Source organism: Paenibacillus sp. Soil750 (genome assembly GCF_001428045.1).
GTDB classification, from domain to species: Bacteria; Bacillota; Bacilli; order Paenibacillales; family NBRC-103111; genus Paenibacillus_E; species Paenibacillus_E allorhizoplanae.
Genome location: NZ_LMSD01000012.1, coordinates 862,164 through 919,834, shown reverse-complemented (window position 1 = coordinate 919,834; position 57,671 = coordinate 862,164). Strand labels below are relative to the sequence as shown.

Below are 57,671 nucleotides of genomic sequence, written 5' to 3'. Positions count from 1 at the left end.
CTTGCACTGATGCCTTTAGGACTTGGATTATCCAAAGGAACGATCATTTCCAAAGGTTTGGCCGTTGTCGTTATTGGTGGTCTTACGACTTCGACTCTACTAACGCTCGTAATCGTGCCAATTATTTATGAGATTCTATTTAAGAAAAGAGAAGGCGGCCTCTTCAAGAGAAAAGGTAAGCCGAATGCCATTCAATCAGAGCAAGTAGCACCTGCACGTTAATCATCTATATCGGGGAAAAGGGGAAAATGAATATGAAACGTCAGTTGTTTATGATCAAACAGAGCACCAAGATATTCGGTGTCCTCGCGCTTAGCGCGGCGATAGCCGTAGGATGTTCCTCAACACCAGCAGTAAGCCCTGCGGCAACAACAGCTGCCCAGCAAGGGGATAAGGTAGTGAAAACGGCAAAAGTCACAAAGCAAAAGATTGGTGAACCTCTAGAACAAGTGGGTGATGTCGTATCATCCGTTCAATTAGATATTATTGCCAAGTCCGGTGGCGAAGTTGTTGAAATCCTGAAAAAACGTGGAGATATCGTAGAGAAAGGCGAAGTGCTTTTCCGATTGGATCCAACGGATGTGCTGATACAAAAAGATCTGAATGCAGTAAGTATCAAAGGAGCACAGGCTGGACTTACAGCGGCTAAGCAAAATACATCGAATGGTATCGAAGATGCCAAAGACCGTGTTGCTAAGATGGAGAGCGCGGTTAGTGACCTAGAGAAGGCTTACAGCAGGGTTCACAATGAATACGATCTAGGAACAGCAGCGAAATCCGATTTAGAACAGATGGAAACGAAGCTAAACAATTCCAAAAAAGATCTGGCCAGCGAACGTAGATCGCTGAAAACCATGCAAGAGACGAATTCGCTGGCACAAGCGCAGTCCAGTTTAGAATCAGCGCAAGTAAATGCGAAGAATATCGAGAGGGCTCTGAGCAATCTGGAGGTAAAAGCACCAGCTTCCGGTGTGCTGACGGATCTCAATGTGACGGTCGGTCAGACAGTAGCGCCAGGCGGTCGCGTAGGGGAAGTTCAACAGACGAATCCAGTTAAAATCAAATCCCAACTTAGTGAAGAGTCAGCTAATCTTGTTAGAGGTAAGAGTGAATTGACATTCTACATTCCTGGCGTAACGACGAAAGCCGGAGCCAAAGTAACCTACTTATCGGATGTTATTAATGGACAATCCAAAGCTTATGATCTGGAATTGGAAGTCCCGAATCCGGAGGGCAAGCTGAAACCAGGATCGAAGGCACAAGTGGAACTAACCAAAGAAGATGAACAAAACGTGCCTGTTATTCCAAGCCTTAGCATCGTTCGTGAAGGCGGAAATAACTTTGTTTATGTCGTAAGCGGCGATAAGGTACAAAAGCGTAAACTTGAACTTGGTCGTTTGAATGAGACGAATCAGGAAGTTATTTCTGGGGTCAAAGAAGGAGAGATTCTGGTAATTTCCGGACAACATCAACTGAAAGATCAAGACACGGTAAAAGTAAGTAACTAACCTAATAATTATGAGGAGGAGACATAAGTGAATATCAAGATGAAGAGATCTCTAGCTACTCTTGTTCTATCAGCTGTCCTTTTATCTACAGCATCATTACCCGCATGGGCTGCGGATGGTCAGAACTTGTCAGCACTAGCTGCAGCAAGCACGAATGTTAGCTACGCGCTTTCCAATAAAGTTGAGGTTGAAATAAAAAGCATGCTCAATGAGCATGAATCGGATTCCACTAAGTTAGGTACAGTCCTTCGCATTAGAAATACGAGCGATAAAATCACGCGTATACCTGACTTTGAACTACGGGTTCTGATGGCAGACGGTATTGAATATATACTGCAGCCTAGTGCCAAAAATCCGAAGTCCATTCAACCCAAGAGTCAGCTGGAGCTTAGCTACCTGTCGATAGTTGAACGGAGTGACGATGTTGATCTAACGAGCCTCAACTTTATAGATGTGGATATGGACGTGTATCCGAAAAAAGAAACAACACTGCTAACTATCCCTGTTGATGCTGGTATCGTATGGAACGGCAGTGACAGTACCATCTCGAAATCATCTGCTATTCTTAAATGGGGAGAAGCCTTTACCTTACCATCATCGCGCTCACCACTTGGCTTCATTCCTGTAGACATTCATAAGGAAATTACAGCGAAAGGCGTTTCCACGGTAGTTCAAATTCAAGTCGTAAATGCAACCAAAGAACGTCAGACTGTACCTAATTTTGGGATTGATGGAAAGTCAGAAAGTAAGGTTTATTCCGGTAGTCGTGCCGAAGCTGCAGTTACGCTAGATCCCGGTGAGAAGCGATATATCCATATCGTCATTCCAACAGAGCTGGATACGGAATTCACCAGCCTGAATGTAGTCACACCAGAGAGTTTTGCTGTTTCATTGGGTGAAGGTAAGTTCCTTGAAGACACCTACCGGGTAGGTCGTGTCAATATTCTTCTTCCTACAGATGCTGTGACGCAGGGAGTCATCCCAGCCCCCGAATATACATTAGGTACGCCAGTTAGGCTAGATGCAACGAATAAATTCGTGCCTTCTAATGTTGATCTTTCATTGGTCGAATTACATGTAACAAGTAATGAAGATGATGGCTTCAATACGGCAGTGGCAAAGTTTAAATTGACGAACAATAGTGACCGTCCGATCCCAATTCCAGCTATTCAAACGGAGCTTGTTAGTTTAGATGGTTATGCTTATGGAGGAAGAAGACAGGAAGCTACAGCACTAAGTGTTGTTCCTAATGCTTCCTATGTCGTCAGCTATTCGTATGCACTTCCAGCTTCGGAGACAGGTGAAGGTCTTAAAATGAACCTCTACAGTCAACAATCTAATGGAGACATATCGTATAAATCACTTCTTGCCTCGGCCAAGGTACCTGTTCAGAAAAATGACCTGACGAGTAAAGTACTAAACGTGTATCCCTATGAAATCACCATCAAAGATTGGACGATTTCAGCTATTTTCCAAGCCAATATGAGTTATGATTATAAGCTGAAGCTAGATCTAAGTATGAAGCCAGATAAGCAAGTTACGGTGGATAAGTTTAATAGTAGGCTCTCATTCGAATTATTCGATAATGTTGGAAATCCTGTTGGAAAATCAGTTCAAGCCTTGTCAGGCGAAGGCCGTTTGTACAATGGAACTAACACAATAGATTTAAACGCAAGATCCAACCAACTTGATTTCCCAATTCAGGTCAAAGTATTTGAGACGTTCACGAACGAATATGGTGAGTCCGTTAAGCGGTTGTTGACCACTTTCAAACAATAGTTAGATGTAAAAGACCGATGACCCTTAACTTGGGAACATCGGTTTTTGCTTTGTTTTGGTTCTGAAACTAAAAAATTAGCGGGAAAGCGATTAATGTTGTTATAATATCGTTTAAGGCTCGGTCATTAATAAGCAAAGGGGTAAATGAGATGCTAGCCTGGATTCGAAATGTAATTATGATTAATCGCAGCTTCAGGGTGAAACTTATTCTCAGTTTATCCATTATTATTTTATTGGCATTCTGTTTGACCGGGTATTTAACGTATCGTTATAACTTAACGTTGTTCGAGGAAGAGATCAGTAAGCAATTTACCAGTACGAATGAAGAAGCGCTAGCGAAGCTGGACCTTAAGGTGCAAGAAGTTGTTCGTATTTCGCAAACGGTTGTATTTAATCCAGCCATCGAAAAGTTGATTTCACGCATTAATTTGAATGAAAGCTCCGACGCCTTTGAGCGTTATTTTGATAAGAAGCAAATCGAAGATCAGATCTACCAACTCAAATCAGATGCGCCGTATATTACAGGGATGTACCTATATGACTTAAATGGGAATCCATCGTATTTCAGCTATACGACTTCTGCCATTAATGTCCCTGATGAAAATGTATTCAAGGTGATTCGTTCCAAAATTAGCGATACCTCTGGCGATCTCGTGTGGATTAGCGTGCCATTAGCATCGTCTATTGAGCCAAGCGGTTATAGAAATACGATTATTGTGGCAAGGTTTATGAAAAATAGTAGTTTGACGACGTACGGTGTACTTGTTATGGCTTTCGATGAATCCTTCTTCTCGGGATCACTGAAGGAGCTAACTAAAGCAGGCCAAGGGCAAGTATATTTGTTTAATAAGAATAGAGAACTGTTATTTACGAATTCGCCCGTTCATGTAGATCAACTAACAGTGCTTCAGAATTTGAACCAAACGCAATTAATGGAGCATCATTTGTATGTACAAGGAGAATCCGAAGTAACCAATTTCAAGCTCGTTAGTGGAACTTCGTTAACAGAGATTCAATCTAGAAGTCGCGATTTATTCAGAATGATTGTTTACTCTGGTTTGGTTAGTATTCTACTTGCCAGTGTCTTAATCGTACTTTCCACGGGGAATCTACTCCGTCCACTTAAGGATTTAATGCTAGGACTTCGTAGGGTTCGCTCGGGTGATTTCGATGCACGTATCGAAATACGGACCCATGATGAGTTAGCTTATATGGGCGAAAGCTTTAATGCAATGGCCGAACAGGTCGGACGGTTAATTAAGGAAGTATATCTCACGCAATTAAGTGAGAAAGAAGCGGAGCTTAAAGCTTTACAAGCGCAATTAAATCCTCATTTTCTACACAACATGTTTAATGAAATTTATTGGAAGCTATATCTGCAAGATGAAACGGAGACTGCGGCCTTGATCGCTGCCATTTCGGAAATGCTCAAATATTCCTTGATGCCTGTTCGAACGCTGACGACCGTAAAAGAAGAATTCCAGCAGATCCGTAACTATTTGAAGATACAGAAGGAACTGTTTGAAACGGATTTGGAAACCATCATTCAAGTAGATGAGGATGTCATGGACGTGCAGGTGATGCGTTCACTGCTTCAACCCTTAGTTGAGAATGTATTTATGCATGCTTTTCGCAATATGGTTTCACATAAAGTATTGATCATCAAGGCAAGCAGCCGCGACGACTTCCTTGAGATTGATGTTACCGATAATGGGTGTGGCATGGATGAGAGGGCTGTTTCACAAATATTGGGAGTTCAGGGCTCTTCCTTGCCTCATCGTACGGATGGACGAGAAAGTCTAGGTGTACGGAGTGTTGTGAGAAGGATTGAGTTGGTGTATGGCCCTCCGTTCCGCATGGAAATCTCAAGCCTCGTGGGGAGTGGAACCAACATGCGTCTTATTCTGCCTCTTCTAACGAATGATGAAAGGAGAACACTGGAATGAGAAGTGGAAGAGTGTTGATTGTCGAAGATCAGTTGAATTTTAGAAAAGGGCTAGTCAAGATGCTGCAAGGTGGAGAGCTGGGCTGGCAAGTGGTCGGTGAAGCGGGGAATGGGCAGGACGCCTTGGTACTGCTTGAGGAGCTTCAACCTGATTTGGTCTTAACGGATATTCGGATGCCCATTATGGATGGTATCGAATTCGTAGGGCATCTGCGGAAGAATTATCCGGAGATGATCGTGATTATTTTGACAGGATACAAAAATTTCGAATACGCACAAGCCGCTGTTAGGCTGGGAGCGTTAGATATTCTGATCAAGCCGTGTACGGAAGAAGACGTTCGTCAGATCATGAACAAAGCGTCAGAACGGTTCTATGAGAAGTATGCGCATCAGCAGAAACAACTCTTGCAAAGACAGCTGCAACAAGATCAAGAGCTTCGTGCGGTATTACTGGACCTTCCTTATGAAATGAGCACATTGCCTGGCTTGAACCAAGCGTTGTCTGGTAAAGAATTGTGGTTATTGCATATGAATAATGAGGATATGGCGAATAGATCGAATGGTAAAAGGGACATGAGCTTGCTGCAATTTGCTTTCTCCAACATTGTGGAAGAGCTTGTGAAAGGAGCGGGTCTGGAAGCCCGCCTATTATTAGTGGAACATGACACATTCCTCTTAGTGGCTGGACTACATCAGGTAAAGGAAACTTTGCAAAGCAGTATTCCAACGGCCTCCTTTGAATATTTGAAAATTCGCACAAGCATAGTTTCCATGGGGGTAGCGCCTCCCGCAATTGACTTGGCACAATTGTATCTGTTAACAAAAGAGGCTGTCTCAGATCCCATTAAGCTTCCTTCTTTAAGCGGAAGTGAAGCGGGATCGGGGATCATGCTGTCCCTTAATCAGGCAAGGGTCAGAGAGATGGAAGTTCAGCTCATGTCATCCATTCTAGTGGGACAAGAGGACAGCCTGCACGTGCTGTTGAATCGCGTGATACAGGAGCTAAGCCTCACATCGCCTGAGGAGATGCGACTTGGCGCGTTGTCATTGTCTATTGCGATGCACGGGACTATTCAGAAGCAGTTTGATCCTGACGATCAGAATGCGCTGGCTAGGCTGCCGAACGAAATGCCGCAGATCCACTGGACTCCGAAAGAGGTGTTGGATTGGGCAGCCCAGCAAGTGAAGCAATTCCTGCTTCAATTCAATCAATGGCAAGCGTCCAAAAGTGATAATGTGGTTGAGCGGGCCATTAAATATATTGAGGAACACTACAATGAGGAATGCCGATTGACGGATGTGGCTGCTCATATTCATTTAAATCCAAGCTACTTCAGTGTTGTTTTCAAAAAAACAACGGGAGAAAGTTTTACACGATTCGTTACCCGGGTTCGTATGGATAAAGCGGCCTTGCTTCTGAGGAATACGGATATGAAAATATTTGAAATTGCTTGCGCTATTGGGTTTGATGAGCCGAATTATTTTACGAATGTATTCAAGCAGCAGTTTCAAATGTCACCGAAGGAATACAGAAGCAGTAAGTAATCATCAGGTGCATGGTCACATATAAACATGAAAAACTTGCTCAAAATATGAGCAAGTTTTTTTGTTGGGAATTAACTATAGCAACGAATCTCATAAATGGCTGCAGAGGAATCCCCATTCGTTGCTTTAACTGTCAAGCGAATGCGATCAGTCTGAACTTCTTGATCCAATGTATGTTTAACCAACCGTTGGTAGTTCCCTTCAACATGCAAGATGGCAATCCATTGCCCTTGTATATACGCCTCGATGGTATAGTCTTTCGGACATTGAGGATCACGATAGAAAGGCTCATAGCGGTGGTACTCTTGAAGCAAATGCCCAGGGAAAGTGGCATGAATTTCTCGAATCGTTTGCGAATTCGCCCATTCCAGCTCCACATATTGTGGCAGTGGTTGCGCGGGATCGGACATCCACATATTGGTGTATTGGTGAGGACGCGTCACACCGCTAGTCACATTGACTGCACCATAGCTTTGCTGAGCTGGTGTTATCCGGTAGCTGAGCGTACCGCCATCATTCAGATAGCGACGCATTTTCCCTCTGCCCATGTCGAAAGCGGAAATGTGGCCTGGCAGGATATGATTAGCCGAATGCCATTCTACCGATGGATTAACACCTAGTTGGAGTTGAATGTAACGGCTGCCAACCGAAGGGTCCTGCCAATTTAAAGGCCATTCTACCCAAATATGCTGTCCTACCGGAACTGTGAAAGTCGTTTCTGCATAAACGACTCCCGTGTCTGTCCGATAATCCCAAATGTGATCTACTGGAATTATTTTGGCTGACACCTGTTGGGGAAGATTCGAGTTATTGCTCAAGCAGACAGAGAGGGTTTCAATGCGTCCTCTTTCGATGGCAATCCATTGCCCGCGTTTGAAGGTTAGCGGCTCCACTTTGTACTTTCTAGCTTCTTGCTCAGCCTTCGAACGGAAGCCGAATGTGTAATCGCGGCTCTCAGGTCCGACGCCATGAATAGAGGCAGTACTGCTGGCACGAATCGTTGCCTGTTTAGCCAGATCCTTGGCATCCTCATTCTTATAATTAGGGAGGAAGCAGCCGTCGCGGAGCAGCGTTTGCTGTACTTGTGTGATATGTTCGCCTGACAAGTCGGACAGGTTCAATTGGTTGCTCAATGCATAAGCAGCACCCGTACCTGCAGCTTGCCCCATCAGGGCTGTCGTTGACATGACACGGACGGTTCCAAGAGCTGCATGGGTAACGCTGACGTTACGTCCCGCCATCATTAAGTTGCTAATATCTTTGCTGACCATGATGCGGAAGGGTATACCGTAAGGTCCACAATAGCTTTTTTGGGCATATTCGCTCGTTTCGTTATAACCTTCAGCACTTGCTGGTTCTGCAGTAGGAGCCAGAAGTCCGCCAGGTGTGTGAAGATCGACGAACCAGCCGCCATAAGCGATTTCGTCCTCGAATACGGTACGTTTTTGAATGTCGTGTTCGGTCAAGAAGTAACGGCCCATAATTCGGCGGCTCTCTCGTTTACCCGGAACTTGACCGATCCAATCCAGTGCAAGATTCGCCGTTTGTTCTTTCAGCAGCGGGTCGCGATTTTTCATCCAATCCCAGATACCGAGGGTATGTCGGGTCAGCTCGTGACGAATATTTTCATTATCATAAATCGTGTTGTAAGGGACACCGATCTCAATCCACCAAAATCCGGATTCTGTGTCATAGAAAGTGCGACCTTGCTTATAAAAAAAGTCAGCATCTTCGTGATGGATTGCCCAGTCAGGTGCTTTGAATGGTACAGGACGTCCCATATCTTTGGCGCGGAAGTGGATGGAGTTTCCCATGGTATCAGAGCTGGCAACAAGTGGTGCATGAGGTTCGTTGAACTCCTCTCGGCCCTCGGAGCCCCAACGCCATTCGCAGCCTGCCATGTCAGCAATGACACCGTCGCCTGTACAGTCGATGAAGACATTTCCTTTAATTTCAAGCTCAGTCTCCGCATTTGCGATAACAGCCTTTATCGAAGTGAGTTTACCGTCCGTCACTTGTGCGTTGTTTACGGAGGTATTCAAATGGAAAGTCAGATTCGGCGTTTTGACAGCCATGTCGTACATAACCATATCCCACACGCTATTCGTCCAACCGTTTTCGCGAATTTTCTCATGATTGACAGCTCGTTCTTCAATAAGCAGTTCGGAGATAATCCCTGTTTCTCTTCCATAGGCATGAAAGGCAGCCGCACCATGTGGTGTTACGCGAATTTCTGAGGAGCTGTTGCCTCCAAAAACAGGTCTATCTTGAATCAGGCAAGTCTTTGCACCATGCCTTGCCGACGCCACAGCGGCACAAAAGCCGGCGAGGCCTCCACCGCAAACGACAACATCAAATGCTTGTTGAAGAGATTTCATTTTCATAGCCTCCTATTGATTTACTCGAGTAAATATCGTATCTTGAGCACATTGTAGCATCCCATTCGTTGCTTGCCAAGCGTTTTTTGAGTATAATTTACTCGAGTAGAGAGTTCGGGGGGTTATTGAATGGCTAGTCGACAAGAAGTAGCAGAACGTGCGGGTGTCTCCGTTGCCGTCGTATCTTATGTACTGAACGGCAAGACCAACGTAAAGATGGAAACGCGAGTGAGAGTTCTCGCAGCTATGAAAGAATTGGGATATGAACCTAACCTCTTGGCCCGAAGTTTAAAAACGAAGAAGACAGGTCAATTGGCAGTATTGGTGAACTATCTAGGGAATCCGTTCGAGGCAGGCTTATTATTACATATTGAATCCGCTGCGAGAGAAGAAGACTTTCTCGTATTTTTCCAGAGCTATACGCCGGATACCGAAGAGCAATTAATATCATCATTACGCGGGCGGGTGGACGGTATTATCTTGCTTGGTCAGCAGCTGAAGACGGAGACATACGACCGAATTTTGGAATGGGAAGTCCCTATTTTATCTGTGACCAAAAGCCCGAATGCCGAAGAACGGGGAATACCCTTTATTGATGTAGACTGGACTGTTCTTTACAGGCAGGCTATTCAACATTTGAAGGACAATGGGCATACAAGCATCGGGTACATGACCGATAAGGAATCGTCCTCCTATCATGTGAATAGGCTGCAATATTTTCAAGAAGCCATGCTGGCAGAGGGATTGGAGCTGCAAGAAGAGGCTTTGTTAAGCGGTGCAGGCCGATTAGAAAATGCGTCTGAGGTCTTTCAAAGCTATGTGGACAACCACCCATCAGGACTACCTTTCAGCGCGATCATCTGCTCCAATGATTTGATGGCTGCAGGTATTTTGGATGTTTGCAAGAAGAATGGCATTCAAATACCGAAGCAGCTTGCTATCCTTGGTTCAGAGAATATTTTGATGACGACACTTACCGAGCCCCAATTGAGCGTTATTCATTATCCTAGGGACGAAGTTGGGAAACTTGCCATGGAAATGATGAAGGAATTAATGGGTAAGCGACAGGTAGAATCGCGAACACTTTCTGGACACCTATTGATTCGGGGCTCAAGTTAGAGCTGCACAAAAAAAAGGATTGCGAGTAAAATAAAAATGCTGTATGATCGGATTAAGCGCTTAACCCGTACAGGGGCGAGCGCTTAAAGATTGGAAGATTAAGCGCTTAACCTCTGAGTGGAAGGGAGATTTACATGCGTACAATTCGACTTACAATGGCACAAGCATTACTTCGCTTTCTAGACCAGCAATACATTTCTATCGATGGACAGGAGACTAAATTTGTTCAAGGTGTCATGGGGATATTTGGACATGGCAATGTAACTGGGATTGGAGAAGCGTTGGAGTATAGCGCAGGTGACCTTACGTATATACAAGGCAAAAACGAGCAAGGAATGGTCCATGCTGCAACCGCTTACGCGAAGCAAAAGAACCGCAAACAAATTTATGCCTGCACAACCTCCATTGGGCCAGGTGCACTCAATATGGTAACGGCTGCGGCAACAGCGACTGTCAACCGCATACCGGTACTGCTGCTGCCGGGAGATAATTTTGCTTCGAGGCAGCCAGATCCCGTCCTGCAGCAGCTTGAAGTCACGAACGATTATACGATATCTGCGACCGACCCATTCAAGTCAGTGAGCAAATACTGGGATCGGATCGTTCGTCCTGAGCAGTTGATAAGTGCAGCGACGCAAGCGATGCGGGTGTTAACGGATCCTGCGGAAACTGGCGCGGTGACCTTAGCGCTTCCCCAAGATGTGCAGGCGGAAGCCTACGACTATCCGGAAGCCTTTTTCAATAAGAAAGTTCATTATATCGATCGCCGACCAGCTGCACAGGAAGCTGTCCAAAGAGCGGCAGCACTGATCTTAGGTAAGAAGCGTCCGTTAATTATTGCAGGCGGCGGCGTACTATATGCGGAAGCGACGAAGGAACTAGCGGAATTTGCAGAAACGTTTGGCATCCCAGTAGCGGAAACGCAAGCAGGGAAAAGCGCGATGCCTTGGAATCATGCGCTGCATGTCGGCTCAATTGGTGTGACAGGAGCACTCGCTGCGAACAAGCTAGCGAAACAAGCGGATTTAATTATCGGTGTGGGTACGCGGTATTCCGACTTTACGACAGCTTCCAAATCAGCTTTTGAGAATGACGATGTGCAATTTATTAATATCAATATCAGCGGCTTCGATTCTTCGAAGTTAGGCGGTGTTTCGATTACGGCTGATGCGAAGGAAGCGCTGAACTTATTGCGCGAAGCCCTTACATTCCTTGATTATTCGAGCAACTACGAGACTGGTTACATAGCAACTTTGAAAGACGAATGGGATCGAGAAGTGGATCGTTTGTATCAAGCAGAGTGTGCAGAAGGGTTTGCTCAAACACACGCGCTTGGTGTGATCAATGAAACAATTGACGCTTCCTCGGTTGTTGTTTGCGCAGCGGGAAGTTTACCTGGCGATTTACACCGTTTATGGCGTTCAACTGAGCCCAAAACGTACCATATGGAATACGGTTTCTCTTGTATGGGATATGAAGTAAGCGGTGCCTTCGGCGCAGCTTTGGCGGAACCAGGGCGTGAGGTTTATGCGATCGTCGGAGATGGCAGTTACTTAATGCTTCACTCTGAATTAGTGACGAGCTTGCAAGAGGGTCAGAAATTTACGATTCTGCTGTTCGATAACCATGGCTTCCAATGCATTCATAATCTGCAGCGCAGTCAAGGGAGCGAAGGCTTCGGGAATGAATTCCGCTATAGAGAAACTGGGACGCGTAAACTCACAGGAAACTATATGCCGATTGACTTCGCAGCACATGCGCGCAGCTTGGGAGCGAAGTCATACAAGGCGACTAATCCCGAAGAGCTGAAGGCAGCGCTGCTGCAAGCGAAAGCAGAAACGGTGACAACCTTGATTGAAATCCCTGTCGTACCTGGAACGAACACAGGCGGCTATGAGTCTTGGTGGCAAGTTGGCGTACCTGAGGTTTCGGAGAGCGCCAAAGTGTTAGCAGCCCATGAAGAAATGAAGAAAAACATACAAGCGGCTAAACCCATTTAACTAAGAAGAGGTGACCTAACGATGGAAGAACTACCGTTTAAGCTAGGCATACATCCGATTAATTGGGTGGGAGAGGACGTCAAGGAACATGGCGCTGATACCACATTTGAACAGATCGTAGATGAGATCCAGAAGCTGGGATTAACTGGTACGGAGATGGGGCGCAAATATCCGACCGATATTAATGAGCTGAAGAAAGAACTATCAGAACGTGGTATCAGTCTCGTATCCCAATGGAAATCGGTCCTGTTCTCGGATCCTGCTTACCGAGAAGAAGAACTGGAAGCTTACCGTAAGCATGTGCTATTTCTGAAAGAAATGGGCAGCACGGTCATTTCTACAGCGGAAGTCGGGGGTTCACTCCATTTTGATCCGCGTCGTACACCGAACGAGAAAGAAGTGCTTCGCCTCGATGAAGCAGGCTGGCAGAGCTTAGCAGAAGGGCTAAACCGTGCGGGAGCTATTGCAGCGGAACACGGGCTAAAGCTGACCTATCACCATCACGGAGGAACGGTAGTTGAATCACCGGAAGAGATCGATCGATTGATGGAGCTAACCGATCCTTCCTTGGTCTACCTGCTGTTTGATACTGGGCATACCTACTACGGTGGTGGAGATCCGTTGACGGTATTGCGCAAACATTACAACCGAATTGCTTACATCCATTTGAAAGACATTCGTCAAGCTGTACTGGATGAAGCGCGCGCGGAGCAGGTTGATTTCGTAACTTGTATTCGCAAAGGTGTGTTTACCGTACCAGGGGATGGCTGCCTTGATTTTGCACCGATTTTCAAAGAGTTATTGGATCGTGAATACACAGGATGGGCGATGCTCGAAGGCGAGCAAGACCCTGCAACCCATAATGCTTACGAATATGCGAAAAACGCACTGAACTATATACATTCTTTATTAATCAAAGAAAGCAGGTAATGAGGCCATGACCTATGTGACATTCCCGCAAGAGAAATCACTTGATTTTGTAGCTATCGGCAGATTATGTATCGATTTGAATGCGAACGAAATTCACCGTCCAATGGAAGAAACGATGACGTTCACGAAGTATGTTGGCGGGTCCCCAGCAAACATCACGATCGGTATGTCCCGATTAGGGATGAAAACAGCGTTTATTGGCAAAATCGCGAATGATCAAATGGGTCGTTTCATTGCTACCTATTTAGAACGTAACTCGATTGATACAAGCAATGTCGTGACGGATCGCACAGGCGCTGTGACAGGATTAGCTTTTACAGAAATCAAAAGCCCGACGGATTGCAGCATCCTGATGTATCGCGATAACGTAGCTGATTTGAAGTTAACACCAGATGAGGTTCAAGAATCCCTGATCGCAAACGCAAAAGTATTGCTGATCTCCGGAACGGCTCTAGCTCAAAGTCCTTCACGCGAAGCGGTGTTTCAAGCATTGAATTATGCGAAGAAGCATGGAGCACTCATCGTATTTGATCTCGATTATCGTCCATACACATGGACATCTCCTGAAGAGACGGCTGTGTACTATAATCTAGCTGCTGAGAAATGCGATATCATTCTCGGCACGCGCGAAGAGTTCGACATGATGGAGAAGTTTGAACATAATCCGGAAAAAGATGATCATATCACAGCGGCAAAATGGTTCGACTATTCCGCTAAGATTGTCATTATCAAGCATGGCAAAGATGGTTCTATCGCCTACACACCTGATGGTGTCGGTCATCGCGCGAAGAGCTTCCCAGCGAAGGTTGTTAAGACTTTTGGAGCTGGTGATTCTTATGCAGCGGGCTTTATCTATGGGGTTATGCAAGGTTGGACGTTGGAAAAAAGTATGGAATACGGAAGCGCAGCTGCTTGTATCGTGATTTCCAGTCATAGCTGCTCGGATGCGATGCCAACTGCGGCTGCAGTGGATGATTATATTGAACGTTGCAATCGCGGAGAAATCACAGCGTCATAATGACTTATCAACCTAAAGGAGCGAAATTGCTATGACACATACATTGAAAAACTGGATTGGCGGCGAATGGGTCGCATCATCCGCAACACAAACGGAGCCTGTTTATAATCCTGCAACAGAAGAGATCCTTGCATATATTCCCATTTCCACAAAAGAAGAAGTTGATCAAGCGGTTCGTAATTCGCAAGAAGCGTTTCAATCATGGAGCCGTACACCTGTACCAAAGAGAGCAAGAGTCTTATTCAAATACCAACAGCTTCTCGTTGATCATTGGGAAGAGCTGGCTCGTATCGTGACGAAAGAAAACGGTAAAAGCTACTCCGAAGCATATGGCGAAGTACTTCGCGGCATCGAGTGTGTGGAGTTCGCCGCTGGTGCCCCTACACTTATGATGGGCAAACAGCTTCCGGATATTGCTTCTAATCTCGAGTCTGGTATGTACCGTTACCCAATCGGAGTTATTGGTGGCATCACGCCATTCAACTTCCCGATGATGGTACCTTGCTGGATGTTCCCACTCGCGATCGCATGCGGCAATACGTTCGTATTGAAGCCGTCGGAGCGTACGCCTCACTTGGCTAATCGCCTTGCGGAATTGTTCCACGAGGCTGGATTACCAGCTGGTGTCTTGAACATCGTTCATGGTGCACATGATGTGGTGAATGGCCTTCTTGAGCACAAAGATATTAAAGCTATTTCGTTCGTTGGCTCCCAGCCAGTGGCTGAATATGTGTACACGACAGCAGCAGCTAATGGGAAACGCGTGCAAGCACTAGCTGGCGCGAAAAATCACTCCATCGTCATGCCGGATGCGAACTTATCCATTGCAGTGAAGGAGATCACGAACGCAGCTTTCGGTTCTGCCGGTGAGCGCTGTATGGCATGTTCCGTCGTGGTCGCTGTAGGCGATGTAGCGGATACGCTAGTTAGCAAGCTGCTTGAAGCGGCAGATGCGATTACGATTGGCAACGGAAATGATGAAGGTGTGTTCTTAGGTCCTGTCATTCGTGGCGGACACAAGGATCGTACATTGAAATATATCGACATCGGTGAAAAAGAAGGCGCAATTATGATCCGTGATGGACGTAAAGACGCCGCGACTGGGCAATCAGGCTACTTCGTTGGCCCAACAATCTTCGATCAAGTACAATGCGAGATGAAAATTTGGGAAGATGAAATTTTTGCTCCTGTGCTTTCCATCGTTCGTGTTGACACACTCGAAGAAGCGATTGAGCTTTCCAACCGTTCTGAATTCGCGAATGGTGCATGCCTGTTTACGCAAGATGGCAGTAACGTACGCCAATTCCGTGAAACGATTGATGCTGGGATGCTTGGCGTTAATCTTGGTGTACCTGCACCAATGGCATTCTTCCCATTCTCTGGCTGGAAAAAATCCTTCTACGGCGATTTGCATGCCAACGGTACGGATGGCGTGGAATTCTATACGCGTAAAAAGATGGTAACGGCTCGCTGGTAACAGCGAGTTTCCGCTAGAAAGGAGCGATTGGTATGGCACTTGTCTCGATGAAAGAAATGCTGCAGACAGCGTTAGATGGTAAATATGCCGTTGGTCAATTTAATTTGAATAATCTTGAATTCACACAAGCGATCTTACAAGCGGCTCAACTTGAACAGGCACCTGTGATTCTTGGTGTAAGTGAGGCTTACATTCCCTATATGGGTGGACTGCCCTGTATCGCAGGCATGGTGAAAGCCTTGATCGAACATTATGGCATCACAGTGCCGGTAGCTCTTCACTTGGACCATGGCAGCTCGTATGAAGTATGTATCAAAGCGATCCACGCTGGATTTACCTCAGTGATGATCGATGCGTCCCATCATTCCCTAGAGCACAATATCGAAGTTACGCGTCAAGTGACGCAAGCTGCGCACGTGCTTGGTGTTACTGTAGAGTCTGAGCTAGGTCGAATCACAGGACGTGAAGATGATCTGGTTGTAGATGATGCAGATGGGATGTATGCGGTAGCTGAGGATTGCGTGAAAATGGTTCAGGAAACAGGCATCGATTGCTTAGCACCTGCGCTTGGTTCGGTTCATGGCCCATATCGCGGACAGCCCAAGCTTGGTTTTGAACGGATGGCTGAAATTAAAGAGCTGACAGGTGTACCTCTTGTGCTTCATGGAGGAAGCGGTCTGCCAGATGACGAAATTCGTCAAGCGATTGCGTGCGGTACAGCCAAAATCAACGTGAATACAGATAATCAAATTGCATGTACAGCAACGATTCGCACGTTTTTGAATGATCATCCGGATGCCTATGATCCTAGGAATTATCTAATTCCAGCTCGGGAAGCCATCATTGCATCTGTGAGAGCCAAAATTCAGTTATTCGGAAGTGCAGGTAAAGCGGGAGGAAACCTAGGATGAAAAAGATCAGAATCGGTATTATCGGCACAGGCCGAATTGGTAAAATCCACGCGGACAATTTATTGCGGAACCCGCAAGTTGAAATTGTGGCAGTAAGTGATCTGTTTGCAGGTCCAGAGCTCCAAGCTTGGGCGGCAGAACGCCATATTTCCATCGTAACCAAAGATAGCAACGAACTTATTTCTCATCCAGATATCGATGCCATTTTCATTTGTTCGTCTACTGATACGCATGTTCCGTTGATTGGGCAAGCCGCGCGTGCAGGGAAACATATTTTCTGTGAAAAGCCAATCTCGATGGATATCACGAAAACGGTATCAGCCATTGATGAAGTTAAAAAAGCTGGCGTGAAACTGCAAATTGGGTTTAACCGTCGATTTGATCATAATTTCAAGCGTGTACAAGAAGTCGTGCAAGGCGGGGGGATCGGCGATCCGCATATTATTAAAATTACTTCTCGTGACCCGAATCCGCCTCATATTGATTATGTTAAAGTTTCTGGTGGTATTTTCATGGATATGATGATTCATGATTTTGATATGGCTCGGTTCGTTTCAGGCAGCGAGGTTGAAGAAGTGTATGCGGTTGGCAATGTACTGATCAACCCGGATTTTGCCCAGCATGGCGATGTGGATACAGCGGTTGTGACACTTCGTTTTGCGAATGGCGCATTGGGTGTCATAGATAACAGCCGTCAAGCCGTCTATGGCTATGACCAGCGTGTTGAAGTGTTTGGCTCTAAGGGCAGTGTGGTCGTTGCGAATGATCATCCGAATACAGCTGTGATCTCCACAGCAGATTCGATCGTGAGTGATAAGCCGCTGCATTTCTTCCTTGAACGTTATCAAGCAGCTTATATAGAAGAAACGCAAATGTTTATTGATGCGATTTTGAATGATAAGTGTGTGCCTGTTAGTGGGGATGACGGCGTTCAAGCCGAACGGATTGCGCTGGCTGCGAAGTTATCTTCCCGTTTGGGCAGACCCGTGAAAGTTAGCGAAGCCTTGGAATTGCTAAAGCAATCTTCCGTAGTTTAAAGGAAAGAGGGAGACGTTACGATGTCCAAATTAATTGTAACACCTGCATCTTCTCCGAATGAAGAAGGCAGCCTTTTACAAGTGACGCCGGAATCGGCAGGTTGGCAGTATGTTGGCTTCGAAGTTGTCCAATTGGCAGCAGGAGAAACCTTAAAACGTGAAACCGTCGATCAAGAGGTATGCCTCGTTCTGTTGAGCGGCAAAGCGGATGTTCAAACGAACGAAGAGAAATGGCAAGGGATCGGTCAGCGCATGAGTGTGTTTGAGCAGATTCCGCCGTATTCTGTCTATGTAACTAGCCATGATAGCTATGAAGTAACGGCGTTAACCTCACTACAACTTGCTGTTTGCTCAGCTCCAGGCGCGGGAAATCATCGTTCACGATTAATTGCTCCTGCACAAGTAGGCGTTGAGACCCGCGGGTATGGGAATATCGAGCGATACATTCATAATATTTTACCTGAGAGCGAGCCTGCTGATAGTTTGCTTGTTGTCGAAGTATTTACACCGAATGGCCATTGGTCCAGTTATCCGCCACACAAGCATGATCGTGATGAACTTCCAGATGAGTCCTTTTTGGAAGAAACGTATTATTTCCGTGTCCAGCCCGAGCAAGGCTTTGCGATTCAACGGGTATACACGGATGATCGTTCACTTGATGAGACGTTAATTGTTAAAAACGGGGAAGCTGTGCTAGTTCCGCGTGGTTATCACCCTGTATCTGCGCCTCCGGGCTATGATGTGTATTATTTGAATGTCATGGCGGGACCTACGCGGATATGGAAATTTCATAATGACCCTGACCATGCTTGGATCATGACGAAACCGAGCGAGTCGTAAGACGGTTGCAAGTTCTGGAAAGCCCCGTCATAATGGGGGGAATAACTGTATTCTTCAAGAAAAATGGGGTAGTACGATGAAGGCAACCATTTACGATGTGGCTAGGGAAGCCGGTGTATCGATTGCAGCGGTATCGCAAGTCATGAACGGTAAAGGGAAAATTAGCGAAGAACGGCGCACTGAAATTCTGAAAGTGATGGAAAAGCTCAATTACCAGCCAAGTGTCATCGCATCAGCACTTACTGGGAAGAAGACATATACGTTAGGCCTGCTTGTCCCTGATATCTCCAATCCCTTCTTTGCTGAAATCGCAAGGGCTGTTGAAGACCAAGGTCATAATCTAGGATACAGTCTCGTTATCTGCAGTACGGATAATAAAGACGAACGTGTAGAACGGTATCTGAACTTACTTCAGCAAAAAAGTGTGGATGGGATGATTATCGGGACCGGGATGGATAATAAGGACATGCTTACACCACTCATGGAGCGATCGATTCCTGTTGTCATGATCGCACGGGAGATGCCGGATATGGCTGTACATACCGTTGTTGTTGACGATTTCGTTGGTGGCACGTTATCTGCTAAGCATCTCTTGGAGCTTGGTCATACACGCATGGCGATTCTTGCTGAACATACCAAAGTTACAAGTAGTCGTGAACGGGTAAAAGGTTTCGTGACCACGTTAGAGGAAGCCGGTATCGGGCTCCCTGAGAAAATGGTTCGGAATTGTAGTTATACCGTAGAAGACGGCAAACGCGAAGCTATTGAACTTCTAGAGAAACCTGCCGCCGAGCGACCGACTGCGCTTTTCTGCTGTAATGATATGCTCGCGATTGGCGCTTTGCAGGCTGCGAAACAATTAAAGCTGCGTGTTCCTGAAGATATTTCCGTGATCGGTTTCGATAATACCATTCTAGCTTCCGTGACGGATCCACCACTTACGACAATTGCACAGCCGATTGAGCCGATGGGTAAGCAAGTCGTCGATCTGCTTATTCTGGAACTGAAGAAGAAATCACAAGCCAAGCAACGCATCGTTATGCGTCCAGAACTCATCATCAGGCAATCTACAGCAACTCCGGCAAAGTGATCGTATAAGGAAGCGAAGACTGCTTTCCCTTAGGGGGAGGCAGTTTTTCATATCTTCGTGTGCTGCGTATGGCGATTAACTAGGTAATAATTTGAAGGCGATCAAAGTTGTTGTTAATTCTCATCATAAAAATAGCTTAATTTTGTGCAAATACTTCGTATTTATATACCTATCCATTCATATTTCCTCATTTTACAATGGGGAGGTAATCATATATTTAATAAGGTAGAAATACCGATGAATCAAACCAATAAAAGTAAATTTAGTTAAAAAAGGAAATTGAAGGGTTGAGGAGAAATGAAAATTTTATTTCAAAGTCCTGCTAAGGAATGGACTGAAGCGCTGCCAATTGGCAACGGTCGAATAGGTGCCATGATTTTCGGCGGAATCGAAGTAGAAAAAATGCAATTAAACGAAGATACACTCTGGTCGGGTGGGCCAAAAAATTGTAATAATCCTCGTGCCAAGGAAGTGCTGCCGGAGGTGCGTCGTCTCTTGGCGGAAGGAAGATATGCGGATGCTGACCGAATGTGTAAGGAGATGTTAGGGCCGTACACGCAATCCTATTTGCCGTTTGGCGATCTCACACTTGTATTTGAGCATGGGGATAGCGCGCATTCGTATAAACGAGAGCTGGATTTGCAGGAAGGGGTATCTCGCGTCGAGTACCAGATCGGTAATGTTTTGTACACGCGAGAGATGTTTGCTTCCAATCCCAGTCAGGTTATTGCTGTTCGTCTGCAGTCCAGTCAAGCCGGATCGCTACATTTTACCGCGCGTCTGGATAGCCTACTGCGTGTTAATATGGTCCATGAGAACGGTCAATGGATCATTCGTGGGAAGGCACCGGTGCAGGTGGCGCCAAGTTATTATCATGTTGACCAACCGATTGTATACGAAGATCAAGAGGACGGAGAGGCGATGTCTTTCGTAGGTCGACTAGCGATTGTTTTGGATGACGGTTACATGCTTGCAGATCAAGCAGGTTTGCATGTTCGAGGAGCCACGAGTGTGACGCTTTACTTCAGTGCGGCAACAAGCTTTAATGGCTTTAATCGCTCCCCGGGCAGAGAAGGTAAGGATCCACTAGCGATCACAGAAACATACCTGGCAGAGGCGATGCAGCATTCTTATACGGAGCTTCGCGATAGTCATGTCAACGACTACCGCAGTTTGTTTGATAGAGTCAACATTCAACTTGGGAAGACGATCAGCCCTGCAGATATGCCGACAGACCAACGGATTTCTGAGTTTGGGGCTCAGGATCCGGGCTTAGTAGAACTATTATTTCAGTATGGCCGATATTTGATGATCGCCAGCTCACGCGAGGGGACGCAGCCCGCTAACCTGCAAGGCATTTGGAATAAGGAGACAAGACCGCCTTGGAGCAGCAATTATACATTGAACATCAATACGGAGATGAACTATTGGCTCGCAGAAACCTGCAACCTACCTGAATGCCATCAACCGCTTCTCGATTTTATTGGGAATTTATCGGTTAACGGGAGGAGTACCGCAGAGATCAATTACGGTGTCCGTGGATGGACAGCGCATCACAACTCAGACATTTGGGCTCAGAGTGCACCTGTAGGCGATTACGGACATGGCGACCCGGTTTGGGCATACTGGCCAATGGGCGGTGTTTGGCTTTGTCAGCATCTCTGGGAGCATTACGCCTTTGGCAGAGACAAGGCGTATCTAAGTGAGAAAGCATATCCAATCATGAAGGAAGCCGCTCTGTTTTGTTTGGATTGGCTCATTGAGGATCAGGAAGGATATCTTGTCACAGCCCCTTCCACGTCGCCGGAACATAAATTTATTAGTAGTGACGGTGAGAAAGCAGCTGTAAGCGTAGCTTCGACGATGGATTTATCATTGATCTGGGATTTGTTTACGAATTGCCTCGAGGCTGCTGAAGTACTGCGTATCGATGACGATTTCAGATCCGAGCTCACGTTGGCGAGAAGTAAGCTATTCCCGCTGAAAATTGGACAGTACGGCCAACTTCAGGAATGGTATAGCGATTTCGAGGACGAGGACATGAATCACCGTCACGTCTCACATTTGTTCGGAGTATATCCTGGACGCCAAATTAATGGAGAGGTTTCGCCCGATTTGTTTGAGGCGGCACGAACATCATTAAATAGACGCGGAGACGAGGGGACGGGCTGGAGTCTCGGTTGGAAAGTAGGCTTATGGGCCCGTTTCCAAGATGGTAATCGCGCGGAACGGCTAATCTATAACATGTTGCAGCTCGTGAAGCCGGACAAGTGGAAATCACAGAGGGGCGGCGTTTATGCCAATATGTTTGGTGCGCACCCGCCATTTCAAATCGATGGCAATTTTGCTGCTACAGCTGGCATATCGGAATTGTTGCTGCAGTCTCATAAAGGGTTTCTTCACTTGCTGCCAGCGCTTCCCGAAACGTGGATTTCCGGTTCTATTAACGGGTTGCGGGCGCGTGGAGGGTTCACGGTCAATTTGCGCTGGGACAGCGGCAGTCTGAGCGAAGCGATGATCGATTCTTTGAACGGCGAACCGTGTACGATTTATTCTCGAATACCGGTACTGGTGTTGGATGAGGAGGGCCGACAAGTTACTTTTAATTCATTGGAACACTCAGGTTGCATGACATTTACAACATTTGTTGGTTCTAGGTACAGGATCGTACCGCAATCGGGTTCCAACGATTGAGGAAGCAGTTTGTCTGAGGTTTACATGCTTGAGGCAAAGGCGAACTCCCCCTATGAGGTATGGGGGAAGTTCGCCTTTTGTGCGCATGTCAGTCATCGTAAAAAAAGAAGAACAAGCTAGTAATGACCCAATGAATTTATAGTTTCTTCTATAATATTTTAAGGGTTTTTCCAATAAAAACTTATATCATAGGGTTATAAGATTAAAGTAAAGGAGTGAAGCAAACATGAATGGGAATATTATTAAAACTCCTGACATCCAGATGACTCAAAGTGAGTTAAATGCCTTGCGACTAAAACGACGAAGAAGACTGAAACAGAACATTCCTTTGTTTATCATGCTGGTTCCTGTTGTTGCTTACTATATTTTATTCAAATACTGGCCTATGGGCGGACTTGTTATCGCTTTCAAGAATTATAACTTTGCAGATGGTATTTTAGGAAGTCCTTGGGTGGGGCTGAAGAATTTTCATGTATTATTCTCTAGTTCAAATACGCTACAAATTATTTGGAATACATTTTGGTTAAGTTTTCTGAGCTTGGTATTTGGATTTCCGACGCCGATCTTTCTAGCTATTTTATTAAATGAAGTGAGACGCTCGTGGTTTAAAAGATGGGTACAAACGATCATCTACTTACCGCATTTCTTCTCATGGGTTATTGTTTCCGGTATTGTATTGTCTCTATTCGCAACGGATTATGGTTCAATTAATAAGGTGCTCGGCCTTTTTGGAATTGAACCGATTACTTTCCTGTACGAGTCCAAATCTTGGCTAGCCATTTTTGTTGGATCTGGAATTTGGAAGGAAATGGGTTTCAGCACCATTATTTATCTAGCAGCGCTTACAACCATTGATCCATCTCTATACGAATCTGCAGCTATGGATGGAGCTACGAAATGGCGGCAAATGTGGCACGTAACAATCCCAGGCATTCGTCACACGATTATCTTATTACTCATCTTAGCAATGGGTAAGATTATGGAAGTAGGCTTTGATCAAGTCTACAACTTACAGAATGCCGGAGTTTCGGAAGTGTCTGAAGTCATAAGTACGTATATTTATAAAATTGGCTTGGGCAATGCTCAGTTTAGTTTAACAACAGCCATGGGATTCTTTGAATCTATCATTAGTTGCAGTCTTGTACTTATAGCTAATCGGATCGCTAAGAAATACGATCAAGCACTCTTCTAGCATCCTGTATACATCGAGTTCAACATCCGTGGAAGGAGGATTTGTATGAAAGCGACAAATGGAGAAAAAATATTTTATGCAATCAATTATTTAGTTCTCGGATTAATCGCCTTAACTTGTATTCTGCCATTTATTCATCTCATCGCACTATCTCTAAGTGAGCGATCTGCTGTTGAATCAGGACATGTCTTCTTTTGGCCTGTGGGTTTAGAGCTCACAGCATATAAAATTTTCTTCATTGCTAGCCCTGCTTGGAGTGCTTTTAAAAATAGTGTGCTTATCACGGTGATTGGTGTGGTGTTAAGTTTATTGGGCACCATACTTGCTGCTTATCCGTTGTCTAGATCCTATCTGATTGGAAGACGCTATCTAGTTCTAGGTATGGTGTTCACCATGCTCTTCTCGGGTGGATTGATTCCCACATATCTCGTGATTAAGAACATGCACCTTATTGACTCCTATTGGGCTTTATGGCTTTCTGGATTCATCAGCACCTATAACATGCTTCTTATGAAAAGCTATTTCGAGAATATTCCCTATGAAGTGCAGGAAGCTGCACGGATTGATGGCTGTAATGATACTTCACTGCTTATTCGGATTATATTACCGCTCTCACTTCCCATGTTGGCTACACTTGCGTTATTCTATGGCATTGGCTTCTGGAATTCGTTTATGAATGTGCTCATGTACATTAATAAAAGTGAGATGTTGAATTTAACTGTAGTTGTCCAAGGGATGTTGCAGAAAAATGATTTATTGAACTCCCCTTCCCTCAATTTGGAGGAACAGCAAACGGTTGCGACAGAGATGGTGAAAGCAGTCGGTGTTGTTGTCATGGTTGTACCAATGCTGGTCGTATATCCTTTCTTGCAAAAGTATTTTGTCAAAGGAGTTATGCTAGGATCTGTTAAAGGTTAACAACGAAGGTATTCCCGTTTAACAAAACGAAAATATAATCTTGTAGGGGGAACGTGCATATGGAAAACAAGAAACTATGGCTTGGAATGACGGTAGGGGTTGTAGCTTTAGGGGCAACATTAGCGGGCTGCAGCAGTGACAAGAAAGAAGAAGCAACAACAACAACTTCAGCAGAAGCAACTAAGTCTGCCGCAGTAACGCCAGCAAAACGTGGAGATGTTACAGTTTCCATGTACGATCGCGGTGGCGTTCCAGCATCGGAAGGCACCTATGAAGAAAATCGCTGGACCAAGTTTATTAACCAAAAGGGACCAGCCAATGTAAAATTCGTTCCAATTCTTCGAAGCGACTCTACGAAAAAATTAAACGTCTTGTTTGCTTCCGGTTCCGCTCCAGATATTGTCAACGAGTATAATACACCGTTCAGAGGCAGTTTGTATGACCAAAAGCAATTGATGCCGATTGACAACATTTTGCAATATATGCCTGAATATCAAAAGCTATTAGAGAAGTATCCTCAGCTGAAGAAAGCAGGAACAAAACCTGATGGCAAGATTTACGAAATTGGTAAGGTAAAAGAAGCGACTCCAGCGCATATTCTTTATATTCGTACCGATTGGTTGAAAAAGTTGAATTTGCAAATGCCGACAACAACGGATGAACTATATAACGTAGCGAAAGCGTTTGTTGATCAAGACCCAGATGGTAATGGTAAGAAAGATACGTACGGCATGAACATGAGTACGTATTCAGAGCAAGCAATTAATGAAATTTTCGGTGAGAGTTCTTCAAAGACATTGCTGGCATGGGATATTAAGGACGGCAAAGTTGTTCGTGCATGGGACAAAGAACTTGCTTCCCTGACATTCAAGAAGAAACTTTATGATGGCGGAATTATCGATAAAGACTACATTAACGATAAAGATGGCAATAAAGCGAAACAAGACTTCCTTAACGGAAAGATCGGGATCTTTGTTCAGTTCTCTGGCAGCGTAGGTGGTCTTGATTTACCTACATTGAAGAAGAATGTACCTGGTGTTGAAATTGCACCATTAGGTTATCCGAAGTCACCGATGGGAACATTTACCGGTGCGATCGATAACCCAGTTCAAATGACAACGGTTGTGAATGCGAAAGCGAAGGATCCTGAAGCAGTTGGCCGCTATCTTGACTTTATGATGCAGACCGACAATGCTCGGAAAACGATCTACGGGGATGAAGGAGTCCACTGGAAGAAAGCTGCAAACGGCTGTCCTCAAGTTATTGATGCAGATAAGTCCAAAAATGAAGTTGCTTACGCATTAGACTATTCCATGTTCTACTCAGCTGGTATAGACAAATGTAACTATACGTTGAGTGGGCTTAGCAACCCAGATGTGCTGCCTGATCAAAAAATCAACATGGAAATGTATAAAGTGATCCAAGGTATTTACTTCGATCCATCAAGAGAATATCCGGGAATCACACTAGGGGATCATATGCCAGTATATCCAGCAGATCTTCAAGTTATCAATACAACAATTTTGAAAGAAAAAGATGATCTTTTCGTTAAAGCTATTCTTAGTGGTGCTAAGTACACGCCAGAACAAGCGATTAAAGATTCACAAGCAGCTTGGGATAAAGCAGACGGAAAGAAACTCGAAGAATTCATGAATAAATGGTATGCAGAAAATAAAAACACAGCGTTCTTGGCTAAGGATGTTATGGCCATCATCAAACAACAAATGGAATTTGTGAAGTAAACGTTTCTTAGAAGAGCTGGATTTCGATAGAAGGCGCCTGCCTGTGCAGGTCGCTCATCGATGTCCAGCATCTTCTTTAAATAAGCAGATTTACATCATGGGAGGAACCAACAGTGAACAAAGTGAAAGTAGCCATCATCGGCTGTGGCGGCATTGCAACGGGGAAGCATTTACCCAGTTTGAGCAAAATTGAGCAAGTCGAAATTATCGGATTCTTTGATATTTTTCCGGCAAGTGCACAGAAGGCAGCTGAGAAATTTGGCGCACCTGGAGCCAGAGTTTATGATGATTACCGCGAATTACTCGCAGACCCAACGATTGATGTGGTTCACATCTGTACACCGAATGATACACATGCCGAAATCTCGATTGCTGCATTGGAAGCAGGCAAGCATGTGATGTGTGAGAAACCGATGGCCAAAACAGCCGCAGATGGTCGCCGCATGGTGGAAGCTGCGAAACGTACGGGTAAAAAATTAACAATTGGGTATAACAATCGGTTCCGAGCAGACAGTCAACATTTGAAACGAGTTATTGAAGATGGCGATTTAGGTGAAATTTATTTTGCAAAAGCACATGCTGTTCGTAGACGTGGTGTTCCCACTTGGGGTGTTTTCTTGGATGAAGAGAAACAAGGCGGAGGGCCGCTGATTGATATTGGAACTCATGCGCTCGATTTAACGCTTTGGTTAATGAATAACTATGAACCTAAGGTGGTGCTGGGCACCGCTTATCATAAACTTTCACGTAAGGAAAATGCGGCAAATTCTTGGGGTCCTTGGGATCCAGAGAAGTTTAAAGTTGAGGATTCAGCTTTTGCTATGATCGTGATGAAAAATGGTGCGACCATTATGGTCGAAGCGAGTTGGGCACTCAATACACTCGATACGAAGGAAGCGAAATGTACGCTTTGCGGTACCGAAGGCGGTGCCGATATGCAGGATGGTTTGCGTATTAATGGCGAAAAGCATAGCCGCCTCTATGTAAACCAAATGCAGTTCGAAGCGAAAGGCGCAGATTTCTATGAGGGTAAGAAAGAAACGATGCAGGATAAAGAAATTCGGTTATGGATTAATGCCATCATCAACGATACAGAGCCAGTCGTAACACCAGAACAATCTTGTGTCGTTTCTGAGATCCTTGAAGCGATTTATGAATCGAATCGAACAGGAAAAGCAGTCTATTTTGACTAATACATCAGAAAAGAGACAGGGAACTATGATTAAAATAGCGATGTTGAGCTTCTGGCACGTTCATTCCAAAGATTATGCACGTTTAGCTGCCGAACATACGGATACCGAAATTGTTGCAGTTTGGGATGAAATCCAAGAGAGAGGCCGGGAAAAGGCCGAAGAACTCGGTGTTCCTTTTTACGGAAACTTGGATGAGCTGTTGAGAATTCCTGAGATTGACGCTGTCATTGTAGGTACGCCAACGAATCGGCATCACGAGGTCATTATCGCAGCTGCCAGAGCAGGTAAACACATATTCACGGAAAAAGTTGTAGCTACGACCACCAAAGAATGCAAAGAAATACTTGCCGTGGTCGAGGAAACCGGGGTTAAGCTAACCGTGTCCTTACCGCGTCTTTACATGGGCTTCGCACAGGCAGCGTTAACTTGTATCCGCGAAGGCCTCCTAGGTACGATAACTACCGTACGAATTCGACTGGCACATAATGGTGCGCTGCGAACAGAGAAACATCCAGACGGAGCGCTTCCAGCCCATTTCTTCAACTTGGAGCAATGCGGTGGGGGAGCGCTGATGGACCTTGGGTGTCATCCGATGTACTTAGCTCGACTGTTTCTGGGACTACCAGAAAGCGTTAGTGCAAGCTTCGGCTACATCACCGATCGCGAAGTCGAAGATAGTGCCGTAGTCACCTTACGTTACCCAAGCGGTGCACTGGGCATTGTGGAAGCTGGATTTGTTAACAGCTACTCGCAATTTGATATGGAGATTCAAGGAACAGAAGGTAACCTTATGTATGCCCGAACGGACGAAAAATTACGCATCCGCAGCTCCAAAATGTCAGGTGAAGCAGCTACAGGGTGGCAAGAAGTGACCGATTTACCCAAGCTGCCTTCCGCTTTCGAGCAATGGGTATCCCATATTCAGCAGGGAACAACGGCGATAGAGAATATTAAACTTGCCTTTGATTTGACCCGTTTAATGGAAGCATCGACTTTATCTGCCCGTTATGGTGCTGTGATGAAGCTGAGTGACCTTTCAGAATAAAACCGTATCCCCAAGGAAAGGCCAGAGCATCCCCTTCGCAGTAGTAAGGGAATTCTGACCTTTCTTTCATAATAGAAAAACTTTTAGGAGGAAGAGACATGATCGATAAAGGGGAATATTCCTTTTCAACCTGTTGGAACATTAAGAAGCACACGGTAGGACGTGGCATGATTGAGGAAATTAAAGAGCTGGGCTTTCGCAATGTCGAGCTTAACTATAACGTTACGGAAGAAATGATGACAACGATTGAACCGATGATTGAGAAGGGTGAGATTGGTGTATCCAGTGTGCACAATGTATTCCCATTCATCAATGACAAGGATTATGATACGGATTCCGTCATGCTGGGGTTCGATGATGAAGCGAAGCGTAAGCGTTCCGTAGAGTTACTAATCCGTTCTATGGAATATGCCAACCGATATGGGGCCAAAGCTGTGGTTGTGCATCCAGGTGAAGTGCCTTTTGACTATAACATTGATGTGGATTTGAAAAAGCTTTATCGAGATCACGGTAAGGATTCACCGGAGTATCAGAAATTGTGGAGCGTCATGATTGAAAGACGGGATCGGTTGAGTCCACTGTATACGCAAAGAATTCAAGAAAGTTTGGAGATTGTAAGCGAGCATGCTGCTCGAAAAGGCTGGAATGTCGCGATTGGGATTGAAACTCGCTCCAGATCGTATCAGATGCCTTCTTTGATGGAAGCCAAGACGATTTGCGACAACCTGGCAGGCAGTCCTGTGTACTTATGGTACGATATCGGCCATGCGATGATGATGGACCGAATGGGCTTATACGATAATCTCAAAGAGTTACAAGAAGTGAAGAAATATATTTATGGTGTGCACATCCATGAAACGCTGGAACTTGCCGATCACTGGTGTCCCTATGTTCACAGCAAAGACCTGCACTATTTCGACCATTTCCTAGAAGCCATTGATTATGCCAAAGTGAAAGTCTACGAGCTGAAAGCTCTGTGTGAGCCGAATGAGATTCATGAAAGTCACAACCTTATCACCAGTAAAATTGCAGCTTTGAAAGGGTAGGTGATCTATGTGGACGCTATTTATAATCGCTTAGTTAAATTAAATGATCAATTAACAGAAGCTACGCTTCTGGTGCAGATTCTTGATCCGCAATCCAAATATTACGGTGGTATTGTTGATGAAACGGGCATTGCCCGAGCTAATCATATGAGTACACCGCGTATGATAGCGGGTTGGGCTTCAGCCTTGGTTAATCCAGATTCTCGCTACTATCAGGATAGCTTTTTATTGAATGCCTTGGATAAAGCGGTCGCGTTCATGCTGAACAGACAGCATGCGGATGGTACCGTTTCATTGGGCTCAACAAATTATAATTCTCCCCCAGATACGGCATTCGTAGTCGGTGGGGTAACACAAATATACCAATTGCTTAACAAGCACGACTGGGACCAACTTGAGCCAGTGACAGCAAAGCTGAAGCTCTTCTTGGAACGCACAATACCAGCTATGCTGACTGGTGGTTGTCACACGCCGAATCATCGTTGGGTGCTTACCGCTGCACTATGTTTATTATTTGAAATTTTCCCACAGCCCGAGTTGCTTGCACGAGCAGAAGACTGGTTAGCTGAAGGATTAGATATTACCGAAGATGGGGAATGGACAGAACGCAGTAACGGGATTTATAACGCAGTTAGTAATATTGCCCTTTATCATACGGGTCGTTTGATGAACCGTCCTGAACTGATCGCATGTGTGCGAAGTAATCTTCGTATGATGATGTACTTAATTCACCCATCTGGCGAAGTGGTAACGGATTACTCTGGTCGTCAGGATTTCGGTCAGACCGCTACAATGGCGAACTACTTTCCGATTTACCGCTTAATGGCGGCGCATGATCAGGATCCGATCTTTGCTGCAATGGCCGATTATGCGGGATCCTACATCACAGGTTTTCATGAAGGTGTGAACAACCATCCATTGATGAGCATTCTCGTTTATCCCGAAGCAGATATCTCACATATTGAACGAGCACCGCTGCTTGATCGATATGTGAAAGTTTTAAATGCAGAGCATCCGATGAGGGAACATTTGCAGCGTATCGATGAGGTTGGCCATCATATGCACATTCAGCATAGCAGCATGCATCTCTCTTTCGGTGCTCCGTTGGTTCGGATCCGTGAGCTGGATCAAAGTGTAACGATCATGTCGCAGACACCTTCCTTCTTCTCGTTACGCCATGGGAAAGCAAGGTTACTCGGTGTTAAACTTTCCACTTCGTTCTCTCCAGGCATTGTGAAGTTCACGAATCTGACAGCGAGCGAAGGCGGGTATAAACTGGATACAGTATTGGAAAAAGGCTACAACGGACCGGTCCCGCGTCATTTGCTGCCTGCAGGGACGGAGGGTTCAACACTCAGTCCGTGGTATTTATTGCCGCATCAGCATCGGCCGATGACCCATTTGCAGAAGCTTGAGCTGCAAGCAGAGATTACTTCCAGAGATTCGGAATGGACAATCCACGTATCGTCTGATGAGCGTGAGGATGTCTTCACGCAAGTAACTTTCATTTTTGGAAATGAAGGTACGGTGAGTGGCGATGATTTGCTAACTGGGGAAGAAGGCAAGTACTTCCTGCGAAGCGGTTCTATGACGTACGAAGCAGAGGGAGATGTTATTGAAATATCTTCAGGTAGCTATGAACATATCCTGCCTATCGTTCGTGAAGATCACCATCCATCTGGATGCCAATATGTCCATGTCAACTTGGTTACACCTTATGATCGGACATTCAAGATCCGTTTACTGTAGAAAGGAAGTACGTTATGACGACCTATTTCAATGAACAAGAAAGTATACAAACCCGTTTAGGGAATGACAATAAACAAACATTGAAAGTGCTTGCTGATCGCTACATTGGTGCGAACCCACCTATACCATTCGCATTTCGAGCATTCAGCCGAGCAGGCGTTTTGCAAAATGAAAAAGGGATGTTTGATCTCGATTTGGGCAGCAGATTTCCTGACGCAAAACCCGGTCAATTCTCCTATGCCTATGCCTTAGTTTGGAGTGATGGCGAACGTAACCTGGATGTCTTGTTCAATTGTTTGGGTCCGATTCAGTTTTATTTCAATGATGAGCTGACGTATCGTTCAACGGTTATTGATGAGATTAAGCCAGATGCCACTGTGAAGTTAAATCTGGACTTCGTCAAAGGCTGGAATCGTCTCTTTATCAAAGCGAAGCATACGGCTGCTGGTTTTGGCTGCTTATTCGGTTCCGATGAGGCGAAGGTGCGCATCCTGAATGTGCTAGCTCCGTTCACAGAACGTAAAGGACAAGCGGGTTGGGTGTTTTCCTCGCCAATTGACAACGATGTTTTCGAGGGGCGTTCCTTACCAGATGCGATGTCCTCAGAGAAGAATAATGGCTTACGATGGCTGCCAAACCGTGAATGGGATGAGAATGAGCTCTCACTGCCTGTCTGCGAGCGATTGTTTGGGAGACAGCCTGGTAAACAGGCATTTGCTTGGACGCAGCTGAACAATGTGAGGCGAGGCAGAGAAACCTGTCTGTTAAAGGGTTATGCGGCTGGAACGCTGACCGTATGGTTGGATGGCAAGCAGGTACTGGAGCTTACAGAGGAAGGCAACTTTCAGGTCGAAATGCCGCTTACTTATGGTCAACATCAACTTCTTATTCAAAGTGTTTGTGGAAATAGTACTTGGGGGTTCGCGCTTGAGGCTTCCATCGATGAGGAGGTTGTCCCGCTCAGTTTACCGAGGCAGGTTCATGGCGCTGCAGACCCTTGGTTGTTTCTTGGCCCTCTGTCTGCCAACATTTCCTTATCTTACGAGGATTTGGTACAGACAGATCGCGTGTACACAATCGATGTGAATTCTGAAGAGAAAACCTATTGGCGCTTGGATCGTCCTAACACATGGATTCGCCCTTACTATGAGAATGCGATGCTGAGCAATAAATGGACAGTTGGCAATGTGACGAATTATGCACGTTGGGATTACCCGCTTGGTGTTACGATTTATGGGCTGTTGCAAACCGGCCGCTTATTAGAGCGATCTGACATTACCCAGTACGCGCTGGACCATGTTCAAAGCTGTACAGACATGTTCGCATATTCCCTTTGGGATCGTGAGCAATATGGGTTCCCAGCGATTAATCAACAATTGGTTATGATGAAAATGCTGGACAACTGCGGTTCCTTTGGCTCCGCGATGTTAGAGGCGTATCAGGAAGATGAGGATCAAGGCTTCATGGCCATTGCGAATCGAATCGCAAATTTCATCTTACATGGGTTGGAACGCAAGGAAGACGGCGCATTTTATCGGATATGTCAGGATGAGTATTCGGAAAATACAATGTGGGCAGATGATCTCTACATGAGCACACCGTTTCTGTGCCGTTATGCTCGGATCACTGGTGTATCTGAAGCGCTTGATGAAGCAGCGAAGCAATTTTTGCTGTTCCGCAAGTACTTGTATATGCCGGAAGAACGCATTATGTCACACGTGTTTGATTTCAAATATGACATGCCGACAGGCATCCCATGGGGACGTGGCAATGGTTGGACACTCTTTTCGTTGACAGAGGTGTTGGAAGCATTGCCAGCTTCACATGAAGCACGACCGGCGCTTGTGGATTTCTTCAATGAGCTGTGTGGAGGATATGCTGATCTTCAAGCGGAAAGTGGCCTATGGCATCAGGTTTTGAACGATACGGATGCCTATGAGGAAGCTTCGTGTACAGCGATGTTCGCTTATTCATTTGCACGAGGTGTTCGCTTTGGTTGGCTCATGGAGCCGCAGCGGTTCATTGAAGCGGCATTGAAGGCGTGGGATGGTCTGACTCGCATCGCGATCGATGCGCAAGGGAATGTGCACGGTGTCTGCAGTGGCTCGAGATATGCGTTTACAGCTGACTATTATAAAAAGGATCTGCTTACTGTCAAAAATGACAATCATGGCGTTGGCATTATGATGCTTGCTGGTTCGGAAGTTGTGAAGTTGAACCAATGGCTGGCAGTACCGCTTGAGGTCACGCAATGATAGACGCCGCTGATAGTGTGTGGCAAATTAGTCATTTGGACTTAATTATTCGCATGGTGTTAGCGGTCATTTTAGGCGGCTTGATCGGTCTTGAAAGGGAATGGAACAATCATGCGGCAGGCTTCCGAACCCATATTCTAGTTTGCTTGGGATCGGCCACCATTATGCTGCTGTCGGAGTACGGCTTCTCTGACTTTGTCAATGAACCGAATGTCCGTATTGATCCCTCTAGGTTGGCTGCACAGGTTGTCAGCGGCATTGGGTTTTTAGGAGCTGGCGCCATTTTGCGAAACGGCAATGTTATTAAAGGATTGACGACCGCTGCTTCCGTGTGGCTGGTTGCGGCCATTGGTTTAAGCGTCGGGGCCGGCTTTATTACCGGAGCGCTGGTTTGTACCTTTTTAGTACTCATCAGTCTGTATGTCTTAAATAAGTTCGAAAAGCATATCATCAGGCACCGACGTACACATGAAGTCGAAATTACGATTAATGAGCATCCAGGCTTCCTCAACTCGTTAACCGCTCGTTTTGGGGAACAGGGCATACAGGTGATTCATCTCAAAATGATGCCAGAGAGTGCTCCTTCTACGATTGTAGGGAAAGCGGGGGAGCTCCCCGTTATGCACTTGGTTTTTAGCTTGAGATGTCCAAAGCAGGAGAAGCTGATTGCAGCCTATGAGCAAATATGTGCGCTGGATATTGTTGTCAGCATGGAAGCCTCCAACTTCGTCTTTCATAAACAAGTGGCGTAGGGAAGTGAATGATGGCGTGCGTGAGAGGTATGTGACAGGTGCTAACTCGAGGTGATATGAAAAAGTGATGAGAGATTGGTGACAAGTAACTGATGAGGCCGAGAGATGGATATCCATCTCTTGGCTATTTATGCTTTCACACGAGCCTCGACTAGCTTTGTACTTAAAATCACTTTGATTTAAACTAAGTGATTCGATCGGATTAAAGGAATTAATTTCAGGTTGATACCACTGGTTAATTTCGAATATCCCCACTAACTTTAATTGTTTATTCCATTTTGGACTAAAGTGGAGTATAATTGAGTTACCATACAAATGGGCTAGAGGGGGAATCCATATGCAGAAACATCAATTACATCTTTGTTTGGATATATTCTGGACATTTCTCAAGATCGGACCTTCCACGTTTGGCGGGGGATATGCCATGATTCCCGTCATTGAGAGGGAAGTTGTTGAAAAAAAGGCTTGGATCGCAGAAGACGAAATATCCAATATCATTGCGATTGCAGGCTCAGCGCCCGGCGGGATCGGCGTAAATGCATCGGCATTTATTGGCTACCGCTTAGCGCGAATACCTGGTGCAGCAGCAGCCGTCATCGGCATTGCTTTGCCAACCTTTTTAATCGCATTAGTACTTAGCTTTTTCTTACTATTCATGCAGGCTGATCCGAAAGTCGTGGCCGCATTCAAAGGCATTCATGGAGCAATCATTGGACTCATCGTGTTGGCAGCATACAATATGGCACGTTCGGCTATTTTTGATAAAACTACATTAGTTACGGCAATTGGTACTGTAGCGATTCTGTTGCTGCTTCCCATCAATCCGCTTTTCATGATTCTCATTGGTTTGTTTATTGGATTTGTTTTTGTCAAAGTGAAAGAAACGTTTGGCTTCACAATTAGCTTGGAAAAAGGCAAAGAACCTGTACACACTTCCTATAATGGCTACACCTACTACGACTATTATATCGCGGATGGGATATGAGAAAGGCGGCGAGGTAGATGGTATTGTGGGAGCTGTTTATTACATTTATGAAAATAGGATTCATGTCATTCGGCGGCGGTTACGCGATGATCCCGATCATTCAACATGAGGTCGAACAGCATGAATGGATGACAACAGAGCATTTTGCTCAGAGTGTGGCTACAGCAGGAATGGCGCCTGGGCCGATTGCAACGAACACAGCAACAATAATTGGCTATCAAGCAGATGGCATTCTGGGTGCTGTGATTTCAACGATTGGCATCGTATTGCCGTCGCTGATTATTGTCCTTATTATTTCATCTTTCTTTTATAAAATCGTTCAAAGCAAAGCAGTCCACACCACATTTTATGGGTTAAGACCGATTGTAACCGGATTAATCGTCTATGCGGCTATCCATTTTGGCTTCTCAGACCGTACGCAACAACTATTTTCGTGGCAGGTATTATTCACTCTTTTAATCGCGGCGGGCGTGTTTATCGTTGTACATAAGTACAAATGGCATCCACTTGCAACCATTGTATTGTCGGCACTCGTCGGAATTGCTATATTTAGTTAATAGCATGCAATTGATAGAACGAAAGTGAGAGGACGACTGTTATGGAACCGAATAAACCAACTTGCTGTTCAGCCAGCCGTGCGTCATCCGATCAACCATCGGCACATCCGGAAGCGTTAATTTCAGTTGAAATACCAGAGGCAGCTGCTCCAATTGGTAAAGAAGGCATGGTACTTATTCCAGGCGGAAAATTTTTAATGGGAACGGATGACCGTGAAGGTTTCCCTGCGGATGGCGAAGGACCGGTACGTGAGATTAACGTAAAGCCCTTCTACATAGACACTTGTGCGGTAACGAATGCTGACTTCAAGCAATTTGTTGATGCGACGAATTACAAAACAGAGGCTGAATCCTTTGGCTGGTCATTTGTTTTTCATTTGTTTGTATCCGAAGCGACGGCAGCACGTGTGCAGAATACAGTACAACAAACCCCATGGTGGTGGGTGGTTGAGGGAGCAGATTGGTTGCATCCTGAAGGCCCCGATTCCCATGTCGAAGATCGCTGGGATCACCCGGTTATCCATGTTTCATGGAGCGATGCGATGGCCTATTGCAAATGGGCAGGCAAACGTCTACCAACAGAAGCCGAATGGGAATATGCCGCCCGCGGTGGATTAGCCCAGAAGCGGTATCCGTGGGGAGACGAACTTAAGCCAGGCGGAAGACATATGTGTAACATTTGGCAGGGGAAGTTTCCGGACAAAAACAATCAAAGTGACGGCTACGCAGGCACCGCACCCGTCAAAGCATTCGAGCCGAATGCTTACGGTTTGTACAACGTGGCAGGCAACGTATGGGAGTGGTGTTCCGATTGGTTCAGCCCGAACTATCACATGAAGGGCAAAAGGGACAACCCTGTTGGCCCTCCATCTGGGGACACGCGAGTACTTCGAGGCGGCTCATACTTGTGCCACCGTTCATACTGCAATCGCTATCGTGTTGCGGCACGCAGCAAAAATACGCCAGACAGTTCAACTGGAAACATCGGGTTTCGATGCGCGGCGGATGTCAAGTAGTTGAAATGATAAGCCACCTATCCCATTGAGGAAGAGGTGGTTTTTGCCGTGTGGTGGCGATAGATGAACTGTAAAGAAAGTACATCTAATTTCCTGGGAAATCAATTGATGATTGATTTAGATGGATAAAGTAGGAGTAAGGTGAATGCAAACGGGCGGTGGGTAAGGGTTTGAATTACGTAGGTCTTGCGCTTATGATAGGAGGAGACATCGATCAGTAGGGTCGGGTTTTATTTGAAACATAAGGGGGACATGATGTGGCCAAAAAACTAGGCATCACCTTGTTAATTTTATCGACACTCGCTTTTATAAGTGCTTTTACCATTCCATTTTTCGTACATACGGGAGGCGGTATGGCCAAGTGGATTGCGGGGCTGCTTATTTTCAGTGAGGTTACCTTCTGGACGGGCGGCATTTTATTAGGCAAAGAGGTTGCCAAGAAATACAGGAGCTACCTCAATCCGAAAAACTGGAAACGGAAGAACGTACCAGACAAGCCAGATCAGGCGTCCATCAAACAAGACGATGTATAAAAAAGCAGTATTCCTAACTCAGGAATACTGCTTTTTCTGTCTTTCTCAACCTCAAGAGGCCGAGGATACCGCGCTTTTCAGCTCCTTACGGAAAATCTCGACAAGGCTTTCGGTCGCTAAGCTGAAGGTGCTGGCATTCATTTTGCGCAGCAATCCTGTGACTAAACCTGAATCCAGATCATCAATTGCTTTAAGTACAGTGCCCTGCGGAGTAGGCGTTGCAGATATGACTGGAACAACCGCGATGCCGAAATCCGCTTGGACGTAGTATTTAAGTGCTGCCATATTGCCGATCTCCATGCCGGAGTAGGGACTGCCGCCATTTTCGAGCAAAGCATTCTCTAGCTTTTGACGATAAGGGCATTGCGAGTTTGTGATAAGTAAGTGCTCATGCTGTAAATCTCGTAGGCGAATAGAAGGTTTCGATGCTAACCAATGGGTTTCTGGGACGAGCAGTGCGAGTCTTTCGATGAAAAAAGGCTCAAAGGAATGGTCCAATCCCGTATTAGGCGTTGAGCAAATAGCCATATCAATGCTCCCCTCATGGAGCATCTGACCAAGCACTGTCGTGTTGCCAATGTGAATGCTGATCTTCACTTTGGGATGCTGACGCAGGAAAGGGCCAAGCAACTGTGGCAGTCGATAGCTGGCTGTGGGTTCCATGACGCCAAGACGAATGATCCCAGCATCCCCTTTGACTAGCTCGTCCATTGAAGCCTGCAGAAAATCATAATCCTTCAGCAACAGATCGGCATTCTGATGAAATAGTCTGCCAGCCTCCGTTAGCGTCAGCTTTTTCCCGCGTTCTAATAGTTTAACCCCCAGATCACTTTCGAGCTTCTGTATATGCATCGTTACGGTCGATTGGCCGTATTGCAGTTCCTCGGCAGCACGCTGAAAGCTACCAAGCCTGATGATGGTTTGAAAGGTTTTGATATTTCGAATATCCATAGGAACCCCCGTCCTCTCCTAAAATGATTCATGATTTGTGAAGTATACGATCGGATTTTTCAATTTTACAAAGTCTTACATCTATCATAACATGAATTCTAATTAATCCAAGTGGTTTACTCGTATATTCATAAAAACTGAATCAAGCGTTCATCTTTTTGAATTGTACAAGAGAAAGATCCTGTTTTATGATAAATACCATTAAGTGCATCGGAATAATCAAATATAAACAAACGGAGGCTGATTCGAATGGCAAAGGGTAAGAAAATTAAACTAGGTGCAATGATTCATGGTGTAGGCGGAGGCTGGGAAGATTGGAAGCATCCTGATGCCATCACGGATGCGAGCACGAACTTTCAATTTTATAAACATCAAGCGCAAACAGCGGAAGCTGGGAAATTTGATTTTGCGTTCATCGCAGATAGTGTTCATATCACTGAAAAATCAAGCCCGCACTACTTGAATCGTTTCGAGCCGCTGACCATTCTATCAGCACTTGCAGCCGTTACGAAACGGATCGGCCTTGTTGCGACAGTGACCGTCAGTTATAGCGAGCCATTCACTGTGGCTAGGCAATTCGCTTCACTGGATTTGATCAGCAAAGGGCGCGCAGGTTGGAACGTAGTTACCTCATGGTTATCGGGCAGTGCGAACAATTACAGTAAGGATGAGCATCCTCCGCACGAGAAGCGCTACCGCATTGCGCAAGAGCATGTGGATGTGGTGAAAGGCTTATGGGATTCCTGGGAGGATGATGCATTTACGCGGAATAAAGAGACAGGTCAGTTTTTTGACCCAGCGAAGCTACATACCTTGAATCACAAAGGTGAGTTCTTCTCCGTACAGGGTCCGCTAAACATTGCTCGTTCGAAGCAAGGGCAGCCTGTCATTTTCCAAGCAGGAACCTCAGAGGATGGTCGTAACTTTGCTTCCAAGAATGCAGATGCGATCTTCGTTGGACACGAGAATATCGAGGAAGCCAAGACTTATTATGCGGATATTAAACGCAGAGCAGCTTCCTTCGGTCGCAACCCTGATGACGTTTCGATCCTACCTGGTATTCGACCAATCATTGGCCGCACCGAAGAAGAAGCTGAACGTAAGTACCTCGAAACGGTTAATCTCGTATCGATCGACAAAGCGATTATCGCGTTAGGTCGCCCATTCAATGATTTTGATTTTAGCGTCTATCCTTTGGATGAACCTTTCCCAGAGCTCGGAGATTTGGGGGCTAACAGCCAGCAAGGCGGTTCAGCGAAGATCAAGCGATTGGCGAAAGAACACAATCTCACATTGCGCCAAGTGGCGCTGCGTTTTGCAACACCAAAAGGAAATTTCGTAGGTACACCAGAGAAGATTGCAGATACGATTCAGCAATGGGTCGAAGAAGGAGCGTCTGACGGTTTCATTATTGGTGTGGGGATACCGGGAGCGTTGCAGGATTTCGTCGAGTTGGTGGTGCCGATTTTACAAGAACGTGGCTTATATCGTACGGAATATGAACATGACACACTGCGTGGCCATTTAGGTCTGGAAGTACCGGTTAACCGGAATAGCAAAGCCAAAGTGCTGAACTCATAAGGAGGAGAAACACATGTCCAAACAAAGAAAACTTAAACTCGGAGCCACTATAACAGGCGTTGGTACTTCCAAATATACATGGCGAAATCCAGAAATTCCGGGGGATGCCAGTGTTGATTTTGATTATTATGCCGGGCAGGCGTTGCAAGCAGAGGAAGGCAAATTTGATTTTGTTTTTATCGTGGATAGCACATATATTACGGAAAAATCAGCACCGCATTATTTAAACAGGCTGGAGCCACTAACGGTGTTATCAGCGCTTGGAGCTGTTACCTCGAAGATTGGTCTGGTGGGGACGCTAACTGCGTCTTTCACGCAACCATTCACTGTGGCAAGACAGTTTGCTTCGCTGGATCATATAAGTAGCGGGCGTGCAGGATGGAACGTTGTGACGACGGGGCTTGAAGGTGCAGCTCGTAACTATAGCAGGGATGAGCACTATGCTCATGATGAGCGTTATCGGATCGCAGAGGAGCATTTAGAAGTTGTGCGCGGTCTATGGGACTCTTGGGAAGATGATGCATTCACACGAGATAAATCAACCGGTCAGTTCTTTGATCCGAGCAAGCTGCATGCTTTGAATCATAAAGGCAAGCATTTCTCCGTGCAGGGGCCATTGAACATTGCCCGTTCGCAGCAAGGTCAGCCGGTCATTTTCCAAGCTGGCGGGTCGGACGATGGTCGCAATTTAGCGGCGAAGAGTGCGAATGCCATTTTTACAGGACACGAATCGATCAAGGAAGCGAAAGCTTTTTACAAGGATATTAAAGAAAGAGCAGCAACATATGGTAGAGAATCTGATGAGATCCTCGTGTTCCCAGGCATCAGTCCAATCATTGGACGGACGGAAGAAGAAGCGGAGAGCAAATATCAGGCAATTGCAGGGTTAGTGACGTTGGAGGATGCGCTTGATCAGCTGGGTCGTCCATTTACATACCACGATTTCAAACAGTATCCGTTGGATGAGCCATTCCCGGATCTTGGCGATCTTGGCAGTAATAGCTATCGCAGCTCAACAGATCGAATTAAGCGAATTGCAAAGGAAGAGAATTTGACGCTTCGTCAAACGGCACTGCGATTTGCAACGCCAAGAAGCTCTTTCGTCGGTACGCCAGAGCAGATCGCAGATACGGTTCAACAATGGTTTGAAGAAGGCGCAGCTGATGGTTTTATTATTCATACGGGCATTCCTAGTGTGCTTAAGGATTTCGTTGAACTTGTTGTCCCTATTCTTCAAGAGCGCGGTATTTATCGGGAAGAGTACGAAAGTGATACGTTACGAGGCAATTTAGGGCTTGAAATCCCAGTAAACCGCTATACCAAACAGAGAATAGCCCAAGCATAAGCTTAGAGGGAGAGAAAGATATGAAAAAGAGAATCGGATCCATTATTGGCGGTTTACTTATTACTACTTTAATCGTAACAGGCTGTGGGGAAGCCTCGAAGAATGGAGGAGCCAAGGAAGGTGCAGCACAAGAAGCGGGTACGGTGACGCCAGGTGGTGAGCTTGTGTGGGCACTTGCAGGTACGGTGACATCTGACAGCTTGGATGCACATAAAGCAGGCTTCGCCCCAACGACTAGAGTTATGCGCTCCATCTATGACAGCTTAGTTGTGGAGCTTCCTGATCACACGATTAAGCCGTGGTTAGCAACCTCTTGGGAGCTTTCCTCGGACAAAAAGAGTTATACGTTCCACCTACGCAAGGATGTGAAATTCCATGATGGCACGCCGTTTAATGCGGAAGCTGTGAAATTTAACTTTGATCGGATTATCGATCCAGCGACCAAAGCGTCCATCGCATTGAACGAGCTTGGCTCGTATCAATCCACGGAAGTCATTGATGAATTCACCGTGAAGGTGAATTTTAAGACAACCTTCGCGCCGTTCCTGAGCAATGCAGCCAAAGTCGATTTAGGCTTCGTTTCTCCGACAGCTGTGAAGAAGTATGGCGATGCATTCCCGCAAAACCCAGTGGGAACGGGACCTTTTAAACTGAAGAAAATCACGCCTAGCTCACAAGTTGAACTTGAGAAAAATCCGGACTACAACTGGGGCCCTTCCAATGCGAAGCATCAAGGTCCTGCCTATTTAGATAAATTAACGGTGAAATACGTGGAAGAAGAAGCAACGCGTGTCAGCGTTCTGCAGAGCAAACAAGTCCAAGTGGCGGACATTATTCCTCCGCAGAATCTGGTGGCTTTGAAGGCGGATCGTAATTTTAATGTACAAGAAACAGAGCTGCTGCAAGCCAACTATACACTCTATTTAAATATTCAGAAAGCACCTTGGAATGATCTGAAAATACGACAAGCGTTCCGCTCGGCGTTGGATATCGATTCGGCAGTGAAGACGATTTACTTAGGTACCTCGAAGCAAGGCTGGTCGCCGCTTTCTCCACAGCAGTTCGGCTACTCACCGACTAGGGAGAATGCCTACAAAGTAGATGCAGCCAAGTCTAATCAAACGCTGGAAGAAGCGGGTTGGATTAAAGGAGCAGATGGCTATCGTTCCAAGGACGGTAAACGACTCACGGTCGAAGTCATTGATACACAAGGAAACCGCGAGAAGCGGCTTGATTTGATTGCGATATTCACCCAGCAGTTGAAACAAGTAGGGATCGAGCTGAAAGTGATTTCCTTGCCAACCGGGACTTACACGGACCGCCGCAATAAAGGGGATTATGACCTGATCGCAGGCAGTCAATTCTCAGGTGATCCAGATGTGCTCAGACAACTTTACTCGACCAAAGGTCCCTCTAAGGCAAATAATATTGCCAAAACGAATGATCCTAAATTAGATGAGTTTTTGGAGCAGGGCTACTTGGAAACAGATCCTGAGAAACGGAAAACGATCTATCAAAACGCCCAAGAGTACATTATTGATAATGTTTACGGGATTCCAGCCTATGTGTTCAACTATTCTGTTGCTTCCACGAAAGAAGTGAAGGGGATTACGTTCGATTCGCCGGCATGGCCTGTGTTCTACGATGCTTGGATTCAAAAATAAAATCACGAGGGGGAGTCACGGATGGTGAAGTATATCTTGAACAGGCTCATCGTCTCTATTCCAGTCATTCTAGGTTCGTTGACGCTTGTTTTCTTAATCATTCATTGGCTTCCCGGTGATCCGGCCCAGATGATTGCAGGTGAGGATGCCTCGCCTGAGCGCATCGACTATTTAAGAAAGCAATTTGGCTTAGATCAGCCGCTTTGGCAGCAGTATGCCGTGTATTTGTGGAAAAGTATTCGGGGAGATTTCGGGCATTCTTTCGCTAATAGTCAACCTGTCATAGATCGACTGCTAGCCCAGCTGCCCGCAACACTTTCTCTAGCTTTATTGAGCACTATTTTTGCCATCATCGTTGGCTTTATTCTAGGTGTATTATCAGCCGTGTATCAAAATCGTGTATTGGACTATATCGTGCGTGTCATTAGTTTGTTAGGCGTTTCCATGCCCAAGTTTTGGCTAGGTATCCTGCTTATCCTCGTCTTTTCGGTGCATTTACAGCTCTTGCCTGCAATTGGGAATGGCAGTTTTAAACAGTTGATTCTACCGTCATTCGCTTTAGGAGTGACAGGCGCTGGGATGTTAACACGGATGGTGAGAAACAGTGTGTTAGAGGTCATTCATGAACCTTTTGTCGTGACACTGCGGGCGAAGGGACTATCCGAAAAAATCGTGCTCTATAAGCACGTACTGCGGAATGCTTTGCTGCCTACGGTTACGATTCTTGGTTTGTTAGTTGGGGAGATGCTCTCGGGAGCTGTTGTGACGGAGACTGTTTTTTCCAGGCAAGGCTTAGGAAAATTAGTGGTAGACGCGATTAATCAGAAAGATATTCCGGTGATTCAGGCGGCAATTCTGATTACAGGACTTTTTAATATTTTGGTCAACTTGATGGTGGATGTGTCTTATTCCTATGTGGATCCGCGTGTCCGTAAGTCAGGATAATGATGAAAGGAGTTGGCGCTAATGCTGTTCAACACGGTAACAACAGAAAGGCTGCTGCGGAAGAGGCAGGAGCTTCTAAGTTTTCGATTTCGGTTGAAAAAGCTTAATTTATCCAAGGCACTGCTAAGCTTGTCGCTATTTATTTTAGCTTTTCTGATCTTGTGTGCCATCGTTCCCTCCTGGATTGCTCCTTACTCGCCAACGGAAATGCTGACGGATCAACTCTTGAAATCGCCAAGTTTTTCGCATCCGCTTGGAACAGACCAATTCGGTCGTGATGTATGGACACTCGTCATCTATGGCAGCAGACAATCGCTCGTTATGGGGGTCGTGTCCGTCGTAATTGGTGGTTGTATTGGGACATTATTCGGACTTATTGCGGGGTATTGGGGCGGTACAGTCGATTCGTTGTTTATGCGTTTCAATGATATTTTGATGACGATCCCGGGGATTCTGTTGGCGATAGCGATCTCGGTTGCCCTCGGACCTAGCTTTTTTAACGTGATATTGGCCATAAGTGTGGCTACGATACCTGGAAAAGCAAGAGTTGTGCGCAGCCAAGTGATTTCGATTCGCAATCGGCCTTTCATTGATGCTGCGCGTGCGGTGGGGACTTCACATCTCGAAATCATGCTCCGTCACATTCTGCCGAATTGCTTCTCTCCATTACTCGTCATGATGACGATCGGTGTAGGGAGCTCCATTCTAGTAGGTACAGGTCTAAGCTTTCTTGGGCTTGGTGTGGTGAAGGAAATCCCAGATTGGGGTTATATGCTCTCCCAAGGACGCAGCTATATGACGGTAGCTTGGTGGGTAGCTACGTTCCCGGGGCTGGCTATTACATTATTGGTCATTGTGGTTAATCTGATTGGTGACGAAATTCGTGATCGCATGGATCCAAAGAAATCGAGGGCATAGCGTATGAAACCATTACTCGAAATAGATGCATTGTCAGTTGATTTTCAAACAGCCAGCGGTTCACTCAATGCGATCAACAATATTAGTTTAACCATCGGAACAGGCGAAATTGTGTGTTTGGTCGGGGAGTCTGGGAGTGGAAAGACGATAACCTCTTTGTCGATTATGCGTCTGATTAACTATGATGGCGGCTATATTTCACATGGGGATATCAAGCTCGATGGGCAAAGTTTAGTAGAACTGACACAGAAGGAAATCAGTGATCTCCGTGGGAAGAAAATCGCAATGATTTTCCAAGAGCCGATGACGGCACTAGATCCGATCTTCACAATTGGAAGCCAAATCGTAGAAGTCATTGTTCGTCATGAGCGAATTTCGAAGCTGGGAGCTAAGGAAAAGGCGATATCCTTACTGCGCAGAGTGGGCATTCCCGAACCAGAAATTCGGATGGGGCAATATCCGTATGAGCTATCAGGTGGCATGCGCCAAAGGGCGATGATCGCCATGGCACTAGCATGCGGACCTGAGCTGCTTATTGCGGATGAACCTACAACAGCGTTGGATGTAACGATCCAAGCGCAAATCTTGAGCTTGCTCCGTGAGCTGAAAGATGAATTTCAGATGTCGATTCTATTAATTACCCATGATCTCGGAATTGCAGCTGAAATGGCGGATCGTGTCGTGGTCATGTATGCGGGGAAGGTTGTTGAGCAATCACCCGTGCATCAATTGTTCGAAAATCCAGCCCATCCCTATACCCAAGGGCTTCTACATTCCATTGTTACATTGGATAATGTTCGTGGCTTGAAGCTGTATACGATCAAAGGTACGATTCCCAGCTTATCTCAATTGCCGACAGGTTGCCGATTCCATCCCCGTTGCCCTTATGCAACGGATCGCTGTTTAAGTGAAGACCCGCCACTGCAGGAACTTCACGGCCGTGAGGTGGCGTGTTGGAATGCGGAGAGGATTGATCATTTGGCAGCCGAGTTTTTCGGGGATGCGGTAACGACCGCTCCTGTCGAGCTGCTTGGTAACGAGGGGCTTCGTGATGATGCCTGGTTGCTGGGCTCGGAGCCGCCGTTGCTCCAAGTGAAGAATGTGAAGAAATATTTTCCGATTCGTCAAGGATGGTTCGGGCGAGGACGTTCCTCCATTAAAGCGGTTGATGATGTGTCTTTTGACATACGTAAAGGGGAGACTTTCGGTCTTGTCGGAGAATCCGGTTGTGGGAAATCTACGCTAGGCCGTGTACTTCTTCAGCTGGAAAAAGCGACAGCGGGCAGTATTCATTTTGAAGGGAGAGATCTCACTCAATCAGGTTCACAGGGGTGGAAGGAAACACGACGTGACATGCAAATTGTGTTTCAGGATCCGTATGGCTCCATTAATCCCCGTTGGAAAGTGGGAGATATCATTGGTGAACCCTTCTGGGTGCACGAGTCCTTACGAGGATCTGCCAAAAGAGCCAAAGTAGAGTCCGTCATGGAGCTTGTGGGATTGAATCCGTCCTGGTACGATCGGTTGCCGCATGAGTTCTCAGGCGGGCAGCGCCAACGAATAGGGATTGCTCGCGCGATTGCATTGAATCCGAAGTTTATTTTAGCTGATGAAGCCGTTTCCGCTTTAGATGTTTCTGTCCAATCGCAGATCGTCAATCTGATGCAAGATATTCAGCAACGCATGAATTTGACGTATTTGTTCATCGCACATGGCCTGAATATTGTTCGCTACATTTCGAATCGTATTGGCGTTATGTACCTAGGAAAGCTAGTTGAAATTGCACCAACAGATGAGTTGTTTAGGCATCCTGCCCATCACTATACGAAGGCGCTTCTATCCGCCATTCCAGTGCCAGATCCCAAACGTAAGCGGAGTTTCGTACCCTTGGAAGGCGAAATGCCATCACCTGCGAGGCCGCCTTCCGGCTGCCGCTTTCATACACGCTGCCCGGCGGCGACGGCACTTTGCCGTGAAGTTGTGCCTGAATTAGCGCCGATTGCACCCGGTCATTATGCCGCTTGTCATTATCCATTGTAAGAAGGGGAGTTTACTTGAACAACCTCTTGAAAGAAGGAGTGAGTTATGTGCCATCCAAAATAATTTCCATCCAAGAGGCTGTTGCACAGATTCCGGATGGTACGAAGCTTGCTATTAGCGGCAATATGGAAATGTCCCCGATGGTCCTTATTCGTGAAATCATCCGTGCCAAGCGGCGCGAGTTATATCTAGTTTGTACGGGGGCTGCGGCAGTGAATGCCGATCTCCTGATCGGAGCGGGGGTGGTTTCGACTGTGGAATTCTCACAGATTTCGTTGGGAGAGTATGGATTTGGACTGAACTTCCGGCGCAAATTTGAGCAAGGCGCAATTGTCGGATTAGAGCATGCTTGTCCAACGCTGACTGCAGCGATAGGGGCAGGTGCTTCAGGTATCCCCTTCACGCCAGTGCGAGGGCTTCTCGGGACGGATTATATGCAAATTAGACCGGATTTTCATGAGATCAAGAATCCATACAATGCGGAGGAGCGTATAGCCATCGTGCCGGCGATTCGACCAGACGTAGCCATATTTCACGGCTACAAGGCGGATACGCTGGGCAATGTGATTGCTCACCCAGCGCAGAACAATCGACTACTCGCACAAGCTTCAGTGAAATCATTTGCTACGGTGGAGGAGATCGTGTCCCCCGAGGAGCTGTTAAGTGAAGCTAACCATGGTGTAGCGTTCATCCCATCGTTGTTTCTCAGCGGTGTCATTCATGCACCTGGTGGTGCTGTACCAACGGCTTGTCCAGGTTACTATGAGGTAGATGATGACGAAATTTCCATTTATATCGAAGCATCTAGATCGGATGCTTCTTTTGAAGAATATGTAAAGAGCTTATTTAACACGTAGTGAGGGGAGGTATCGTATGAGTCGTATGGAGCAGGTTAGGTTGTCTTCCTATTCCATGGAGGAAGCGATGATTTGTTACTTGGCAAGAGAGCTGCATAATCACGAGGTTATCGGAGTCGGGAATAACTCACCTATCCCTGCTGCGGCTGCATTGCTTGCCAAAGCGAGGCATGCGAAGCAAGCCTCTGTTTACATTCTCGGTCAGTGTGATTGGCCTTTTCAAGGAACGAAAGAGTTCTTTGATCTCATGCAGCGGGGAGAAATGGATGTGTTCTTTCTAAGCGGTGCTCAAATCGACAGCTACGGACGCATCAATCTGCATATGATTGGCGATTATGGCAAGCCGAAGGTAAGACTCCCTGGAGGAGCAGGCTCAGGGGTTGTTTATTTTACATGCAAACGCATTTTCTTATTTAAAACAGATCATGGTATCAAAGGATTCCCTGAAACGCTCGATTTCGTTACGTCGATACCTTCTTCGGGGAAAGGCATTTATCATCAAAACGGATTAGTTGGCGTGTATACACCGCTGGGGGTAATGAAACCGATCGGGCCCGATGGCAGATTAAAGCTAGCAGCAACCGTTCCAGGCGTAAAGCCAGCTGAGGTACAGGGGAAAACTGGTTTTGATCTAGGTTTGAACAACGATGATGATACATCGATTCCAAACCTTGAACCCCCTTCAACGAATGAGTTAGCGACACTTCGTTATGAGGTAAGTCATGAATTGAGACGCATTTATCCATTGTTCGCGAAGCAACACTTCGGTGCTTATTTGAAAGGTGCAGTAGTTCAATCATAGAAAGAGGGATGGCCATGAGTGCGAACCAAGCATTTCATCAGTTGGAAGCGAATATTTCAGGTATTTTAGCTAGTCATCAGGATTATCGGACAATCATTGATCATGTGCGGCCGCATTTGCAAGAATTGCTGACCAATGAGCAGTTGCTTCCTGAGGACTTACAAGTGCCGCTGCCGAATAAATATGCGCAGTATTTACTGTATAGGCCGGAGAACGAGTCCTTCGCCGTTATTGCATTCGTCTGGGGGGCGGGTCAGGTTGCCCCGGTTCACGATCATTTGGTTTGGGGGTTAGTCGGTGTTTACCGTGGGTCAATTGTTGAGAAAAGGTATCGTCGTGAAGATCACGGCGAATCTGCTGAGCCACGCTACACAATTCGTGAGGTATCGGAGGTTACAGCTACGCAAGGTGACATCTCCTTTGTGTATCCGCCGGATTTTGATATCCATGGCGTTGCGAATCCATTTGATGAGGTCGCGATTACGATTCACATTTATGGGACAGATATCGGGAAACAGCCGAGGCATATTCATGATGTGGCCTCTGGGAATGCGCGAGATGTGATTACGAAGCATGATAATGCTAGCCCTGTTTTTAGCTAAAGAGAAGGAACGATTGCTAACAACCAAACAAAGAGGAGCGAAGCGCATATGAGCAAGAACAATCACGGCCCTCTTGCAGGCATCAAAGTTATTGAATTCGGTCAAATAGCGGCAGGTCCCTTCGCGGGAATGTTGTTTGCTGATCTGGGCGCGGATGTGGTCAAGGTGGAACGGCCTGAAGTGGGGGACAGTATGCGAGAATGGCCGCCATTTATCACAAACGAAGAAGGAGAGAGTTATAGCTCCAATTTCAGTTCGTTAAATCGGAATAAACGCAGCATAGCGATTGATTTTAAAGCACCTGCGGATCTTAAACGACTGCGTGAGTTATGTGCGCAAGCCGATGTCATCGTGGAAAATTACCGACCTGGCGTATTGGCGAAATTTGGCCTTAGCTATGAGCGATTAGTGGAGGAGAACCCGAAGCTCGTGTATTGTTCCATTTCTGGTTATGGGCAAAAGGGTGCTTACGCACAAAAAGGCGCCTTCGACGTGACTATTCAAGCGATAAGCGGATTGATGAGTGTGACGGGGGAAGAGGATGGCGCACCTGTCAAATGCGGGGTTCCTGTGGCTGATTTCGTGGCAGGGCTCTATGGTGCCTACACAGTTGTTGCGGCGATTCATCAAGCATCTCGAAGCGGGAAAGGCAGTTACATTGATTGCTCCATGTTAGCTAGTGTGCTAGGGATATCCGCGTTGCAGACTAGTGAGTATTATGGCAATGGCGAGGCGCCGAAGCGTTTGGGCAGCGCGCATCCACGCAATGCACCGTATCAAGGTTATCATGGCAGTGATAAGCCATTCGTTATAGCAGCTGGCAACGAGAAGCTGTGGCGTGAGGTGGTGGATGCGGTGGAACTACCAGCGTTAGCGGACGATCCACGTTTTCAGAATCAAACGCTGCGCGCAAAGCATCAGAAGGAACTTGCACTGCTTCTGCAGGAAGCATTCAGCCTGAAAACCGCTGCAGAATGGCTCGACATTTTTGATGGACGAGGTGTCCCATGTGCGCCAATCAATACGTTTGAGGACATTTTGCATGATCCTGTGGTGAAGGAAAGTGGCTTGATTCATGAGCTAACGCTTCCTAATCATACGCAAACTACGACCGTAGGCTATCCCGTTAAGCTAACGGACTACGAGTTTCAGATTTATCGCAAACCGCCGCTTAAGGGTGAGCACACAGAAGAAATTTTTCAAGAATGGGGTGTATAGAACGTGAGTGAGACAACAAGGCTTCATATTGATATTTACCTTGCAACTTCGGAATTAATTAAACAACGCGTTAGTCAGCTTTCACGTGAACAATTGGAATGGAAGCCTGCTTCCGAGAAGTGGAGCGTCAAAGAAGTCGTAGCTCATCTCGTCGATGCCAGCTTCGTGCACGCTGTCCGCATTCGTAAAATTGTTGCAGAAAATGGCAAAGAGTTTCTCCTCTATGATCAAGATGCATGGGTTGCGAGCTCACAAGCGAACCAGACGGAGTTGAGTGACATACTACTTGCGTTTGATGCCATACTTGCCTATAATTCACTGTTCTACGGGCGTTTGACAGATGAGCAGTGGGAACGTAAGGGGAATAACAACGGTAAAGAAATCTCCATCGCTGATTTGTTTCAAGGCTTTATTCGTCATGTGCAAACGCATTTGCTGCAAATTGGGCGTAACTTGGATGCTTTAGGTGTGAAGTAAAGGTAGGTATATCTTGTGTGGAATACCGATAGGGGCATTTCTAGAGCGATCTGGAGGTGCCTTTTTTCTTTTGCGCGTATTTCGGTTATACTAACAGGTGCAGAAGAGAAAGGGGCGGTACTATGTTTACGATTACAACTTACACAGTAGAATTGATTAGAGATCCTTTTAAGATTTTGACGGGGCAACGTTACGAATTTATCATCGATATCGAAGTCGAGGAAGATGATGAGCTATATTCCGAGAGCGGCCTATATATCCGAGCGATCTACAATGTGACCGAAGAAACATCAGCACTTATGAAATACGAGTTATACGAGAAAACGACCGAGCTTTATCTGGATTTCGACCTGGAGGACGATGAAGTCGCCGTCGTGGAAGCGTTCTGTAAGGAGCATTACTCGGAAGGAAATGAATAAGGAGGAGCGATATTGCTCTTCTTTTTTTTTTGCGCATAGTTGAGAGCTATAAATGAATTACTGTATTTTATACAGCTAATTTTGTTCGAGTTGCCCTCGTTTCCTGATTAGATGGATTTACTACAGTTATTTATAGGTGTTTTTAGTGGTTTAAGCTTATTTGGAGAAATTAGCTACATATTTTCCATTTAAATCAAATTTCCAAGGTTATTTGCTTAGAATAGCTGTATATTTTCCAGTTATTTCATATTTTTATGTGAAAATCAACCAACCCCACTTAACCATTCAAACACGCAAAAAAACCTGCACAACGGCAGGTTTCTCATAACACGCATATCTCAAAAGTAGCTATAGTTTCCCTTATCCTTGCAGAATCGTCTCAATGCTGCTAAGCACATCATCTGTCAAATGAATGCCGCTAGCGCTGCAATTCTCAACTACTTGCTCTGGTCGGCTCGCACCGACAAGGGCGCTGGATACGTTGTTTTGACGCAGAATCCAAGCGATCGCCAGTTGGGATACCTTAATGCCAAGTTCATCCGCAATACTGGACAGTTGGGCTACTTTATGTAAAGAAGCTTCATTCAGCTGCTTTTCATCCCAATTTTTGCTGCTGGCCCGGCTATCGGCGGCGATTGGCTGCCCTGCACGGTATTTGCCTGTCAGGAGGCCCTGTGCAAGTGGAGAGAACACGACCTGGCCGAAGCCCTTCGTTTCGCCGAGCGGAATGATATCTTTTTCAATGTAGCGATTGAACATATTGTATACGGGCTGATTTACGATCAGCTTATCGAGTAATAACTTATCAGCAAGCGCATAAGCTTCAACAATTTGAGCTGGAGTCCACTCGCTAACGCCAATGTAAAGCACTTTCCCTTGTGTAACTAGGTCATCTAGAGCGCGCAAAGTTTCTTCCAACGGCGTTTCAGTGTCAAAACGGTGACAATAATAAATGTCAATGTAGTCCGCATTCAAGCGTCTTAGGCTAGCTTCAGCTTGCTCTTTAATGTGCTTGCGGGAGAGTCCACGGTCATTAGGACCTTCGCCCATTTTACCAAAAACTTTCGTCGCTAGAACGTAGGATTCCCGAGGATATGCGGATAGGACTTTACCCATAACCTGCTCGGCTTCACCGCGTTCATACACATTGGCTGTATCGAAAAAGTTAACACCCAGATCGTATGCTTGCTCAATGGAACGCACTGCAGGGTCTTCCCCTACATAGCCACCATAAGTAAGCCAACTGCCTAGACTGATTTCACTAACTTTGAGACCACTATTACCAAGTTTCCGATATTGCATGATTTTCATCAGTCTCCTACTCTAATATAGAATTTGTACGGAATTGTCTGTACATGTCTATTATAAGGCATGGAGTGAAAAGACATAAGAACTGAAAAGCAAGTGAGTTACTTACCTCCAGGTGCGGTACTTTACAGCTTAGCGAATTAGGCAAACTTCACAACCTTGTTCTTTCCTGTTGTTTTGGCGCGATACATGGCTTCATCAGCTTGTTTAATAAGGTCTTCCGCACTTAAGCCGTTCTTATATTTGCTATACCCGATACTCGCGGTGACGATCGTTTCTTTCTCAATGCGACTGCGGATTCGCTCTGCGAACGCATCCATTTTCACGCTGGGATCGGATACCAAGATAACCATTTCTTCACCGCCATAACGGCCAGCAATCCCACATTCTTCGGCTTCGTCCTTCATAATTTGCGCAACCTGCTTGAGTACATTATCACCCATTTGATGTCCTTGGGTATCGTTTAACTTTTTGAAATTATCGATATCGCTGAATAAAATGTAAACGGGCAAGTGGCGCTGAACGTGCTGTGTTACACGGTTATAGAAAAACTTGCGATTATAGAGTCGAGTCAAACCGTCCGTTATCGATGAATTGTAGATGGCTTGCATGAGCTCAACGACACGTTCAAAGAGTATCATAAATAAGAGAAAGTAATAAATGACGGGCAGTAGATTGACAGCCAAGATAAGCACAGGCTGCGCATTATCATACACATATGTATTTAGAAGTTGAGACGTCTGGAATAAAAAGTAAACTGTTAAAGCCAGTTGATATTTCATTTGCTGACCGATATAAGGTGGAATCATATAGAAGCAGAGAAAAATGAGCACGAATACATATAACTCAAGTCCAATATTCTGTAGAAGACGAACTTGATGATCTGTCCCGCTATATAGATTTGGAACAATGAAGTGAAGCGTAGAGACGACAAATCCCATGACAATTAAACCGTAGAAAAATGTATATTGTTTGCGGTTCGTGCGATTATATAATTGATAAATTCCCATATTTATAAGTACAAATGAAATAATTTTGAGCATGATCTGCGAATAATCAGCGATGCTCGTGTGGATACCGCTGAGAATGAAATATATTTGAAGCAAACAATGGATACCTACGAAGATGAGCGATATCGTCATGGACATATACGCTTTTTTGCGTCGGTCTAGAAACAAACGCAGGGAGATCACGAACATGAGCGCAACCATGACAACAATCATAGCATGGGATAGAAACGTAGCTAATTCACCGAAAAGTAAATCCATGATGTCCATGAGTTCCTCCAAGTTGGTCTATTTTTCCACAGAAGTAGACTCTATTATAAAGGAAAAAGCGGTTCAGGGATAGAACATTTGTGCTGTTGAGGTTGTGTTCTCTTTTCTATTCGCCCGACACAAGTTACAATAGGAAGTGGTAAGCTCAAGGATTTGGGAGAGGGGCTCATGCAATGAACATATTGCAAGCATTATTTTTCCCCCCGGAACAACCGGGTGGGGTATCATCCATGGTTCCCTATATTTTGGAACGATTTAATAAAAAAGGTTGGGAAATGGAGCTTTTCTCGCTTCCTAAGCGTATTCGCGGCAAGGGATCCGAGGATGTGTTATTCACTACTTTTGATTGGCGGAAGTATGCCGGAAACCCAATTATCGATAAATACATTCAAACCTATAAAGATTATGTATGGTGGACGAAGCTCAGAATTTCTAAGAAATTTGATATTATACATGCCCATCATCCGATTGCTGCACTGGTTATGAAACAAATTTATCCAGATACACCTGTCATTTTGACCATTCACTCCAGTTTTGAGCGAGAGCTTATTTTAAATGGGCGCATTGTTGAGAATGGCGTGGAGCATCAATTTCTAACCCAGATCTACGGTGAGTTAGAAGCGAAAGTGGATCAGATTATCACGGTTTCAAATTCGTTTAAGCAGTACATGGCTGAATATGTGCAGGACAGCGAACGCATTGGCGTCATTCCAAATGGCTTTGATGAGAAGCGATTCCGTCCGATTTCACATGAAAATCAAGTCACGCAATTTATTACGGTTTGTCGTTTAGTTCCTGCGAAGGGCTTGGATACATTGCTGATTGCATGTGGCGAGCTGAAGAAACGCGGACATCCTTTTGTTTTACATATTATTGGTGATGGACCAAGCCGTGAGGAGCTTGAGAAATTAGCTATCGAGCATAATATTTATGAAGATACGATTTTTTATGGGTATATGCTTCATCCAGAAGAATTCATGCCATTCTTTGATGTGTTTGTTTTGCCATCTCGTGCAGAGGCCTTCGGTTCTGTATTCGCAGAAGCAGCGCTGTGCTGGTTAGCTTTGATCGGTACGAATGTTGGCGGGATTGCTGAGCAAATTGAGCATGGTCATAATGGATTGCTTGTACCTGTCGGGGATGCAATGGCCTTGAGCCAGGCTTTGGAGAAAGTCGTAATTGATCCTAGCTTCCGTTACAATTTAGCACGAGCTGCTTGGGAAAAGGCGAAAAAAACCTACTCATTGAATCGTGTGCTTCGTCAGTTGAAAAGTGTGTATGAACGCTATCAAGTAACGGAGCAACCAGGTAAAGAAGAAGCAGGTCAACAGGAATAAAGTTATAAAGGAAGGCGTTAGAGCCATGAAACGACTACGGTTTATACATGCTGCCGATTTGCACTTAGATAGCCCATTTAAAGGCATGTCGGCGCTTCCTGAACGGGTTCGAGAGCGAGTTCGAGAATCGACGTTCGAAGCGTTGAAGGAGCTTGTGGCGCTTGCGATACAAGAAAAGGTGGATTTTGTACTGATTAGCGGGGATGTCTATGACGTATCGGATCGTTCACTGCGGGCACAAATTCGTTTTCAAAAAGCAGTGGAACATTTGGCGATTGTAGGCATTCCTGCTTATATCATACATGGTAATCATGACCCCGAGGATGGACGTGCCGCAAAGTTAGTTTGGCCGGCAGACGTTCATTTTTTTGCGTCTGATCATGTGGAGACCTTACAGGTTGCTAAGAAAGATCGCGGCATAATCGCCGAAATTCATGGGATTTCCTATGGAAGCTCAGCAGTAACAGAGAATCTCGCGTTGAAATTTAAAAGAGGACAAGCAGAAGTGTGTCAGATTGGACTCTTGCATACGAATGTCGATGGAGATCCTCATCATGATAATTATGCTCCTTGCAGCAAGCAGGATTTACTCAATGCTGGCATGCATTACTGGGCACTTGGGCATGTACATACAAGACAGGTTATGAACCTACAGCCAGCGATTGTGTATCCAGGCAACATTCAAGGCAGAAGTATTCGGGAAACTGGGCCTCGCGGCTGTTATCTCGTAAACATCGATGAGAGTGGTCGAGCGGAGCTTATTTTTCACGCGTTAGACACGGTTCGGTGGTTTCAAGAAACACTTTCGGTGAGCTCAATTCCGTCGGAGCAAATATTGAAAGATCGCTTGGGCGATTTATTAGATCGGCTTCGTCAAGACGCTAACGGTCGAGATGGGATTGTGCGCATCGTTTTGGAAGGCCGTAGTGAAATCCATGAACGACTGCGTAAAGGCCGTGCCTTACAAGAATTGATGGATGAGTTAAGAGAAGAGGAAGTGGAGCGGAGCAGCTTCGTGTGGATCGAATCGATCGAAGATCGAACGGCTAGTGAGATTGATCTGGGAGTAGTTCTGGAAGAGAAAAGCTTCCTAGGCGATCTGTTAAGGTATGCGGCGGCGCTGCAAATCGACGAATCCGCCTTGGAGAGCTTCGCAGATGAAGCTCTTGCAGCGCTGCAGGGGATGCCTCAATCTGCAGGAAATCCAGCTGCAGCAACGCCTGAACAGCTGCGCGATTGGCTGCGTTCCGCAGAAGTGCTTGTCGCAGATCTGCTAACCACGGATGGAGGGGGACCTGGATGAGAATTATCGCCATCCAAGTCGATGGATTTGGCAGCTTGCGTGATCGTCAGCTGCATACGGATAGTAATTTGGCTGTTTTCTATGGCGCCAACGAAGCGGGCAAGAGCACGCTCATGGGCTTCGTCCGTGCGGTGCTGTTCGGCTTTCCGACGCGAACGAATCGGTCGGAGCGTTACGAGCCGCTAGGCGGCGGCGCCCACGGGGGCGCGCTAACCCTGCTTGATGAGCAGGGTCAGCACATCCGCGTCGAGCGCTACGACGCGCCCGCCACAGGCGGCAAACGAGCCTCTGCGGGGCTCGTTAAGGTTACGCTCGCCGATGGCACCACCGGCGGGGAAGAGCTGCTGAACACGCTGCTGGGCGGCCTCTCGGCCGATCTCTATCGCAGCTTGTTCGCTTTTGGTTTAACCGAGCTGCAGGAGCTTCGCTCCCTACAGACGGACGAGCTCAGCGGCTATCTGTATAGCGCTGGGCTTGGTGTAAGTGGCTCGGCCATCATGGAGGCCGAGCGCAAGCTGACGGCGCAGGCCGACGGCCTGTACAGACCCCGCGGACGCAATCAGGAGATGAACCGTCTCCTGAAGGAGCTCGAGGGTCTGGAGCAGTCGCTGCGCCGCAGCCGGGATGGCGCAGCCGACTACGATCGGCTGCAAGAAGAGCGCCGCGCCGCGGAGGCGCGCGCTGCTGCCCTGGAGGGGCAGCAGGAGGCGCTGCGCGCGGAGCTGCACAAGCTCGGCCTGGCCGGCAAGGCGCGCAGCGGCTGGCTCCGCTTGCGGCAGATCGGCCGCGAGCTGGAGGGCCTGCCAGCGCGGCCGGGCTTCCCAGAGCAAGCCACCGCAAGGCTGGAGACGCTCGAGGCCGAGCAGGAGCGCCTCCAAGCGGATCGCGACAAGTTGCAGCTGCGTGTGCAGAGCTTGAGCGGAGAGCTGGCTGCGCTCCTGCTGGAGCCGAAAGTACTCGCGCATCAAATCGAGCTGAACCACTTGCTAGAGCAAACGGCTAGCTATGAGGAGAATAAGCGACAGATTGAGCAGCTCCAGGTTGAGGTTGCACATCAACGTACTCAAGTGGATAGACTGCTAGCCAATTTGGATGTGCAATGGGATGAAACCGATGTCACTTCATTCGCTGTGACGATTTCACTTCGTGAACAAGTGCGTACATATAAAGAGCAATTCAGCAATCGCTCCGAACTTGAACTGCGCATTGGAGCAGAATTGGACAGTTTACATACGCAAGTAAATCGTGGACAAGAGCAGGTCGGTCATCTTGAAACGGCATGCAAAGGTTTACAAGCAAACACGGAGTCGATGGACGCTGATCCATATATTTTATTACAGAAATTGGCTTCGGATTATGGGCGTTGGCAGCTA

47 protein-coding genes (2 of these 47 cut by a window edge) are annotated in these 57,671 nt (G+C 46.1%); 43 read left to right on the top strand and 4 right to left on the bottom strand.

The annotated features are described in order from the left end of the window. From ASL11_RS15915 to ASL11_RS15895, 5 genes are all read left to right on the top strand, one after another. A protein-coding gene (locus ASL11_RS15915) for an efflux RND transporter permease subunit (RefSeq protein ID WP_056616090.1) crosses the window boundary here: on the top strand, positions 1–222 show its 3' end. It extends 2,886 nt beyond the left edge of the window; the window shows 222 of its 3,108 coding nt (coding positions 2,887–3,108); its start codon lies beyond the left edge, outside the window; its stop codon occupies positions 220–222. A gap of 32 nt (positions 223–254) precedes the next feature. Continuing rightward, positions 255–1,508: an efflux RND transporter periplasmic adaptor subunit gene (locus ASL11_RS15910; protein WP_082595492.1), complete on the top strand. Its 1,254-nt coding sequence runs from the start codon at positions 255–257 to the stop codon at positions 1,506–1,508. Between the two features lie 27 nt (positions 1,509–1,535). Then, entirely contained in the window at positions 1,536–3,287 is a 1,752-nt protein-coding gene (locus ASL11_RS15905; protein WP_056616085.1) for a hypothetical protein, read from the top strand. Between the two features lie 149 nt (positions 3,288–3,436). Then, entirely contained in the window at positions 3,437–5,233 is a 1,797-nt protein-coding gene (locus ASL11_RS15900; RefSeq protein ID WP_056616081.1) for a cache domain-containing sensor histidine kinase, read from the top strand. Continuing rightward, positions 5,230–6,777, top strand: coding sequence for a response regulator transcription factor (locus ASL11_RS15895; RefSeq protein ID WP_056616079.1), 1,548 nt, complete (start codon positions 5,230–5,232; stop codon positions 6,775–6,777). Before ASL11_RS15900 ends, ASL11_RS15895 begins: the two co-directional genes overlap by 4 nt. 71 nt (positions 6,778–6,848) lie before the next feature. Here ASL11_RS15895 and ASL11_RS15890 read toward each other — a convergent pair whose 3' ends face one another. Continuing rightward, positions 6,849–9,155 carry an FAD-dependent oxidoreductase gene (locus tag ASL11_RS15890; protein ID WP_056616076.1) on the bottom strand — a complete coding sequence of 769 codons (2,307 nt, stop codon included), beginning with the start codon at positions 9,153–9,155 and terminating at the stop codon, positions 6,849–6,851. Positions 9,156–9,284: 129 nt separating this feature from the next. On the opposite strand from ASL11_RS15890, the gene ASL11_RS15885 reads away from it, so the two are divergent. The 23 genes from ASL11_RS15885 (at position 9,285) to ASL11_RS15775 (ending at position 37,254) form a co-directional block, all read left to right on the top strand. Continuing rightward, entirely contained in the window at positions 9,285–10,274 is a 990-nt protein-coding gene (locus ASL11_RS15885; RefSeq protein WP_056616073.1) for a LacI family DNA-binding transcriptional regulator, read from the top strand. A gap of 134 nt (positions 10,275–10,408) precedes the next feature. Then, a complete protein-coding gene (iolD, locus tag ASL11_RS15880) occupies positions 10,409–12,274 on the top strand; it encodes a 3D-(3,5/4)-trihydroxycyclohexane-1,2-dione acylhydrolase (decyclizing) (RefSeq protein ID WP_056616070.1) in 1,866 nt (621 codons plus the stop codon). 21 nt (positions 12,275–12,295) lie between these two features. Next, positions 12,296–13,204: a myo-inosose-2 dehydratase gene (iolE, locus tag ASL11_RS15875; protein ID WP_056616066.1), complete on the top strand. Its 909-nt coding sequence runs from the start codon at positions 12,296–12,298 to the stop codon at positions 13,202–13,204. 7 nt (positions 13,205–13,211) lie between these two features. Continuing rightward, entirely contained in the window at positions 13,212–14,222 is a 1,011-nt protein-coding gene (gene iolC / locus ASL11_RS15870) for a 5-dehydro-2-deoxygluconokinase (RefSeq protein WP_056616063.1), read from the top strand. Positions 14,223–14,253: 31 nt separating this feature from the next. Further along, positions 14,254–15,699: a CoA-acylating methylmalonate-semialdehyde dehydrogenase gene (locus ASL11_RS15865; RefSeq protein ID WP_056616058.1), complete on the top strand. Its 1,446-nt coding sequence runs from the start codon at positions 14,254–14,256 to the stop codon at positions 15,697–15,699. A 32-nt stretch (positions 15,700–15,731) separates the two neighbouring features. Beyond that, positions 15,732–16,610 (top strand): class II fructose-1,6-bisphosphate aldolase, encoded by an 879-nt coding sequence (fba, locus tag ASL11_RS15860; RefSeq protein WP_056616054.1) that lies wholly within the window; start codon positions 15,732–15,734, stop codon positions 16,608–16,610. Next, entirely contained in the window at positions 16,607–17,647 is a 1,041-nt protein-coding gene (gene iolG / locus ASL11_RS15855; protein ID WP_056616050.1) for an inositol 2-dehydrogenase, read from the top strand. The genes fba and iolG overlap by 4 nt, the downstream gene beginning before the upstream one ends. Positions 17,648–17,668: 21 nt before the next feature. Beyond that, positions 17,669–18,487: a 5-deoxy-glucuronate isomerase gene (gene iolB / locus ASL11_RS15850; RefSeq protein ID WP_056616046.1), complete on the top strand. Its 819-nt coding sequence runs from the start codon at positions 17,669–17,671 to the stop codon at positions 18,485–18,487. 76 nt (positions 18,488–18,563) lie between these two features. After that, the gene (locus ASL11_RS15845; RefSeq protein WP_056616043.1) at positions 18,564–19,577 is read left to right on the top strand and encodes a LacI family DNA-binding transcriptional regulator; all 1,014 of its coding nucleotides are present in this window, start codon (positions 18,564–18,566) and stop codon (positions 19,575–19,577) included. Between the two features lie 297 nt (positions 19,578–19,874). Continuing rightward, positions 19,875–22,271 carry a glycoside hydrolase family 95 protein gene (locus ASL11_RS15840; protein ID WP_056616041.1) on the top strand — a complete coding sequence of 799 codons (2,397 nt, stop codon included), beginning with the start codon at positions 19,875–19,877 and terminating at the stop codon, positions 22,269–22,271. A gap of 262 nt (positions 22,272–22,533) precedes the next feature. Beyond that, a complete protein-coding gene (locus tag ASL11_RS15835; RefSeq protein ID WP_056617140.1) occupies positions 22,534–23,463 on the top strand; it encodes an ABC transporter permease in 930 nt (309 codons plus the stop codon). A 45-nt stretch (positions 23,464–23,508) separates the two neighbouring features. Beyond that, a complete protein-coding gene (locus tag ASL11_RS15830; RefSeq protein WP_056616038.1) occupies positions 23,509–24,381 on the top strand; it encodes a carbohydrate ABC transporter permease in 873 nt (290 codons plus the stop codon). A gap of 59 nt (positions 24,382–24,440) precedes the next feature. Further along, the gene (locus ASL11_RS15825) at positions 24,441–26,123 is read left to right on the top strand and encodes an extracellular solute-binding protein (RefSeq protein ID WP_056616036.1); all 1,683 of its coding nucleotides are present in this window, start codon (positions 24,441–24,443) and stop codon (positions 26,121–26,123) included. 113 nt (positions 26,124–26,236) lie between these two features. Further along, positions 26,237–27,316, top strand: coding sequence for a Gfo/Idh/MocA family protein (locus tag ASL11_RS15820; RefSeq protein ID WP_056616033.1), 1,080 nt, complete (start codon positions 26,237–26,239; stop codon positions 27,314–27,316). 25 nt (positions 27,317–27,341) lie between these two features. Beyond that, complete coding sequence (locus ASL11_RS15815) at positions 27,342–28,361, top strand: Gfo/Idh/MocA family protein (RefSeq protein WP_056616030.1); 1,020 nt, start codon at positions 27,342–27,344, stop codon at positions 28,359–28,361. Between the two features lie 98 nt (positions 28,362–28,459). Continuing rightward, the gene (locus ASL11_RS15810; protein ID WP_157256938.1) at positions 28,460–29,407 is read left to right on the top strand and encodes a TIM barrel protein; all 948 of its coding nucleotides are present in this window, start codon (positions 28,460–28,462) and stop codon (positions 29,405–29,407) included. 9 nt (positions 29,408–29,416) lie between these two features. Beyond that, a complete protein-coding gene (locus tag ASL11_RS15805; RefSeq protein WP_056616024.1) occupies positions 29,417–31,156 on the top strand; it encodes a hypothetical protein in 1,740 nt (579 codons plus the stop codon). A 14-nt stretch (positions 31,157–31,170) separates the two neighbouring features. Beyond that, a complete protein-coding gene (locus ASL11_RS15800) occupies positions 31,171–33,411 on the top strand; it encodes a glycoside hydrolase family 88/105 protein (protein ID WP_056616021.1) in 2,241 nt (746 codons plus the stop codon). Beyond that, the gene (locus tag ASL11_RS15795) at positions 33,408–34,163 is read left to right on the top strand and encodes an MgtC/SapB family protein (protein WP_056616018.1); all 756 of its coding nucleotides are present in this window, start codon (positions 33,408–33,410) and stop codon (positions 34,161–34,163) included. Before ASL11_RS15800 ends, ASL11_RS15795 begins: the two co-directional genes overlap by 4 nt. 337 nt (positions 34,164–34,500) lie before the next feature. Next, on the top strand, positions 34,501–35,148 hold the full coding sequence (locus tag ASL11_RS15790) for a chromate transporter (protein ID WP_056616015.1): 648 nt from the start codon (positions 34,501–34,503) through the stop codon (positions 35,146–35,148). A gap of 17 nt (positions 35,149–35,165) precedes the next feature. After that, entirely contained in the window at positions 35,166–35,705 is a 540-nt protein-coding gene (locus tag ASL11_RS15785; RefSeq protein ID WP_056616012.1) for a chromate transporter, read from the top strand. Positions 35,706–35,746: 41 nt separating this feature from the next. Next, positions 35,747–36,721, top strand: a complete 975-nt coding sequence (locus tag ASL11_RS15780; RefSeq protein WP_056616011.1) for a formylglycine-generating enzyme family protein — start codon at positions 35,747–35,749, stop codon at positions 36,719–36,721. A 257-nt stretch (positions 36,722–36,978) separates the two neighbouring features. Continuing rightward, positions 36,979–37,254, top strand: coding sequence for a transporter suffix domain-containing protein (locus tag ASL11_RS15775; RefSeq protein WP_056616008.1), 276 nt, complete (start codon positions 36,979–36,981; stop codon positions 37,252–37,254). A 51-nt stretch (positions 37,255–37,305) separates the two neighbouring features. On the opposite strand, the gene ASL11_RS15770 is transcribed toward ASL11_RS15775, so the two are convergent. Then, positions 37,306–38,205, bottom strand: coding sequence for a LysR family transcriptional regulator (locus ASL11_RS15770; RefSeq protein WP_056616005.1), 900 nt, complete (start codon positions 38,203–38,205; stop codon positions 37,306–37,308). 249 nt (positions 38,206–38,454) lie between these two features. Here ASL11_RS15770 and ASL11_RS15765 point away from each other — a divergent pair, with 249 nt between their 5' ends. The 12 genes from ASL11_RS15765 (at position 38,455) to ASL11_RS15710 (ending at position 51,073) form a co-directional block, all read left to right on the top strand. Further along, a complete protein-coding gene (locus ASL11_RS15765) occupies positions 38,455–39,786 on the top strand; it encodes an LLM class flavin-dependent oxidoreductase (protein WP_056616003.1) in 1,332 nt (443 codons plus the stop codon). Positions 39,787–39,799: 13 nt separating this feature from the next. Beyond that, complete coding sequence (locus ASL11_RS15760) at positions 39,800–41,131, top strand: LLM class flavin-dependent oxidoreductase (RefSeq protein ID WP_056616000.1); 1,332 nt, start codon at positions 39,800–39,802, stop codon at positions 41,129–41,131. A 20-nt stretch (positions 41,132–41,151) separates the two neighbouring features. Continuing rightward, a complete protein-coding gene (locus ASL11_RS15755) occupies positions 41,152–42,795 on the top strand; it encodes an ABC transporter substrate-binding protein (RefSeq protein ID WP_063795580.1) in 1,644 nt (547 codons plus the stop codon). Positions 42,796–42,816: 21 nt separating this feature from the next. Continuing rightward, positions 42,817–43,740 carry an ABC transporter permease gene (locus tag ASL11_RS15750; RefSeq protein ID WP_056615998.1) on the top strand — a complete coding sequence of 308 codons (924 nt, stop codon included), beginning with the start codon at positions 42,817–42,819 and terminating at the stop codon, positions 43,738–43,740. 21 nt (positions 43,741–43,761) lie between these two features. Further along, on the top strand, positions 43,762–44,658 hold the full coding sequence (locus tag ASL11_RS15745; protein WP_056615993.1) for an ABC transporter permease: 897 nt from the start codon (positions 43,762–43,764) through the stop codon (positions 44,656–44,658). A gap of 3 nt (positions 44,659–44,661) precedes the next feature. Continuing rightward, positions 44,662–46,698 (top strand): ABC transporter ATP-binding protein, encoded by a 2,037-nt coding sequence (locus ASL11_RS15740; RefSeq protein WP_056615990.1) that lies wholly within the window; start codon positions 44,662–44,664, stop codon positions 46,696–46,698. Between the two features lie 47 nt (positions 46,699–46,745). Beyond that, positions 46,746–47,555, top strand: coding sequence for a CoA transferase subunit A (locus ASL11_RS15735; RefSeq protein ID WP_162261652.1), 810 nt, complete (start codon positions 46,746–46,748; stop codon positions 47,553–47,555). Positions 47,556–47,571: 16 nt separating this feature from the next. After that, positions 47,572–48,357 carry a CoA-transferase gene (locus ASL11_RS15730; RefSeq protein ID WP_056615982.1) on the top strand — a complete coding sequence of 262 codons (786 nt, stop codon included), beginning with the start codon at positions 47,572–47,574 and terminating at the stop codon, positions 48,355–48,357. A 14-nt stretch (positions 48,358–48,371) separates the two neighbouring features. Beyond that, positions 48,372–48,959 carry a cysteine dioxygenase family protein gene (locus ASL11_RS15725; RefSeq protein WP_056615979.1) on the top strand — a complete coding sequence of 196 codons (588 nt, stop codon included), beginning with the start codon at positions 48,372–48,374 and terminating at the stop codon, positions 48,957–48,959. A gap of 48 nt (positions 48,960–49,007) precedes the next feature. After that, positions 49,008–50,177 carry a CaiB/BaiF CoA transferase family protein gene (locus ASL11_RS15720; protein WP_056615976.1) on the top strand — a complete coding sequence of 390 codons (1,170 nt, stop codon included), beginning with the start codon at positions 49,008–49,010 and terminating at the stop codon, positions 50,175–50,177. A 3-nt stretch (positions 50,178–50,180) separates the two neighbouring features. Continuing rightward, positions 50,181–50,654, top strand: coding sequence for a DinB family protein (locus tag ASL11_RS15715; RefSeq protein ID WP_056615970.1), 474 nt, complete (start codon positions 50,181–50,183; stop codon positions 50,652–50,654). Positions 50,655–50,776: 122 nt separating this feature from the next. After that, entirely contained in the window at positions 50,777–51,073 is a 297-nt protein-coding gene (locus tag ASL11_RS15710; RefSeq protein ID WP_056615967.1) for a DUF6509 family protein, read from the top strand. 360 nt (positions 51,074–51,433) lie between these two features. On the opposite strand, the gene ASL11_RS15705 is transcribed toward ASL11_RS15710, so the two are convergent. Beyond that, positions 51,434–52,375, bottom strand: coding sequence for an aldo/keto reductase family protein (locus tag ASL11_RS15705; protein ID WP_056615964.1), 942 nt, complete (start codon positions 52,373–52,375; stop codon positions 51,434–51,436). Positions 52,376–52,521: 146 nt separating this feature from the next. Then, on the bottom strand, positions 52,522–53,658 hold the full coding sequence (locus ASL11_RS15700; protein ID WP_063795579.1) for a GGDEF domain-containing protein: 1,137 nt from the start codon (positions 53,656–53,658) through the stop codon (positions 52,522–52,524). 173 nt (positions 53,659–53,831) lie between these two features. On the opposite strand from ASL11_RS15700, the gene ASL11_RS15695 reads away from it, so the two are divergent. The 3 genes in view from ASL11_RS15695 to ASL11_RS15685 are tightly spaced (at most 25 nt apart) and all read left to right on the top strand, a layout consistent with a single transcriptional unit that may run on beyond the window. Further along, the gene (locus tag ASL11_RS15695) at positions 53,832–54,995 is read left to right on the top strand and encodes a glycosyltransferase family 4 protein (RefSeq protein WP_056615962.1); all 1,164 of its coding nucleotides are present in this window, start codon (positions 53,832–53,834) and stop codon (positions 54,993–54,995) included. Positions 54,996–55,020: 25 nt separating this feature from the next. Further along, positions 55,021–56,298, top strand: coding sequence for a metallophosphoesterase family protein (locus ASL11_RS15690; protein WP_056615959.1), 1,278 nt, complete (start codon positions 55,021–55,023; stop codon positions 56,296–56,298). Next, positions 56,295–57,671, top strand: the beginning of a protein-coding gene (locus ASL11_RS15685; protein ID WP_056615956.1) for an AAA family ATPase. 1,845 nt of this gene lie beyond the right edge of the window; the window shows 1,377 of its 3,222 coding nt (coding positions 1–1,377); its start codon is at positions 56,295–56,297; its stop codon lies beyond the right edge, outside the window. Before ASL11_RS15690 ends, ASL11_RS15685 begins: the two co-directional genes overlap by 4 nt.

Coding starts and splice junctions, on each gene's coding strand:
- ASL11_RS15910 (WP_082595492.1), top strand. CDS start 255: ATGAAACGTCAGTTGTTTATGATCAAACAGAGCACCAAGATATTCGGT.
- ASL11_RS15900 (WP_056616081.1), top strand. CDS start 3,437: ATGCTAGCCTGGATTCGAAATGTAATTATGATTAATCGCAGCTTCAGG.
- ASL11_RS15895 (WP_056616079.1), top strand. CDS start 5,230: ATGAGAAGTGGAAGAGTGTTGATTGTCGAAGATCAGTTGAATTTTAGA.
- ASL11_RS15890 (WP_056616076.1), bottom strand. CDS start 9,155: ATGAAATCTCTTCAACAAGCATTTGATGTTGTCGTTTGCGGTGGAGGC.
- ASL11_RS15885 (WP_056616073.1), top strand. CDS start 9,285: ATGGCTAGTCGACAAGAAGTAGCAGAACGTGCGGGTGTCTCCGTTGCC.
- iolD (WP_056616070.1), top strand. CDS start 10,409: ATGCGTACAATTCGACTTACAATGGCACAAGCATTACTTCGCTTTCTA.
- iolE (WP_056616066.1), top strand. CDS start 12,296: ATGGAAGAACTACCGTTTAAGCTAGGCATACATCCGATTAATTGGGTG.
- iolC (WP_056616063.1), top strand. CDS start 13,212: ATGACCTATGTGACATTCCCGCAAGAGAAATCACTTGATTTTGTAGCT.
- ASL11_RS15865 (WP_056616058.1), top strand. CDS start 14,254: ATGACACATACATTGAAAAACTGGATTGGCGGCGAATGGGTCGCATCA.
- fba (WP_056616054.1), top strand. CDS start 15,732: ATGGCACTTGTCTCGATGAAAGAAATGCTGCAGACAGCGTTAGATGGT.
- iolG (WP_056616050.1), top strand. CDS start 16,607: ATGAAAAAGATCAGAATCGGTATTATCGGCACAGGCCGAATTGGTAAA.
- iolB (WP_056616046.1), top strand. CDS start 17,669: ATGTCCAAATTAATTGTAACACCTGCATCTTCTCCGAATGAAGAAGGC.
- ASL11_RS15845 (WP_056616043.1), top strand. CDS start 18,564: ATGAAGGCAACCATTTACGATGTGGCTAGGGAAGCCGGTGTATCGATT.
- ASL11_RS15840 (WP_056616041.1), top strand. CDS start 19,875: ATGAAAATTTTATTTCAAAGTCCTGCTAAGGAATGGACTGAAGCGCTG.
- ASL11_RS15835 (WP_056617140.1), top strand. CDS start 22,534: ATGACTCAAAGTGAGTTAAATGCCTTGCGACTAAAACGACGAAGAAGA.
- ASL11_RS15830 (WP_056616038.1), top strand. CDS start 23,509: ATGAAAGCGACAAATGGAGAAAAAATATTTTATGCAATCAATTATTTA.
- ASL11_RS15825 (WP_056616036.1), top strand. CDS start 24,441: ATGGAAAACAAGAAACTATGGCTTGGAATGACGGTAGGGGTTGTAGCT.
- ASL11_RS15815 (WP_056616030.1), top strand. CDS start 27,342: ATGATTAAAATAGCGATGTTGAGCTTCTGGCACGTTCATTCCAAAGAT.
- ASL11_RS15810 (WP_157256938.1), top strand. CDS start 28,460: ATGATCGATAAAGGGGAATATTCCTTTTCAACCTGTTGGAACATTAAG.
- ASL11_RS15800 (WP_056616021.1), top strand. CDS start 31,171: ATGACGACCTATTTCAATGAACAAGAAAGTATACAAACCCGTTTAGGG.
- ASL11_RS15795 (WP_056616018.1), top strand. CDS start 33,408: ATGATAGACGCCGCTGATAGTGTGTGGCAAATTAGTCATTTGGACTTA.
- ASL11_RS15790 (WP_056616015.1), top strand. CDS start 34,501: ATGCAGAAACATCAATTACATCTTTGTTTGGATATATTCTGGACATTT.
- ASL11_RS15785 (WP_056616012.1), top strand. CDS start 35,166: ATGGTATTGTGGGAGCTGTTTATTACATTTATGAAAATAGGATTCATG.
- ASL11_RS15780 (WP_056616011.1), top strand. CDS start 35,747: ATGGAACCGAATAAACCAACTTGCTGTTCAGCCAGCCGTGCGTCATCC.
- ASL11_RS15770 (WP_056616005.1), bottom strand. CDS start 38,205: ATGGATATTCGAAATATCAAAACCTTTCAAACCATCATCAGGCTTGGT.
- ASL11_RS15765 (WP_056616003.1), top strand. CDS start 38,455: ATGGCAAAGGGTAAGAAAATTAAACTAGGTGCAATGATTCATGGTGTA.
- ASL11_RS15760 (WP_056616000.1), top strand. CDS start 39,800: ATGTCCAAACAAAGAAAACTTAAACTCGGAGCCACTATAACAGGCGTT.
- ASL11_RS15755 (WP_063795580.1), top strand. CDS start 41,152: ATGAAAAAGAGAATCGGATCCATTATTGGCGGTTTACTTATTACTACT.
- ASL11_RS15750 (WP_056615998.1), top strand. CDS start 42,817: ATGGTGAAGTATATCTTGAACAGGCTCATCGTCTCTATTCCAGTCATT.
- ASL11_RS15745 (WP_056615993.1), top strand. CDS start 43,762: ATGCTGTTCAACACGGTAACAACAGAAAGGCTGCTGCGGAAGAGGCAG.
- ASL11_RS15740 (WP_056615990.1), top strand. CDS start 44,662: ATGAAACCATTACTCGAAATAGATGCATTGTCAGTTGATTTTCAAACA.
- ASL11_RS15730 (WP_056615982.1), top strand. CDS start 47,572: ATGAGTCGTATGGAGCAGGTTAGGTTGTCTTCCTATTCCATGGAGGAA.
- ASL11_RS15725 (WP_056615979.1), top strand. CDS start 48,372: ATGAGTGCGAACCAAGCATTTCATCAGTTGGAAGCGAATATTTCAGGT.
- ASL11_RS15720 (WP_056615976.1), top strand. CDS start 49,008: ATGAGCAAGAACAATCACGGCCCTCTTGCAGGCATCAAAGTTATTGAA.
- ASL11_RS15710 (WP_056615967.1), top strand. CDS start 50,777: ATGTTTACGATTACAACTTACACAGTAGAATTGATTAGAGATCCTTTT.
- ASL11_RS15705 (WP_056615964.1), bottom strand. CDS start 52,375: ATGCAATATCGGAAACTTGGTAATAGTGGTCTCAAAGTTAGTGAAATC.
- ASL11_RS15700 (WP_063795579.1), bottom strand. CDS start 53,658: ATGGACATCATGGATTTACTTTTCGGTGAATTAGCTACGTTTCTATCC.
- ASL11_RS15695 (WP_056615962.1), top strand. CDS start 53,832: ATGAACATATTGCAAGCATTATTTTTCCCCCCGGAACAACCGGGTGGG.
- ASL11_RS15690 (WP_056615959.1), top strand. CDS start 55,021: ATGAAACGACTACGGTTTATACATGCTGCCGATTTGCACTTAGATAGC.